This window comes from Propionispora sp. 2/2-37 (genome assembly GCF_001298735.1).
Classification (GTDB): Bacteria; Bacillota; Negativicutes; order Propionisporales; family Propionisporaceae; genus Propionispora.
The window spans coordinates 173,014-230,684 of sequence record NZ_CYSP01000003.1 but is presented as its reverse complement, the minus strand read 5'-3'; the positions used below and the strand labels follow the sequence as shown (position 1 = coordinate 230,684).

General features: G+C 47.2%; 50 protein-coding genes (1 of these 50 running past the window's edge). 39 read left to right on the top strand and 11 right to left on the bottom strand.

Going from position 1 to position 57,671, the window contains the following annotated elements; translation table 11 throughout:
* The first annotated feature begins 137 nt into the window (after positions 1–137).
* Both P22_RS04450 and rarD read left to right on the top strand, forming a co-directional pair.
* The gene (locus P22_RS04450) at positions 138–1,154 is read left to right on the top strand and encodes an NAD(P)-dependent oxidoreductase (RefSeq protein WP_054259005.1); all 1,017 of its coding nucleotides are present in this window, start codon (positions 138–140) and stop codon (positions 1,152–1,154) included.
* A gap of 14 nt (positions 1,155–1,168) precedes the next feature.
* Positions 1,169–2,098 carry an EamA family transporter RarD gene (rarD, locus tag P22_RS04445; protein WP_054259004.1) on the top strand — a complete coding sequence of 310 codons (930 nt, stop codon included), beginning with the start codon at positions 1,169–1,171 and terminating at the stop codon, positions 2,096–2,098.
* Between the two features lies 1 nt (position 2,099).
* Here the strand turns inward: rarD and P22_RS04440 are convergent, their stop codons facing one another.
* Genes P22_RS04440 through P22_RS04425 form a run of 4 tightly spaced genes read right to left on the bottom strand, consistent with a single transcriptional unit; the run spans position 2,100 to position 5,503 of the window.
* Positions 2,100–2,405 carry a thioredoxin family protein gene (locus tag P22_RS04440; RefSeq protein ID WP_054259003.1) on the bottom strand — a complete coding sequence of 102 codons (306 nt, stop codon included), beginning with the start codon at positions 2,403–2,405 and terminating at the stop codon, positions 2,100–2,102.
* A gap of 49 nt (positions 2,406–2,454) precedes the next feature.
* The gene (locus P22_RS04435; RefSeq protein WP_054259002.1) at positions 2,455–3,795 is read right to left on the bottom strand and encodes a class I adenylate-forming enzyme family protein; all 1,341 of its coding nucleotides are present in this window, start codon (positions 3,793–3,795) and stop codon (positions 2,455–2,457) included.
* Between the two features lie 5 nt (positions 3,796–3,800).
* A complete protein-coding gene (locus P22_RS04430; RefSeq protein WP_069972754.1) occupies positions 3,801–4,958 on the bottom strand; it encodes a thiolase family protein in 1,158 nt (385 codons plus the stop codon).
* Positions 4,955–5,503, bottom strand: a complete 549-nt coding sequence (locus tag P22_RS04425) for a biotin transporter BioY (RefSeq protein WP_054259001.1) — start codon at positions 5,501–5,503, stop codon at positions 4,955–4,957. Before P22_RS04425 ends, P22_RS04430 begins: the two co-directional genes overlap by 4 nt.
* 308 nt (positions 5,504–5,811) lie before the next feature.
* Between P22_RS04425 and P22_RS04420 the strand changes: the two genes are divergently transcribed.
* The 7 genes from P22_RS04420 to P22_RS04390 all read left to right on the top strand — a co-directional run bounded on the left by P22_RS04420 (position 5,812) and on the right by P22_RS04390 (position 13,568).
* On the top strand, positions 5,812–6,273 hold the full coding sequence (locus tag P22_RS04420) for an ATP-binding protein (RefSeq protein WP_054259000.1): 462 nt from the start codon (positions 5,812–5,814) through the stop codon (positions 6,271–6,273).
* 424 nt (positions 6,274–6,697) lie between these two features.
* Positions 6,698–7,849: an iron-containing alcohol dehydrogenase gene (locus P22_RS04415; RefSeq protein WP_054258999.1), complete on the top strand. Its 1,152-nt coding sequence runs from the start codon at positions 6,698–6,700 to the stop codon at positions 7,847–7,849.
* 32 nt (positions 7,850–7,881) lie between these two features.
* The gene (locus tag P22_RS04410) at positions 7,882–8,766 is read left to right on the top strand and encodes a class II fructose-bisphosphate aldolase (protein WP_054258998.1); all 885 of its coding nucleotides are present in this window, start codon (positions 7,882–7,884) and stop codon (positions 8,764–8,766) included.
* A gap of 80 nt (positions 8,767–8,846) precedes the next feature.
* A complete protein-coding gene (locus P22_RS04405; protein ID WP_054258997.1) occupies positions 8,847–9,680 on the top strand; it encodes a sugar phosphate isomerase/epimerase family protein in 834 nt (277 codons plus the stop codon).
* Between the two features lie 207 nt (positions 9,681–9,887).
* Positions 9,888–11,321 carry a sugar porter family MFS transporter gene (locus P22_RS04400; RefSeq protein WP_054259092.1) on the top strand — a complete coding sequence of 478 codons (1,434 nt, stop codon included), beginning with the start codon at positions 9,888–9,890 and terminating at the stop codon, positions 11,319–11,321.
* A 149-nt stretch (positions 11,322–11,470) separates the two neighbouring features.
* Positions 11,471–12,487 carry a bifunctional inositol 2-dehydrogenase/D-chiro-inositol 1-dehydrogenase gene (locus tag P22_RS04395; RefSeq protein ID WP_054258996.1) on the top strand — a complete coding sequence of 339 codons (1,017 nt, stop codon included), beginning with the start codon at positions 11,471–11,473 and terminating at the stop codon, positions 12,485–12,487.
* 67 nt (positions 12,488–12,554) lie between these two features.
* Complete coding sequence (locus P22_RS04390) at positions 12,555–13,568, top strand: DMT family transporter (RefSeq protein WP_235814551.1); 1,014 nt, start codon at positions 12,555–12,557, stop codon at positions 13,566–13,568.
* Positions 13,569–13,646: 78 nt separating this feature from the next.
* Here the strand turns inward: P22_RS04390 and P22_RS04385 are convergent, their stop codons facing one another.
* Positions 13,647–13,967, bottom strand: a complete 321-nt coding sequence (locus P22_RS04385; RefSeq protein ID WP_054258995.1) for a PTS sugar transporter subunit IIA — start codon at positions 13,965–13,967, stop codon at positions 13,647–13,649.
* A gap of 405 nt (positions 13,968–14,372) precedes the next feature.
* Positions 14,373–15,179, bottom strand: a complete 807-nt coding sequence (locus P22_RS04380) for a DeoR/GlpR family DNA-binding transcription regulator (RefSeq protein WP_054258994.1) — start codon at positions 15,177–15,179, stop codon at positions 14,373–14,375.
* 262 nt (positions 15,180–15,441) lie between these two features.
* On the opposite strand from P22_RS04380, the gene P22_RS20370 reads away from it, so the two are divergent.
* The 9 genes from P22_RS20370 to P22_RS04330 all read left to right on the top strand — a co-directional run bounded on the left by P22_RS20370 (position 15,442) and on the right by P22_RS04330 (position 25,493).
* Positions 15,442–15,582 (top strand): hypothetical protein, encoded by a 141-nt coding sequence (locus tag P22_RS20370; protein ID WP_156318850.1) that lies wholly within the window; start codon positions 15,442–15,444, stop codon positions 15,580–15,582.
* 142 nt (positions 15,583–15,724) lie between these two features.
* Positions 15,725–16,756 (top strand): 5-dehydro-2-deoxygluconokinase, encoded by a 1,032-nt coding sequence (gene iolC, locus P22_RS04370; protein ID WP_054258992.1) that lies wholly within the window; start codon positions 15,725–15,727, stop codon positions 16,754–16,756.
* Complete coding sequence (locus P22_RS04365; protein ID WP_054258991.1) at positions 16,753–17,544, top strand: 5-deoxy-glucuronate isomerase; 792 nt, start codon at positions 16,753–16,755, stop codon at positions 17,542–17,544. The genes iolC and P22_RS04365 overlap by 4 nt, the downstream gene beginning before the upstream one ends.
* Before the next feature lie 189 nt (positions 17,545–17,733).
* A complete protein-coding gene (iolE, locus tag P22_RS04360) occupies positions 17,734–18,627 on the top strand; it encodes a myo-inosose-2 dehydratase (protein ID WP_054258990.1) in 894 nt (297 codons plus the stop codon).
* A gap of 70 nt (positions 18,628–18,697) precedes the next feature.
* Positions 18,698–20,635 (top strand): 3D-(3,5/4)-trihydroxycyclohexane-1,2-dione acylhydrolase (decyclizing), encoded by a 1,938-nt coding sequence (gene iolD, locus P22_RS04355; protein WP_054258989.1) that lies wholly within the window; start codon positions 18,698–18,700, stop codon positions 20,633–20,635.
* A gap of 192 nt (positions 20,636–20,827) precedes the next feature.
* Entirely contained in the window at positions 20,828–21,715 is an 888-nt protein-coding gene (locus P22_RS04345; RefSeq protein WP_054258987.1) for a sugar phosphate isomerase/epimerase family protein, read from the top strand.
* Between the two features lie 94 nt (positions 21,716–21,809).
* Entirely contained in the window at positions 21,810–22,235 is a 426-nt protein-coding gene (locus P22_RS04340; protein ID WP_054258986.1) for an HIT family protein, read from the top strand.
* Positions 22,236–22,256: 21 nt separating this feature from the next.
* Entirely contained in the window at positions 22,257–23,672 is a 1,416-nt protein-coding gene (locus tag P22_RS04335; protein WP_054258985.1) for a GntP family permease, read from the top strand.
* Positions 23,673–23,981: 309 nt separating this feature from the next.
* The gene (locus tag P22_RS04330; RefSeq protein WP_054258984.1) at positions 23,982–25,493 is read left to right on the top strand and encodes a CoA-acylating methylmalonate-semialdehyde dehydrogenase; all 1,512 of its coding nucleotides are present in this window, start codon (positions 23,982–23,984) and stop codon (positions 25,491–25,493) included.
* Positions 25,494–25,586: 93 nt separating this feature from the next.
* Here P22_RS04330 and P22_RS04325 read toward each other — a convergent pair whose 3' ends face one another.
* Positions 25,587–26,060: a hypothetical protein gene (locus P22_RS04325; RefSeq protein WP_054258983.1), complete on the bottom strand. Its 474-nt coding sequence runs from the start codon at positions 26,058–26,060 to the stop codon at positions 25,587–25,589.
* An 84-nt stretch (positions 26,061–26,144) separates the two neighbouring features.
* Positions 26,145–26,738, bottom strand: coding sequence for a hypothetical protein (locus P22_RS04320; protein WP_054258982.1), 594 nt, complete (start codon positions 26,736–26,738; stop codon positions 26,145–26,147).
* A 215-nt stretch (positions 26,739–26,953) separates the two neighbouring features.
* On the opposite strand from P22_RS04320, the gene P22_RS04315 reads away from it, so the two are divergent.
* The 4 genes from P22_RS04315 (at position 26,954) to P22_RS04300 (ending at position 31,630) form a co-directional block, all read left to right on the top strand.
* Entirely contained in the window at positions 26,954–28,465 is a 1,512-nt protein-coding gene (locus P22_RS04315; protein WP_054258981.1) for a sugar ABC transporter ATP-binding protein, read from the top strand.
* Positions 28,458–29,480, top strand: coding sequence for an ABC transporter permease (locus P22_RS04310; protein WP_054258980.1), 1,023 nt, complete (start codon positions 28,458–28,460; stop codon positions 29,478–29,480). The genes P22_RS04315 and P22_RS04310 overlap by 8 nt, the downstream gene beginning before the upstream one ends.
* 95 nt (positions 29,481–29,575) lie before the next feature.
* Positions 29,576–30,601, top strand: coding sequence for an arabinose ABC transporter substrate-binding protein (locus tag P22_RS04305; protein ID WP_054258979.1), 1,026 nt, complete (start codon positions 29,576–29,578; stop codon positions 30,599–30,601).
* Positions 30,602–30,697: 96 nt separating this feature from the next.
* Positions 30,698–31,630 carry a DUF5107 domain-containing protein gene (locus P22_RS04300; RefSeq protein WP_054258978.1) on the top strand — a complete coding sequence of 311 codons (933 nt, stop codon included), beginning with the start codon at positions 30,698–30,700 and terminating at the stop codon, positions 31,628–31,630.
* Between the two features lie 8 nt (positions 31,631–31,638).
* On the opposite strand, the gene P22_RS04295 is transcribed toward P22_RS04300, so the two are convergent.
* Positions 31,639–32,484, bottom strand: a complete 846-nt coding sequence (locus P22_RS04295) for an AraC family transcriptional regulator (RefSeq protein ID WP_054258977.1) — start codon at positions 32,482–32,484, stop codon at positions 31,639–31,641.
* A gap of 245 nt (positions 32,485–32,729) precedes the next feature.
* Between P22_RS04295 and P22_RS04290 the strand changes: the two genes are divergently transcribed.
* A complete protein-coding gene (locus P22_RS04290) occupies positions 32,730–36,083 on the top strand; it encodes a tetratricopeptide repeat protein (RefSeq protein WP_054258976.1) in 3,354 nt (1,117 codons plus the stop codon).
* A gap of 87 nt (positions 36,084–36,170) precedes the next feature.
* Here the strand turns inward: P22_RS04290 and nudC are convergent, their stop codons facing one another.
* Positions 36,171–36,974 carry an NAD(+) diphosphatase gene (gene nudC / locus P22_RS04285; RefSeq protein ID WP_054258975.1) on the bottom strand — a complete coding sequence of 268 codons (804 nt, stop codon included), beginning with the start codon at positions 36,972–36,974 and terminating at the stop codon, positions 36,171–36,173.
* 163 nt (positions 36,975–37,137) lie between these two features.
* Between nudC and P22_RS04280 the strand changes: the two genes are divergently transcribed.
* The 3 genes from P22_RS04280 (at position 37,138) to P22_RS04270 (ending at position 42,988) form a co-directional block, all read left to right on the top strand.
* Entirely contained in the window at positions 37,138–38,205 is a 1,068-nt protein-coding gene (locus P22_RS04280) for a nucleoid-associated protein (protein WP_054258974.1), read from the top strand.
* An 820-nt stretch (positions 38,206–39,025) separates the two neighbouring features.
* On the top strand, positions 39,026–42,580 hold the full coding sequence (gene nifJ, locus P22_RS04275) for a pyruvate:ferredoxin (flavodoxin) oxidoreductase (protein WP_054258973.1): 3,555 nt from the start codon (positions 39,026–39,028) through the stop codon (positions 42,578–42,580).
* Between the two features lie 159 nt (positions 42,581–42,739).
* Entirely contained in the window at positions 42,740–42,988 is a 249-nt protein-coding gene (locus P22_RS04270; RefSeq protein WP_054258972.1) for a hypothetical protein, read from the top strand.
* Here P22_RS04270 and P22_RS04265 read toward each other — a convergent pair.
* Positions 42,985–45,495 (bottom strand): HD domain-containing phosphohydrolase, encoded by a 2,511-nt coding sequence (locus P22_RS04265; RefSeq protein WP_054258971.1) that lies wholly within the window; start codon positions 45,493–45,495, stop codon positions 42,985–42,987. The genes P22_RS04270 and P22_RS04265 overlap by 4 nt on opposite strands.
* A 410-nt stretch (positions 45,496–45,905) precedes the next feature.
* Between P22_RS04265 and P22_RS04260 the strand changes: the two genes are divergently transcribed.
* The 13 genes from P22_RS04260 to nuoL form a co-directional block, all read left to right on the top strand.
* Positions 45,906–46,106 carry a hypothetical protein gene (locus P22_RS04260; RefSeq protein ID WP_054258970.1) on the top strand — a complete coding sequence of 67 codons (201 nt, stop codon included), beginning with the start codon at positions 45,906–45,908 and terminating at the stop codon, positions 46,104–46,106.
* Positions 46,107–46,337: 231 nt separating this feature from the next.
* Positions 46,338–47,957 carry an ABC-F family ATP-binding cassette domain-containing protein gene (locus P22_RS04255; RefSeq protein ID WP_054258969.1) on the top strand — a complete coding sequence of 540 codons (1,620 nt, stop codon included), beginning with the start codon at positions 46,338–46,340 and terminating at the stop codon, positions 47,955–47,957.
* Positions 47,958–48,050: 93 nt separating this feature from the next.
* Positions 48,051–50,234: a DNA topoisomerase III gene (locus tag P22_RS04250; protein WP_054258968.1), complete on the top strand. Its 2,184-nt coding sequence runs from the start codon at positions 48,051–48,053 to the stop codon at positions 50,232–50,234.
* A 22-nt stretch (positions 50,235–50,256) separates the two neighbouring features.
* Entirely contained in the window at positions 50,257–51,969 is a 1,713-nt protein-coding gene (locus P22_RS04245) for an amidohydrolase (RefSeq protein WP_082378395.1), read from the top strand.
* Between the two features lie 574 nt (positions 51,970–52,543).
* A complete protein-coding gene (locus P22_RS04240; protein ID WP_373432665.1) occupies positions 52,544–52,852 on the top strand; it encodes an NADH-quinone oxidoreductase subunit A in 309 nt (102 codons plus the stop codon).
* A gap of 17 nt (positions 52,853–52,869) precedes the next feature.
* Complete coding sequence (locus P22_RS04235; RefSeq protein WP_156318856.1) at positions 52,870–53,361, top strand: NADH-quinone oxidoreductase subunit B; 492 nt, start codon at positions 52,870–52,872, stop codon at positions 53,359–53,361.
* The gene (locus P22_RS04230) at positions 53,354–53,815 is read left to right on the top strand and encodes an NADH-quinone oxidoreductase subunit C (RefSeq protein WP_054258964.1); all 462 of its coding nucleotides are present in this window, start codon (positions 53,354–53,356) and stop codon (positions 53,813–53,815) included. Before P22_RS04235 ends, P22_RS04230 begins: the two co-directional genes overlap by 8 nt.
* 12 nt (positions 53,816–53,827) lie before the next feature.
* Positions 53,828–54,925 (top strand): NADH-quinone oxidoreductase subunit D, encoded by a 1,098-nt coding sequence (locus P22_RS04225; protein WP_054258963.1) that lies wholly within the window; start codon positions 53,828–53,830, stop codon positions 54,923–54,925.
* Positions 54,926–54,964: 39 nt separating this feature from the next.
* Positions 54,965–56,005 carry an NADH-quinone oxidoreductase subunit NuoH gene (nuoH, locus tag P22_RS04220; protein ID WP_054258962.1) on the top strand — a complete coding sequence of 347 codons (1,041 nt, stop codon included), beginning with the start codon at positions 54,965–54,967 and terminating at the stop codon, positions 56,003–56,005.
* A gap of 13 nt (positions 56,006–56,018) precedes the next feature.
* The gene (locus tag P22_RS04215) at positions 56,019–56,471 is read left to right on the top strand and encodes a NuoI/complex I 23 kDa subunit family protein (RefSeq protein WP_054258961.1); all 453 of its coding nucleotides are present in this window, start codon (positions 56,019–56,021) and stop codon (positions 56,469–56,471) included.
* Positions 56,471–56,980, top strand: coding sequence for an NADH-quinone oxidoreductase subunit J family protein (locus tag P22_RS04210; RefSeq protein ID WP_069972753.1), 510 nt, complete (start codon positions 56,471–56,473; stop codon positions 56,978–56,980). The genes P22_RS04215 and P22_RS04210 overlap by 1 nt, the downstream gene beginning before the upstream one ends.
* Positions 56,980–57,285: an NADH-quinone oxidoreductase subunit NuoK gene (nuoK, locus tag P22_RS04205; protein WP_172675806.1), complete on the top strand. Its 306-nt coding sequence runs from the start codon at positions 56,980–56,982 to the stop codon at positions 57,283–57,285. The genes P22_RS04210 and nuoK overlap by 1 nt, the downstream gene beginning before the upstream one ends.
* A gap of 15 nt (positions 57,286–57,300) precedes the next feature.
* On the top strand, positions 57,301–57,671 hold the 5' portion of the coding sequence (gene nuoL, locus P22_RS04200; RefSeq protein WP_054258959.1) for an NADH-quinone oxidoreductase subunit L. The gene runs 1,531 nt beyond the window's last position; 371 of the gene's 1,902 nt are visible here — the first part of the coding sequence; its start codon is at positions 57,301–57,303; its stop codon lies off the right edge, out of view.

Sequence of the window (57,671 nt, the reverse complement as noted above, 5' to 3'; positions counted from 1 at the left end):
CGCCTTTTTTTAGACAGGATGCCGGGCAGCAAACTGTGGTGGCTATTTGCATTCAGCCGTTGAAGTAGTACAATAATCAGGAAAGGGATCATTCAGTTAAAGCGGAGTTATTATGGCCATGGAAACGGGGGAGCGTCATGCAGGTAAAAAAAATAGCATTTTTTGAATGCGATAAAAAACGGCAGGCCTATTTTAGTGAGCATTTATCCGGTTTTGAACTGGAGTTTTATGCGGATAAGCTGGGCGAACAGCATGTGCCGTCAGTAAAAGACTGCCAGATTATATCGGTGATCAATTATTCACCGGTAACCAGAAATATTATTGAACAATTGCCGGAGACAAAACTGATTGCCGTAGGCTGCACCGGCTTTAATAATGTGGATCTTAAGGTCTGTGAGGAGCACGGGATACTGGTCACTAACACGCCCGGCTATAGTGATGATGCTGTTGCCGAACACACGGTTTCCCTCATGCTGATGCTGCTTCGTCATGCTCATACTGCCTTGTTGCGGGCGAAGGACAATCAATTTTCCTGGAAGGGGATTAGGGGGAGACAGTTAAAAGACAAGACGCTGGGGATCATTGGTACGGGAAAAATCGGTCTTAAGGTTATTGAACTGGCCAGGGGATTTGGCATGAACGTTCTTGCTTACAGCAGGAACCAGAAGACGGAGGTTGCTACCAAACTGGGATTTTCCTATGCTCCTTTGGAAAAAGTCCTGGCCGGAAGCGATATTATCTCCCTGCATCTGGCCGCAACCCAGGCTACTTACCACTTTATTAATCAGGAGCGGCTGCTCAAGGTTAAGCCGGGCGCTTTCTTCATCAATACGTCGCGGGGAGAAGTGTGTGATACCAAAGCGTTGATCTGGGGGCTGGATCAGGGCCTTCTCCGGGGGGTTGCACTGGATGTGCTGGAAGATGAAAAAATATGTCAGGAAAATCGCGTAGTGGGACCGGATATTACGGCGGCGCAATTGGAGACATATGCTCTTAACCAGCATCTTTTGCGCCGGGATGACGTCCTTATTACTCCCCACATCGGCTGGTTTACGGAAGAGGCCATTACAGATATGCTTTCCATTCATCTGGATACGATACTGGCGTTCATTCAAGGAAACCCTTGCCATGTTGTCGGCGGCAGGAAAGGGTAAGGGCCGGTATACGTATGAAAACAACGACAATTGGCATAGCCTATGCCGCCGGTGCCTATGCAATATGGGGAATATTGCCGGCCTACTGGAAACTGGTTGCCCAGGTTCCGGCCTACGAAATACTGGCTCACCGTATTTTTTGGTCTTTTATTTTTATGATTTTGGTGGTTGTGCTGGCGAAGCATAAAAAACAGTTTTATACGGAAGTTTGTGGCCTTGTGTCCGAACGCAAAAAATTGCTGGCAATTATTATGGGGAGTATTCTAATCAGTATTAACTGGCTTATTTATATTTGGGCGGTTAATAACAATCAGATTATTGAGACAAGCCTGGGTTATTATATCAATCCGTTATTCAGCATTTTTTTAGGAATATTGATTTTAAAGGAGCGGCTGTCGTTTGGGCAGATATTATCTGTTGTCTTGGCTGCCATGGGTGTGCTGAATATGACGCTGCAGGTGGGGAAGTTTCCCTGGGTGGCCTTATCGCTGGCAGTTTCGTTTGGTTTGTACGGTCTTTGTAAAAAGATTACGGATGTGTCAGCCATTACCAGCATTACCCTGGAAACTTGCATTGTGACGCCGCTGGCGCTGCTGTATTTAGTATACCTGGAAGGACAGGGAGGGGGTATGTTTTCTGCCTTTACTCCCACGGCCGCATTGCTGGCGGGAACGGGAGTCGTAACGGCTATCCCGCTATTGCTATTTGCCGGCGGTGCAAAAAAATTAACCTTGACCATACTTGGCTTCATACAATATTTGTCGCCGACGATTGCCCTTTTGCTGGGAATTTTTCTATACCATGAGACCTTTACTGCCGCTCATCTGGTATCCTTTGCGTTTATCTGGTCGGCCATCGTGCTATTTTCCCTCTCGCAGGGCCGGTGGTTTGTACAAAAGAAGGCACTGCTGAAAAATATTGCCGTCACTAAAGAAAGAAATTAGATTATAGATACTCGCTTAGTAATTTTATAAATATTTCATCCGAAGGAAAACAACTGTGCAGTTTCAATTCGCCGTTGATAACCAGGGCCGGAGTGTATTTGTCGGCAGAACTGTCCCGGGGGACATAGTTGCAGCCGGGACAGTAGCCGATTAAGCAGCCGATATATACAGCATAGCGACGCAATTGCTCATCGTCTTCAATTTTCTCAATGGTATAGGTTAAGTTCAGAGACTGGGCGATTTTTTCCACCGTCTCCTGATAGTAGTTGCTGACGGCACACTGGGAGCCGAGAATTTTAATATTCATAGTTTCTCTCCTTACAGGCAGATGCCTGGCGTTGCAGAGCAATGCCAGGCTAAGGTTTGGAAAAAATATGATGCAGTCTGTTATTTAAACGGACCCGGTCAATTTTACCTGCCGCAGTAACCGGGATTTCTGTCACAAAGCTGATTCTTTGCGGTATGTATTGCGGCTGCAGCCGCCTGCGGCAATGCTGCAATACGGTTTCCAGGGTAACGCCAGGATGGTTTCTGACCAGCAGGGCACATACTTTTTTTCCGCGGATGGGATCGTCAATACCGCCAACACCGGCTGTTTGAATTCCCGGGCATTGCAGCAGGATTTTTTCCACTTCTTCCGGGACAATTTTAATTCCGCCGGAATTAATCAATCCGTTTTTCCTTCCCCCAATATATAAATAGCCGTTTTTATCCATTTCACCCAGATCACCGACGGTTGCTTTCGGCTTATAGGCAGGAGCGATATAAGGACTTTCTACCCAAATCGTCTGGTCGATAATGGAAATGCTGGCACCGGGAAAAGCGCGTCCCACCGAGCCGGGATGCTTAAGCAGTTCCTTAGCCGAATGGCAGCTGATATGTCCCAGTTCACTGGCTCCGTAATATTCGGTAATGACAGCCTGAGGAAAGGCCGTCAGCAGTTCTTCAGCGGTGGAAGGCTCCAGTTTGGCGCCGCCGCTGACAGCCGAGGTAATAGACCCCAGCGGTGAATGAAGTGCTTTCAGCAGCAATTTATAGTTGGCCGGTACCATAAAAACGGCGCTGACCTTATATTGACGGATTTCCTTTACCCAACTGCGCGGTATAGGAGCAGCGGACAAAACCACCGTGCCGCCGGTATAAAGCAGATGCAGGCAGGCATTCAGGTTGGCCGTGTAGCTCAGTGAACCGCATAGATATAAGGTGTCGGCCCGGCTTAAGTTAAATACACGATTCTGGACAGGAAAGGCAGTGGTCCAGCTTTGGTGATCACGCAGGATGAGTTTGGGCGTGCCGGTGCTGCCTGAGCTGAAGGCTCCTAAAAAGAAACTGGACGGAGTGATAGACGGCAGCTTTGCTGTTTTTTTTCCGGGAAGGATAAAGTCTTCCGTAATACAACAGGCAATATGCTGTTGTTCTATAATCTGACGACATACGCTGTCGCTGGCCGATGCTTCAAGGATGATACAAATGCCTCCGGCCCTAATAATGCCAAAAAAGTATAATAACTGCTGCAGGGGATCGTTGATTTTTAATAATACGGCATCCCCCTTATTTATACAAACTGCCAGGTGGCAGGCCAGCCGGCTGGATTGCGCCGACAACTCTCCATAGGACAACTGTCTGTTTCCGTGAATTAAACATGGTTTATCCGGGGATATCCGGGCATATTTTTCTAAATAGCTATGAATCAGCAATCGTTTCAGCACCTTTCCAGGAGAATGGCCGTACCCATACCGCCGACCGCCCCGATAGCAGCTACTCCGTAACGGCCCTTGCATTGTTCCAGTGATTTTAAGAGGTGCAGCAGAATAATGGCTCCTGAAGCCCCGTAAGGATGGCCGTAGGCCAGGGCGCCGCCGAGCCGGTTAACCTTTTCCAACCCAATGCCTAGTTTTTGGCAGCAGGCCAGTATTTTTACCGCAAAAGCCTCGTTAATTTCGATGGCATCAATCCGGTGCAGGGGCAGTGCGGATTTTTCCGATAGTTTTTGTATGGCACCTACAGGCGCCAGCGGGAAAAGATTAGGATCACAGCCCCGGCTTGCCGTTGCCCGAATAACTGCCTGTGGCGTTAAATGAAATTTTTTTACTGCGGCCGGGGAGGCGATCAATAGGGCTGCGGCGCCGTCATGCTTCAGGCAGGTGTTGCCGGCCGTGATGGCTCCGTCTGGTACAAAAGCCGGTTTCATTCTGGACAGCAATTTCCGGGAGAGGTGCTTACGGATACATTCGTCGGTCTGGATGGTTTTTCCCCGGCACGCCAGGGGAATGATTATATCGCTCAGCAGACCTTGCGCCGCTGTCTGAGCCGCTGTCTGATGGCTATGAACGGCCTGCAGGTCCATTGCTTCCCGAGAGATATTCAGATGCCTTGCGAGATTTTCAGCGGCTTCACCCACCGGAGGGTTGCCTATCGCATCCGGTGAAAACGGGGCCTGTTCGTAAAAAACAGTTTCTCCCTGAAAGCGGGGATCCAGGGGACTGAATTGTCTTCTTGGAGCCATGCTGGTGCTCTCGGTTCCTCCGGCCAGAATAATGTCGGCTTCACCGGCCCGGATTTGGCTGACAGCAAGCTGAACTGCGCTTAATCCGGAACCGCACTGACTGTCAACGGTCGTGGCGGGAATATCATAGGACCAACCTGCTTCCAGCACGGAGACCCTAGCAATATTGCCGCCAGGACCTACAGCATTTCCCAGAATTACCTGGTCAACAGCAGTATTGGGTATCCGGTATTGATGAATCAATCTGTTCAATACAATGGCTGCCAGCCTTTCCGGCAGGTAATCCCGCAGGATGCCGCCGGTTTTGCCGATGGGTGTTCTCGCACCGCCGATTAGATAAACTGTATTTATCATATAGACAGCCCGCTTTTCGATAATTGTCTGCGTACCGCTGAACCGATTAAAGCGGCGATCAGGACTTTGCCCACATCACCAGGGATATAAGGCAGGGCGCCTACCATAACCGCTTTACTCCAAGCCATTCCTGTAACCGCACTTAGCCATAGTACTCCTGACAGATATACCATTCCGATACCACCGGCAGTATTGGCCATAACAAGGCGCCAGACTGGCGGATTCTTGCCCCTAAGCCAGGCAATCATGATGGCACCGGCCAGAAATCCGAACAGATATCCGCCCCGGGGGCCCAACAAAATGCCGATACCACCGGTACTGCCGGCAAAAACCGGCACTCCGGCTGCACCTATCAGAATAAAGACTAATACGCTGAGGCCCGCCTGCCTTGCCGAAAGTATGCTGCCGGCCAGCATGATTCCCAGTGTCTGACCGGTAACCGGAACCGGACTGAAGGGAAGCGGAATGGAAATGAAGCCCAAAACGCTGATGACGGCAGCAAATAATGCGGCATAAATTAAATCGGGTAAATTGCTTTTGAACATAAATATCCTCCGTTGTCATCATAAGTATCATTCGCTAAGAGAAGTGTAAAACAATCCCGGTATATTGTCAACGTCAATGAAAAACGAAGTTGACCTAAAAAATATATTGAAAAGAATCAATTAATTTTTAAAGGATTACGGCAATTCATATCAGAAATTATTGTCTAAATATATTTGAGAGAGCCGTGGCAGTTCTAATGTCCTGAATGATTAGAAAGAGGGCTGTAATTTGCAAGGCGGATTTAGAAGAAAATTTCACAGTGAGTTGAAGAAAAATATACATTTAATTGCTGGGAGGCAGGTACCGTATGAATCAGAAACGGAGAGGAACAGCAAACGATCTTTGTGTGCAAGTCAGAGGATTAAAGCCATATCCGCTAAGTTTTGACTATTCCGATCCAGGAGGGCGCCAGCTTGTCCGGCAGCGTATCAGAGCGGTTCTGCAGCAGATGCCTTCGGCCGATCCTGCCAAGATCGAAGTAGTTATCGGCGAGGCCCTCAGCAATGCGGTAAAGCATGGCAATACGATTCGCATCAAGGTTAACAAAATTGGAAAACTGCTTGTCATCAGAGTAAAAGACAACGGGGACGGATTTGCCGGCAATATCAAGGTGAAAGCGGTGACGGCTATGGGGGTGGAAAAGGTGTTTGAGAGTTTGCTGATGGAAGAGCGAGGACGCGGCATTCCGGTGATGATGTTTTGGATGGATAAAATACTCTATAACCGGCAGGGCAATGAGATTATGTTGGTAAAAAGCATAACCGGCTGAGGGAACATAAAAAATCTTATGCAGCACATCATAATAGCTGCATAAGATTTTTTATGTTCCCGGGATAAGCGCATGCTTGCTGCCGGAAACAACCTTGCAAATTCCAGATTGCATTTATCGGTATTTTATTGAATATATTACCATGAAATTATCAAAAAATGATAAGATTATGGTGATATATACCTGGTTTATTGTGATGATACTTTATATTCCTGCTTGCTTATAGAAAAATAAATCTTTTGTTACCCATTCTTTTATATTAAAGCTGTACTTAATTACAAAAACAATAAATAATTGGTAATATTATTTTATATTGCGAAAAAGTATTGACAAAATAGTCAAAATATATTAATTTATACCCAAGATATAATCATAAAATTATCAAAATAATATCAATACTATTATGCTTATTAGGGGTGAGGACATGGGAAATGAATTTTTGGTTCCGTCTAAAATTTTATCAGGTTTTGGGGTTATTGATGAACTTGGTGAACACATTCAAGGGCAGGGAAGCAAAGCGCTTATCGTTACGGATAAATTTATGGTGCAATTTGGCAACGTGGCAAGGGTAACGGCCGCATTGGATAAAGCCAATATCGCTTATGCGGTTTATGATGGTGTGAACAGCGAACCGACTGATAAAATTGTGTCAGCCGGCGTTAATTTATACCGGAAAGAGCGTTGCGATTTTCTAATCGCTCTCGGCGGCGGCAGTCCGATCGATGCGGCAAAAGCCATCGGGCTTATGCTGTCAGGTTCCGGCAAAATCAGTGATTATATGCACAAAACAATCCAGGTGGCGATGCCTTGCCTGGTAGCAGTCCCCACGACGGCAGGTACAGGATCGGAAGCCACAAAGTTTACGATCATTGCCGATACGGAAAACAACGTCAAAATGTTGCTGGCAGGTCCTTCCCTTCTGCCGGCCCTGGCAGTGGTAGATCCGGCATTTACGATGACGGCGCCGCCTAAGGTTACAGCGGCAACAGGGATTGATGCTTTAACCCATGCGATTGAATCCTATACTTCCAGAAAAGCTCAGTTATTATCCGATACCTTTGCCTTGGCCGCAATCAAAAAAATTCATAGAAATCTGCCGATTTGTTTCAAAGACGGCAAAAATGAAGCGGCCAGGCTGCAAATGGCCATTGGTGCTCACGAAGCCGGTATTGCCTTCAACAATGCATCGGTTACCATTGTTCATGGTATGAGCAGGCCGATCGGTGCTTTGTTCCATATTGCACACGGCATATCCAATGCGATTCTTCTTCCGGCCTGCCTTGCTTTTGCCATAGAAGGGCATACGGCAAGATTTGCTGAAATCGGCAGAGTGATGGGGGTGGCGGATGAAAAGAGCACGGATCATGAGGCGGCAACAGCCATGGTAGCGGAAGTTGCGCGATTGTGTAAGGAGCTCGAAATTCCTAGGCTGGAAGAACTTGGTGTCAGGAAAGAGGATTTCTTCGCGCAGCTTGATAAAATGGCCGAAGACGCACTTGACAGCGGCAGTCCGCAAAATACGTACCGCGTTCCCGATAAAGCACAGATCATCGAAATCTATAAAGAACTGTTTTAGTTTAAAAAGAATCGGTTAACGGAGGATGGAAAATGCCAATTGTAAAATTAAGCAGTCTGTTACACAGTGCAGCAGAGAGCGCCTATGCCGTCGGCTCTTTTAATGTGTCAAATATGGAAATGGTAATGGGAGCCGTTCAGGCGGCGGAAGAAATGAATGCACCGCTTATTTTGCAGATTGCGGAAGGCCGGTTGCGCTATTCACCGCTGGCGGTTCTGGGGCCGATGATGGTGGCTGCGGCGCAGGAAGCCAGCGTTCCCGTAGCCGTGCATTTGGATCACGGTTTTGCCTTGGAAACGATCCGGCTGGCTTTGGATATCGGGTTTACTTCGGTTATGTATGATGGCTCTCAATATTCTTTGAAGGAAAATATAGCCAAAACAAAAACGGTTAAGGCGCTTGCCCGCAAGTACGGAGCCGATGTTGAAGCGGAAATCGGGCGCGTAGGCGGTGCGGAGGGTGATTATAAAAGTGTGGATGTACTGCTTACCAGTGTTGACGAGGCCGTAAGGTTTTCCGAGGAAACAGGGGTGGATGCCCTGGCGGTTGCCATCGGCACGGCACACGGCAACTATAAGGAACAGCCGAAGCTCAGAATCGACCGTTTGAGGGAAATTGCGGCGGCGGTAAGATGCCCGCTCGTACTTCACGGCGGTACGGGGCTTACGGAACAGGATTTTCAAAACTGTCTGGCTAACGGTATCCGGAAAATTAACATTGCAACGGCATCGTACGATAATGTGGCGCGTAAAATCAAAGAACAACTGACGGGAAAGCCCGAATCCAATTATTTTGATATCAGTCACGCCGCAGTAGCCGGTGCCTACGAAAGCGTAAAAAAACATATGATAATTTTCGGGCTGAAAGATAAAGCCGATACAGTAGGCCTGACAGGAGAACAATACGCTAAACTGTGATGTGGTGATTTTACGGATGCGGAGTCTAGCAGGAGCGTCGTCCGTGTTTTCATAAATATATCGGAAGGGGATATAACGTTATGCAATTAAGTATGAATGAGGCAACGGCACTAAAAAAATCGAGTTTGGAAAAAGATCTGGAATTATGCGAGAAATACGGCTACGACAAAATTGAAATCAGAACCATGGATTGTTTGCCGGAATATTTGAAGACCCACACGGTAGACGATCTTGCCAGTTATTTTAAAACACATCATGTAAAACCTTATGCCTTCAATACCTTATGTTTTTTTAACAACCGCACAGCTGAAGAATATCAAAAAGTTCTGGATGAACTCCGATATATGTGCGAAATCGGCCAGAGAATCGGCTGTGATACCATCATTACGGTGCCGACAGTGGAGCTTAAGAAAGTAACGAGAGCAGAGATCAGAAAGAGCTGTATCAAAACCCTGAGCGAAATGGCCGATTTTGCAAAGCCTTACGGCATGCGCATTTCTCTTGAATTTATCGGGCACCCGGCCGCTTCGGTCAATACTTTTGGCGAGGCTTACGATATTATCCGGGAAGTCAACAGGGACAATCTGGGCATTACACTGGACTGTTTCCATTTCCACGGTATGGGCTCCAGACTTGAGGACCTGGAAAAAGCAGACGGCTCGAAGATTTTTGTCGTGCATCTCAACGATACGGAGGATTTTCCGATCGGTTCGCTCCTTGATGAAGACAGAATCTGGCCCGGGGAAGGATGCATCAATCTGGACGACATCCTGTCCACCTTGAAAAAAATCGGTTTCCGGGAGGACGTTGTTTCCCTGGAACTTTTCAGACCGGAATATTACGAAATGGATCCGGAGGACGTATACAGGACCGGCAAAGAAAAATCCATGGCAGTAATCAACAGAATTTTCTGAGCAAATAAAGACGGGAAAGGGTGAAGGCAATGGCAAAAAAGCCTGACGGCTAAGCGGCCGAAGTGTTTCACAGGAGCTTCACGATTGCCGGCTATGGCGAGGTCTACGGTCATGTTTCTTATTTTTCTAAATTATTTCAGAATATTCCCAATTAATCATGCATCGATTTTAGGCCGGATGGCCGTAATTAATGGAGGGAGAAATAATATGGAGCAACAAGTAAGTGGCGGAAAACAAGGGACACCAAAACAATTTTTACGGACAGTCACCATTGTGTCCACCTTTGGGGGATTGCTTTTCGGATATGACACCGGCGTTGTCAATGGGGCGCTGCCTTATATGGCACGTCCGGATCAGTTGAATCTTACTCCGTTTCTGGAAGGTTTAGTTGCCAGCGGTTTGTTATTCGGGGCGGCCCTTGGTTCTTTTATGGGCGGCCAGCTTGCGGATAAGAAAGGCCGGCGTACCATGCTGCTTGGTCTGGCCCTGATCTTTTTCTTTGCCACACTGGGCTGCACCTTTGCACCCACAGTGGAATTCATGGTATTATCCCGATTTATCTTAGGTCTTGCCGTAGGCGGAGCCTCGGTCATCGTGCCTACGTATCTTGCGGAAATGTCCCCGGCGGAACGGCGCGGCCGCATGGTTACCCAGAACGAGCTGATGATTGTAACCGGTCAGTTATGTGCCTTTGTATTTAATGCGGTTTTAGGCGTTACGTTAGGGGAAAATGCTCATGTCTGGCGCTATATGCTGGCCATTGCCTCCCTGCCGGCGGTCGTTCTCTGGTTTGGCATGCTGGCCATGCCGGAAAGTCCAAGGTGGCTTGTCCTTCACGGCAGGATCGGAGAAGCGCTGGAGGTACTGAAACGGGCGCGCGATGAACGCAGGGCCATTGCCGAACTGAATGAAATTCAGGACACTCTTGCGCAGGAATCCGGTATGAAGCGGGCGACCTTTAAAGACCTCGGGATTCCGTGGGTCCGCAGAATTGTCTTTATTGCGATGGGAATTGCCATCTGCCAGCAGATTTCCGGTGTTAACTCCATTATGTATTATGGAACGCAGATCTTGCAGAAAGCCGGGTTCAGTACGGAAGCGGCTCTTATCGGCAACATCGCAAATGGTGTGATTTCCGTCCTGGCCACCTTCTTTGGCATCTGGATGATGGGAAAACATGGCCGGCGTCCTCTCTTAATGACAGGACAAATAGGCACCATATGCGCTTTGTTTTTGATTGGCGTTTTATCCCACACGCTGGAGGGGTCGGCAAATCTTCCCTATGTTGTGCTTTCGCTAACGGTAACCTTCCTATTTTTCCAGCAGGGTTTTCTTTCTCCGGTAACCTGGCTGATGCTTTCCGAGTTATTTCCACTGCGTTTACGCGGTATGGGCATGGGTGCGACGGTTTTGTGCCTGTGGCTCACCAATTTTCTGGTAGGCTTAAGCTTCCCGGTGCTTTTGGACGCATTCGGCTTATCTTCCACCTTCTACATTTTTGTTGTGATCGGTCTTTTAGGTCTTACCTTCGCGTATAAATTTGTTCCGGAAACAAGGGGGCGTTCACTGGAACAGATTGAGAAGGATTTTCGCGAGTACGACAAAAAGCTGGAAATGGCGATAGAACACGAATCCGTATAACAGGGCTTTATATCAAAAATGTATAAGTTAATTGTCTTTGCAATGCTTTCCGTAGAAGCTGATTCGCGATTGGCATATGGTTGCCGGAGGAAATGCAGACCCGCGTGAAAGCAAATAATAATAAATAGAGATTTGAAGGGGGATTTATCATGACAGTAAGATTTGGTGTTGTTGGCTGCGGTGCTATCGGACAGGAGCATATCAGGAGGATTACCAACACATTATCCGGAGGAAAAATTGTGGCAGTAAACGATATTAATGCGGATAATGCAAAATCGGTGGTCCAAAAGCTCGGCCTTGATGCCAAGGTGTATGAGAATGGCCATGATCTGATCCATGCGGCGGATGTGGACGCCGTTCTTGTTACCTGCTGGGGTCCGGCCCATAAAGAATTTGTTTTATCCGCCGTCCAGGCAGGCAAATATGTATTTTGCGAAAAGCCACTGGCTACAACAGCCGATGATTGCCTGGAAATCGTTGCTGCCGAAATGAAGCAGGGGAAACATCTTGTGCAGGTTGGCTTTATGCGCCGTTTCGACAAAGGCTACGTTGCCCTTAAAGAGGCGATCAGTGCGGGGAAAATCGGCACTCCGTTAATGCTCCATGCCGCCCATCGCAATCCGACCGTCGATGCCCGCTACAGCACGGATATGGCGATTAATGACACGATGATCCATGAAATTGACGTATTGCACTGGTTGCTTGATGACGAATATGTATCCGCCCAGGTGGTATATCCCCGCAAAACAAGCAAAGCTGCACCTCACTTAGCTGACCCGCAGATCGTCCTGGTGGAAACCAAAAAAGGCGTCCGCATTGATGTCGAAATTTTCGTTAACTGCGCATACGGCTATGATATTAAATGTGAAGTTGTCGGTGAGACAGGAGTGGCTTATCTGCCGGAACCTGCAACCGTTCAACTGCGCAGCGAAGCAGCTCTGGCCAGGCCCATTCTCATGGACTGGAAGGACAGATTTATTGAAGCTTACGACATTGAGCTGCAGGCCTTTATCAATGCTGTCAGTACGGGCAGCCGGTTAACCGGGCCCAGTTCCTGGGACGGTTATGCCGCAGCTTTAACCGCGGATGTTTGTGTCAAAGCTCAGTCCAGACCGGGTGAAATTTTACCGATCACTCTGAAAGAATGCCCGGAATTTTATAAATAGTTGCAATAAGGCCGTCTCCTGTATGAACTGAAGCAGCTGCTTAGTCTTACGGGAGACGGCTGTTGTAATGACAAAAATCCGCGGCCTTTGCAAGGCTGGCTGGGGATGGTGGAAAGCAAAAGGAACTTTTATGGAGACTAATAGGAAGACAACCTATATATTATTAACAATTGCGACTATATTTTGGGGCATTCAGCCCTTATGCATCAAATGGCTGGTTGCGGAGTGGACACCGGTAACCATTACCAGTGGACGGTATTTCCTAATCAGCGGAATTCTATTTTTTATCCTGTACCTGCGGCAAGATAGAGGGATTCTGCCGCCGAGGCATTGTTTTCTGCCACTTGTTTTTATGGGCGTAACGGGGATCACGGTCAATAATGTTGCCCAGTTTACGGGATTGCAATATTCTACGGTGACAAACTGTACGCTGATTGCGGCAGCCTCGCCGGCGTTTACGGCCTTTTTATCGGCCATTTTTATAAAGGAACGGCTCAATCGGCTGCAGTGGTCCGGTATAGCCATTTCCTTTGCGGGGGCGTTATGCGTAGTCAGCCAGGGGTCACTGGCCGTGATCAGAAATATTTCCTTTAATACCGGAGACATGTTGTTTTTTGTCTGTCAGATTAACTGGACGATTTATTCTATTATAGGCCGGAGGGTCATGGGGGATATTTCTGCGCTGGCGACAACGGCCTGGGCCGGCTTGTTTGGTGCGATTATTACGGCCTGTTACGGCATATATGCCGGACAGCTTACTTTTACTGTGCTGGAAGCAGTGACGTTCAGCGCCTTTTTGTATACGGTATTCCTCGGGGGTGTCCTCGCCATGCTTTTCTGGAATATTGGTGTAAAACAGGCAGGCCCGAGTCTGACCGCCATCTTTCAAAATGTTACACCGGTTGTCGGCGTGGCTGCCGGTGCCTTTTTTCTGCAAGAAGCCGTTGATATTCAGGAGATCGGCGGGGCTTTGGCTATTTTTGTTGGCGTATATTTTACAACCCATAGCGAACAGGTGGGGCGGTTGCTGCTCCGGAGTGAGCGGACGATCTGTACGGGTACGAGCGCCGGTCATAAATAAGCCTGACTGAAACACGTGTTTCAGTCAGGCTTATTTATGACTTACAAGATTATATTCGACACATTTTTCGTCAGAGGACTATTTTGCTTTGATTTGCAGGTAGAGATTAATGATTTCCTTGGTCATTTCTTTCATTACCATGCCGGTCATCACATAGTCCTGGGCATGGGCAATTAAAACATTGAATGGGTCCTTTAATAATCCGTCCGCCTCCTTTTTCAGGAGTTCTTCCGTTTGCTTGCGGTGTGCCTCAAGCAGTTTTTCATCTGCTTCTTTGACGAGAGCTTCCGCCTGACCGAAATCGCCGTTTCTTGCGGCAGATAAGGCTTTGGTAAGCGCGGCTCTGCCGTCGCCAGCCAAGGATATAATGGAAAATGCAATTTCTTCTGTAGTGGACATATTCATTTCTCCTTTTTTTTATTTTATAAAAAGTACTATGAATATAGCACTTTTTTATTTGCAGGCGGTTATGAATTATCCGGAAGAGTCTCTTTGTGCTTTCTTTTGTTTTGAACTGATGATATTTTGATTATTTTATGATATATAATGGTAATATCGTGATTATAAGTTATCATTATATAATTAGTTTGTCAACTGTTTTTAATTTATTTTCAAAATTGACTAAATTTTTATATAAGTCGGGCTTTGTTTAATGGCTTCACCGTTTTTATCATATTGTACTTTTGTTTTAAATAGTTTCGTTCTGTCTGTTTCGGCATAAACTAATCTGTTTCGGCACAAAATAAGCCGAAGGCGGTAATTTGCCTTCGGCCTGGTCGTTGCGCAGCGGTTTTGGGGTGATTTTCACACTGTTAGGGTTTCTGCTGACGGGTTATTTATACTGGTTTTGGCAGTTGACGGAGTTAAAAGCGTAATATTATGTTCCTGGAAAAATTCGACGTATTCCTCAGGCGGCAGTGCATCGCTAATAAAATAATCGAAATCTTCCAGTCTGGCGTAGGTCATTAAGGCGGCAATATCAATTTTAGAACTGTCGACTAACAGAGCTGCCGTCGCGCAATTTGCCATTACATATTTTTTGGCTTCGGATTCCAGGGGGGAGATATTGGTTGCTCCCCTGTCGATGGAAATGCCAGTGGAGGCCAGAAAAGCCTTGGTAATATTATAGCTTTTCAATGAGTTGATTACATTGGGCCCGGTAAAGGAGTAAGCCTCGCGGTACAGTTCGCCCCCGGTGGAAATAAGACGAAGATTAGACTGGAATAAAGACGCCACAATGACATGGAGGTTGGCCGTTATGATGGTTACATTTTCTTTGTTTTTGAGAAACGGCACAATGTGTTTGGTCGTTGTACCGGAGTCGATAAAAATAACGTCACCGTTTTCAACCAGCTGACTGGCTAATTTCCCGATGGTTTCTTTTTCTTCCTGATGAGTGATTTCCCGCGACTCAAAAACCTCGACGTTGTTTTTGGAGTTGATGGTAATGCCGCCGTATACTTTTTTTATGGAGCCTTTTTTTTCTAATTCGGCAATGTCCCGGCGAATTGTATTTTTTGATACCTTAAACATCTCGCATAATTGATCAAGAGATACGTTTTCCACTGTTCGTATATATTTTTCAATCTCGCTGATCCGATTTACTTTCATTTTCATAATCCTCACTTGTGTTAAAATCTTTGGGTGGCTATAAAATTAATTATATGCTAATTTGTTTTTATATTCAATAGTTTTTGATGATATTTTGATTAACTTTCAGTTAAAACAAATAATAATTATTAAAAATAAAAATTATATTGACAAAAATTACAGCGTTATAGTATATTTTTATCAAAAGATAACCAACAATTACTCATTGTTATTTTGGCGTATCTTGTCACAATGGGGGGGAGCGCGAATACAAGGATTAAACGTGAACAAGGAAGAGTTCTATAAACAATTGAATAAGATGTTCGAAGAGGCGCTGGATAACGGCAGTCCGGCCAATACTGTCCGCTATACCGGTAATTCGGACATCATTGACATCTATCAGCAGATTTGGGAAATCTCTTAAGCACGCTGGACAGCCCGCTTGCATAGAGAAAAAAGACAAGCGTTGCTGCCACTTACGCCAGGTTGATCCGGCGGACGGAAGCGTTTTGACAAGAACTGATTTTGTTTTGGGCTTGACGGCCGATTAAAGGGAGGTTACAAAAATGAATTCTATTCAGTTTGATGCAGCAAAGCCGATGGATATTATACCTGTCGGCAGGGCTACAATTGATCTTAATCCGAACGAAATGCACAGACCGTTGTTTGAAGTCAGCACTTTTTCGATGTATCTGGGAGGCTCCCCGGCTAATATTGCCATAGGACTGGCCCGCCTGGGGAAAAAGGTCGGTTTTTTGGGTAAGGTGTCCGATGATCAGTTCGGCGAGTTCATCAAGCGGTATTTTAGCAAGGAAGGCGTGGACATATCCCAGGTTGCCACAGCTCAAAACGGGGAATCGCTGGGCTTGACGTTTACGGAAATACTTAGCCCTACCGAGAGCCGGATACTCATGTATAGGAATGGCGTCGCCGATTTGCAGTTATCCACCGAGGATGTTTCCGAGGAATATATTAAAAAGGCCAAAATTTTGCTGATTTCCGGTACGGCTCTGTCTACGAGCCCTTCGCGTGAAGCCTGTTTTTTAGCGATGAAGTACGCCAAAAAACATGGTACACTGATTATTTTCGACATTGATTATCGCAGCTATACCTGGCAGTCGAAACAGGAAATTGGTGTATATTATTCGCTGGCAGGGCAAATGAGCGATATTATTATTGGTTCGCGTGAAGAGTTTGACCTGATGGAAATGCTGGATGCCGGCAACGCGGTGAGAGGATATGAGCTGGCTGATCAATATCTGGGATACGGCAATCAGATAGCCATTATAAAATATGGAAAAAAGGGATCTGTAGCTTATTGCCGTAATAAACGGGCCTATCAGGTAGGCACTTTTTCGGTTAAGTTGCTAAAATCTTTTGGAGGTGGTGACGCTTATGCTTCGGCGTTTATTTACGGCCTCTTAGAAGGATGGGATGTTTCAAGAGCTCTGGAATTTGCCACCGCATCTGCGTCGATGGTAGTGGCAAGCCATAGTTGTTCGGCGGCTATGCCTAGCGCGCAGGATATCAAGAATTTTATTGCCGGTAAAAAGGAGCAGGTCATTACAGAGATTGGATGGGAGGAAGACGTGGAGTGATTGGCTATCTTAATAAAATTCAAGGTGGTTATAACCAAATCACAGAGCGGTACAATAAACAGCAGAATATGCTGATGGATATTGGTCTTTGCTCCTGGAAGGAAGGAGAGCAGGCTGCTTTATTGGATGAAAAGCAGGAAACAGCCTTTCTTCTGCTAAACGGTAAACTGGCAATCCGCTGGGAGGGGAAAGAACAAATTATGGAGAGACATTCCCTGTTTGATGAAAGTCCCTGGTGTCTACATGTGCCGCGCAACACCAAGGTTGAGGTTAAGGCAATCGGTGCCTGCGAAGTCATTGTCCAGAAAACGGATAATCCCAGGATGTTTGCCAGCAAGCTGTATAAGCCGGAAGACTGCGACAGCGCCCAATTTGGCAAGGGAGTTTGGAATGAGACGGCATCACGGATTGTCAGGACGGTTTTTGATTATTCCAATGCACCGTACTCCAATTTGGTTATCGGTGAAGTCATCAATTATCCCGGTCGCTGGTCAAGCTATATACCACATCATCACCCGCAGCCGGAAGTCTATTTCTACCGTTTTGACAAACCACAGGGATTTGGCTGTTCCATTATTGGCGAGGATATTTTTAAAATAAAACACAATAGTTTCTCGATGATACCGGGGGGGCTGGTGCATCCTCAGGTGACAGCTCCGGGATATGCTATGTATTATTGCTGGATGATTCGCCATTTGGACAACAATCCCTGGACGGAACGCGTTAATGAAGCAGCGCATACCTGGCTGCTGGAAAAAGACCCACCAATATGGTCGCCAAAAGAATGATTTTGCAATGAATTATAAGAAAATTTTACATTATCAATATTTTTAGAAGGGGATGCGAATTCTCTCTGCACATGGTAATCGGAGAATATGGGTTAGCAACGGAACGGGGGATGTCCGTTCTTTATGGAGTCGGAAATAATCTGGGTTAGAACTGTAGGATAAAAACGAACGGCGTTTGGAGGGGAGCATATGTTGAACAGGGAAAAGGTCAAGGTAGGGGTTGCGCCGATAGCCTGGACCAATGATGATATGCCGGATTTGGGCAGGGAAAATACCTTTGAGCAATGTATCAGCGAAATGGCGCTGGCTGGTTTTGACGGATGCGAAGTAGGCGGGAAATATCCTCAGGATGTACAGGTACTGCAAAAAGCCCTGGCCTTGCGGGGCTTGCAGATTGCCAGCGCCTGGTTTAGTGCCTTTTTAACGACAAAACCTTATGCTGAGACAGAAAAAGCTTTTATCAAGCACAGGGATTTTCTGCATGCCCTGGGAGCCAAAGTGATTGTGGTATCGGAACAGGGGCATAGTATTCAGGGTAAGGATGTTCCCATATTCGAGGGAAAATACTGCCTTACTGATGCAGAGTGGGAAACCCTTGCCACAGGACTTAACCGGCTGGGGGCATTAGCCAGGGAAAAAGAGATGAAACTGGTTTACCATCATCATATGGGAACTGTGGTCCAAACTACGGAAGAAATCGACCGGCTTATGGCCATGACGGATGAAAATCTGGTCTACTTGCTGTTTGATTCCGGTCATTTGGTCTATTCCGGCGAGAACCCGTATGCCTTGTTAAAACAATATGTACACCGCGTCAAGCATGTCCATTTGAAGGATGTACGGCCGGAGATGAGATATAAGGTAAAGCAGGAAAAGCTGAGTTTTCTGCAAGGGGTAAGGGCCGGCGCCTTTACTGTGCCGGGTGACGGCTGTATTGATTTTGTGCCGTTGTGCGCCATCCTGGAGGAAAATGATTATGAGGGCTGGCTGCTTGTGGAAGCCGAACAGGATCCCGGCATAGCAAATCCGCTGGAGTATGCGTTAAAAGCCAGAAAGTATTTGAAAGATAAATTAAAAATCTGATGCGCCGGAGACAGTACGGCAGATGGATACCTACTGCAATATGGCGCATGAAAACGGGTGAGGTGAGAGAATGAAAACGTTAAGGCTTACAGTTGCACAAGCACTTGTAAAATTTTTGGATAATCAGTATGTGGAAGTGGACGGAGTCGAAACAAAATTCATTAAAGGGATATTTACCATATTTGGTCACGGCAATGTCCTGGGATTAGGGCAGGCTTTAGAGCAAGATCCGGGAGAGCTGATCGTTCATCAGGGACGGAATGAACAGGGGATGGCACACGCCGCTACCGGATTTGCCAAACAGAAGTTAAGAAGACAGATCTATGCCTGCACATCGTCGGTAGGTCCGGGAGCCGCCAATATGGTAACCGCAGCGGCCACGGCCACGGCAAACCGTATTCCTGTTTTATTTTTACCTGGCGACGTATATGCTACCAGGCAGCCTGATCCGGTTTTGCAGCAGATTGAACAATTTTATAATTTATCCATTAGTACCAATGATGCCTTTAAGGCGGTGAGCAAATACTGGGACCGTGTCCATCGTCCGGAACAGCTGATGACGGCCTGCATCAATGCCATGAGGGTCTTGACTGATCCTGCCGACACCGGAGCGGTAACGATTGCATTACCGCAGGACGTGCAGGGGGAAGCCTATGATTATCCGGACTATTTCTTTCAAAAGCGTGTCCACCGGATTGAACGCCGGCCGGCGACACAGGAGATGCTTGCTGATGCGGTCCGGCAGATCGTAGCCAAGAAAAAGCCGATACTTATCTGCGGCGGCGGAGTTAAGTATTCGGAGGCTGCCGAGGCCTTACGGGTATTTGCTGAAACCTTTGCCATTCCCTTCGGCGAAACACAGGCGGGGAAAAGTGCCATTGTTTGGGATCATCCCTTGAATTTAGGCGGTATTGGGGAAACGGGTAGTCTGGCCGCCAATGCGATTGCCAAAGAGGCGGATCTTGTCATCGGAGTTGGCACACGGTATACCGATTTTACTACATCGTCCAAATGGATATTCCAGAATCCGGACGTAAATTTTGTCAACATTAACGTGGCCGCCTTTGATGCTTACAAACTTGATGGTGTAAAGGTTATCGCTGACGCCAAGGTTGCTTTGGAAGCACTGACCGAGAAATTGAAAAAAGCAGGGTATAAAAGCGGGTACAGCACTGAAATTGCGGCTTGCAGAGAACGGCTGCGGGTGGAAGTCGACCGGGTGTACGGCGTGGAATACACCGGTAAAGCGTTTGTGCCGGAAATTGACGACCACCTGGACCGTGCCGTTTTGGAAGAGTTTAAGGAGCTTACCGGGTCCTGCCTGACACAAAGCAGGGTGCTGGGAGTACTGAATGAATTTCTGACGGGAAAAGACATTGTTGTGGGGGCGGCCGGCAGTTTGCCCGGGGATTTACAGCGGGTCTGGCGGGCAAAGGGCGTCAACACCTACCATTTGGAGTACGGGTTTTCCTGCATGGGGTATGAGATCAATGCCGCACTGGGGGTCAAGCTGGCCGAACCGGATAAGGAAGTATACGCCTTTTTGGGCGACGGGTCGTATATGATGCTGCATTCGGAACTGCCGACGTCTATTCAGGAACGTAAAAAAATCAATATCATCTTATTCGATAATATAACTTTCGGCTGCATTAACAATTTGCAGATGGAACATGGCAGCGGCAGTTTCGGGACCGAGTTCCGGTTTAGAAATGAAGTAACCGGAAAACTTGACGGCGGCTTTGTGCCGGTTGATTTTGCAATGAACGCAGCTGCTTACGGCTGTAAAACCTATACCGTAAAAACCGTTGAGCAATTGAAAGCGGCGCTGGCCGATGCCCAAAAGCAGTCGGTATCCACTTTAATTGATATTAAGGTCCTGCCTAAAACCATGATCCATAAATACAATTCCTGGTGGCGGGTTGGCGTTGCCGAGGTTAGCGGCAGCGAACGGATACAAACGGTTTATAAGACGGTTCGGGAGAATATCGACAAAGCCAGAAAATACTAACGGCAATGCAGAGCAGAAACTGCAGGGCAAATGATGCGGCAGGCCGCTTCCGCTTAACCGGCCTGCCGGCCCGGAGGGCGCGGCTGTGCTCTGTCGCAGTGGCGACGTACTGCAGGAAAGAATGCTGTCTTTGGCTGAACTGTAATCACAGTGTTTTTGCTACAAAAGATAATCAGGCGGGAGGTCTTGTTCATGAAAATTGCCTTTGATGTGGATGTCCTTGCAAAACAAATGAGCATTAACGATATGGTCCATCAGGTTGCCGACTGGGGCTATAAATATATTGAGCAGTCGCCGCATCCGCGAATTAACCCGTTCTATAAACATCCGTTATTTTCCAGGGAGTGTGAAGCCGAATACCGGAAAGCTTTGGCAGAGACGGGTGTTGAAATATCCTCTTTTATTGTTGTTTACCGCTGGTCCGGTCCGACGGAAGAACAACGTAAAATGGCGGTGGCAAACTGGAAAAAAATAGTAGAAATAGCGGTTAATATGGGTGTGCAAGTAATTAACACGGAACTTTCAGGGGATCCGAATCAGCAGGAAATCTGCAATGGTATGTGGTTTCGTTCGGTGGATGAACTTTTGCCCCTGTTTGAAAAAGAAGGGATTCGGGTCGAAATCCAGTCTCATCCTTATGATTTTTGTGAATTGAACAATGAAACCTGTGATCTGGTAAAGTCATACCGTTCGGATAATTTGAAGTACGTATATTCGGCGCCACACGGCTTTTTCTATGATCAGGGTAAAGGTGATGTACGTTCCATGCTCAAATATGCAGGAGAGGATTTGTCGCATGTTTTGTTTGCCGATACAATGAATCAGACGGTGGATTGCCGTTACATTTTAAATCCTCCCGGAGTCAATGCCACCATACATCAGCATTGCGGACTGGGTGAGGGAGAAGTGGATTTTGCCGGTATTTTCGAAACGTTGCGTGAAATGAACTTTGCGAATAGAAGCTTTAAAGTCGGTGGAGAAGCTATCGCCTGTGTATCCCTATTCGGCTATCCGGAAAAAATGGCAAAACAAGCTCCGGAAACCCGTGAAAGAATCGAGAGGGAACTTTTAAGCAAATAGTTAAACTGAAATAAAGAGGCTTACGAGGTATGGGTATGGGATGGCTTCCGGCCATCCCATACCATATAGTCCGATATAGAAAGGGAGGAATTTCATGAATTATGATCATAGCTGTTTCCATTGTACAAAAGATCAAAGACTGCAGGCGTTAATGCTAAAAATAGCGGAATTAAGAATTTCCACCCTGTATTTGTTTAGAGAACAAACTTACCGGGGAAGATGCCTGTTGTCTTTTAACGGACATAAAGGGGAACTGTATGAGCTCAGCAACGAGGAACAGACTTTATATATGCACGATTTGGCACAGGCAGCTCACGCTGTACAAAAGGCATGCAATCCTGACAACATTAACTATGGCGCCTATTCGGATAAATTACCCCATCTTCATTTTCATATTGTTCCTAAATATAAGAATGAGTATTCCTGGGGCAGTACGTTTGACATGAGTCCCGACAATAAAGCATGGCTTAGTGACGGGGAGTATGATCAATTAATTAAATCGATCAAGGATAATTTATAAAGATTGGTAGAAGGAGCTTCTGTGGACGGTATATTTATTTTTATTAGTTTGCTTTTGCTTATGTTTTTTGCTTATCGTGGCTATTCCATTATTTTAATAGCGCCTGCCTTTGCCATAGTTGCTTCGCTGGGCAGTGATTATGGTGTAATGCCTGTATTTAGTGAAATTTATATGACCAAAGCCGCAGAATATATTAAAACTTATTACCCGGTTTTTTTGCTGGGGGCGGTATTCGCCAAAATCATGGAAAAAGGTGGTTTGGCGAGTGCTGTTGCCGCTAAGATTGTTGAGTCGTTAGGAGAAAAACAGGCTATTCTGGCTGTTCTTCTGGGATGTGGAGTATTGACTTATGGCGGGCTTAGTGTCTTTGTGGTGGCATTTGTCATGTATCCTTTTTCCGCTATTTTGTTTCGCCGGGCCAATATCCCCAAGCGTCTCATGCCGGCTACTTTATGGATGGGAATTTTTACTTATGCGATGATTGCCCTGCCGGGGACTCCGCAGATTCAGAACGTAATTCCCACCGCTTTTTTTGGTACAACTACCTGGGCGGGAATAGTAACCGGTTTGGTTGGAGCGGCAGCCTATTTTTTGTTAGGCTGGGGCTGGATTAGCTATCGATATAAAAAACTTGTCTCAAAGGGAGAAGGGTACGGTGAGCACCGGCTTAATGAACCGGAAGCCGTAGCTGAAGGGATGCCGCACTGGGGCGCAGCGTCAGTTCCGTTGTTGATTGTGGTCATCATTAATCTGGTCATGAGCAATCCCTTTCACTGGAATTGGGCGTATCATTGGGACCCTAACAGCTTAGCAGCGTTGGTGCCGCTGAAAATTTCTTTATTAAGTCCAAATGTGGAGCGGGTACAGTCCATCTGGTCGATTAATACGGCTTTGATAGTAGGAAGCCTTTGTGCTGCCGTTATTGGACGAAAACGCCTGAAAATACGGGGCGGCTTACTTGAGCCTCTAAATTCCGGGGCTATATCTTCGGTCACTGCGATATTGAATGTGGCCTCCGGCTATGCTTATGGGAGTGTTATAGCAAGTTTGGACGGATTTCAGATCATAAAAAATACATTATTGAACTTGTCTATTGGCTCCGGTCCGTTGCTGTCCGCAATTGTTACGACCAACATCATGACGGGAATTACCGGCTCGGCTTCGGGCGGTTTGACTATTGCACTGGGAATGCTGGGGAATGAATGGCTGGCCTGGGCCAATTCAATTGGAATGCCGCCTGATATACTGCACAGGATCGTATGCCTGGCGTCGGAAGGGATTGATACAGTTCCCCACTCCGGTGCTCTGGTGACCCTGATTGCCGTTTGTGGTTTGTCTCACCGGGAATCTTACTATGATGTATTTGTTCTCACGTTAATTAAGCCGTTGATCGCTGTTATTTGTCTGCTGTTCTATAGTTTTACGGGACTGGCTTAATTCGCGACTCGGTTGTATGGATTGATAGGCGGCGCACTTCGTGATGTGACGGATAAAGGCTTGAGATGGCGGTTTTACGACAAATTTTAATGGGAATAGGGGAAGCGTGATAAGTCGGCAGCCCTGATGAGGGTTTATGACCGCAGAAAATTGTGATATTGCTCGCGCAGCCGCATGGGCCGGATATTACGGCGCAGCTACGGGGTAGGCTGATGTTCGGTAGCTGCCCGGCAGAGCGCACAGCGGCTGACGCTGGTCTATCAATAGATTTGTAAAGATAGTATATAAAAAGCGATGGAGGGAAAGAGTATGGCAATCAAAAGATTAAAGTATGGCGTAAATGGCGAATGGAAGGAATCGGCGACTTCAAAATATATGCCGATTACCGATTCGAACACAGGGCAGGTTATTGCGGAAGCGCCCTGCTGCACTGTTGACGAAGTAAATGAGGCGGTGGCTGCGGCGAAAAACGCCTTTCCAGCCTGGTCGGCCACTCCTGTCAGTGTACGGGTACAAATTATGTTCCGGTATAAAGCCATTCTGGACGCGCATCTGGAAGAGCTGACATTGCTGGTGGCTACTGAATTGGGGAAAAATTTGAATGAAGCCCGTGGCGATGTGCTTAAAGCCATTGAAGTGGTGGAACTTGCCTGTTCTGTTCCCTCTTTGATGCAGGGTGACTCGCTTATGAATGTTTCCAACGGCCATGACACCGTTATGTACAGGGAAGCTATCGGCGTATTCGCCGGTATTGTACCCTATAATTTCCCGGCGATGATTCCTTTTGGCTGGATGATTCCGCTTTGTATAACTACGGGAAATACCTTCGTGCTTAAGGCTGCCAGCATGGTTCCGCAGACAGCGGTCAGGATGCTGGAGTTATTAAATGAAGCCGGGTTGCCCAAAGGTGTTGTCAACTTAGTTACCTGCAGCCGGCATGAAGCGGAGTTACTGTTGGAGCATCCTGATGTTGTCGGTATTTGTTATGTCGGTTCCACTTCAGTCGGTCTTCATATTTACTCTACGGCAGCGGCGCATGGCAAAAGGGTTCAGGCTCTTTGTGAAGCTAAAAATCATGCGTTGGTCTTAAAAGATGCCCGCCTGAAAACGACAGCAGCACGGGTTATTAATTCCGGTTTTGGCTGCGCAGGACAACGTTGTATGGCACTACCCGTCGTTTGCGTAGAAGAACAGGTTGCTGATGAATTTGTTAAATATCTGGTGGAGGCAGCAAAGAATGTTAAGGTGGGGGCTGCTTATGACCCTGATACCGTTTTGGGGCCGGTAGTATCGGAAGAGCATAAGGCCAGAGTGCTGGAGTGGATTAATAAAGGGGTGGATGAAGGGGCCAAACTGGTTTTGGACGGCAGGAATGTGGTCGTACCAGGCTATGAAAAGGGCTTCTTTATCGGACCGACCATTTTTGATCATGTGACAGAAGAAATGAGTATCGGAACGAATGAAATTTTCGGGCCGGTTGTTTGCATTAAACGAGTAAAAAATTTCGAACACGGTCTTGCTGTTATGAATGCTAATCCGTTTGCCAATGGGTCCTGCATATTTACGCAGAGCGGATATTATGCAAGGGAATTTACCAGGAGGACACATGGCGGTATGGTAGGAGTCAATGTTGGTATTCCGGTACCCATTTCGGTATTTCCATTTTCCGGACATAAAAAATCCTTTTTTGGTGATTTGCATTGTATGGGTAAAGACGGCATTGCGTTCTTTACCGAAGCGAAGTGCGTGACAAGCAGATGGTTTACGGAAGAGGATACCGATACAAAAGTAGATACCTGGGAAGGTACTATCACCCGTTAATGGTCATGTTTATATCGTTTGGATTTAGTAAAAAAGGGATATTCACTGCGTTGAACAGTGAATATCCCTTTTTTGGGGGTTAATTCGGGTGCACTATCTTCCTTGCATTGCCTCCTGAACAGTAGGCCGGACTTTAGGGTCCAGGACGATGGCTTTTACAGTGTCTTTCATTGCCGGATCGGCCATCATTTCAATCACTGCCGGGCGTATCTCCGGATCGCTCAGCATTTGGACCATATTTTTCCGCAAGCGGGGGTCGCTTAGCATGTCCATCATGACCGGCTGCATTTCGCTGGAACTCATGATTTTAGTCATGGACAACCGTGCATCGGTAGAGGACATCAGCTGGCGCATCATGGTGGGATTATTGGCCATCATGGATAGCGTTCCCTGATCGATGACTGTTTGGGGTGGTGTGGTAGGCTGTTGCGGTTGCTCCGCTGCTTGCTGCTGCGTAGTGTTAGGCGGCTGATCCATCGGCTTTTGTTGTGGCGCTGTGGAACAGCCGGATAAAATCAGCAGAAGCAGGAGAGTTAGGATCAATACTATGCTTGGATGGCGTTTCATATACTAGACCTCCAGAAATAAGGATTGTTTACGGTGTTATTGTTGACCAAAACACCCATATTAATCCTCAAAAAAGGCCAAAATTTATTGTGCCCGTACGGCGGTAATCTCCCAATCATAGCCGGGATCCCTGTCCAGATAGACTAGAAAACGTTGTCCCGTATTGTATTTTGTTACTTGTACAACACTTGTTGTTCTTGATAAATTGAGTATTTTAAAATCGTCACGGTAGCGGTCGAAGCCGTATTGCGCTGCATAATCCTTAACTAATTCGATAGGGCTGCTGATTGTATAGCTATAGTAGTGATCGCGGTCGTAGTTACTACTGCGATAGTAAACTCGCCCGTCTTCGTACCAGGCCTGGTTTTCATTAGGACCGGGCCAGCTATGGCGGTGTTCATGCCAACCGTCTCGGCGGTTGTGCCGATGATGCTCCCTGCGTTCTTTTTTATCTTTGTCTTTATCTTTGTCTTTGTCTTTTTCGTAATCTTTATAAAAATTGGTGGTTTGTTCGGTTTTTGCTTTGGGAGAATCAGGATATTTTTCGCTGGCTGCTGCTTTGGCTACCGGGATTCCCGGCAGTGCGGCTCCGGTGAGCACGGCAGCACCGGCTACCGCGGCAGCATAATGTTTATATTTGCGTCCCGGAAAGCTTCGTTTATTCTGTTTTTTTTCCATGCAGTTCTCCCCCTTAGAATTTTATCTATTCATTAGTTTGGCGCGAATTTTCCCTTTCATGTGTGGGAAAAAAAGTATTTGCGGACTTTGCGTAATGACAAGATTTATAAATAAGTAGGCAAGGATTCGTAATGTAAACCAGAGAAAATAATCCTATAATAAAAATAAGTTAGAATATTATAACAATTGCTATGGGGAATTCGAGGAGGTCGGGGATGAAAAACGTTTTAGAATTTAAATCCATTACCAAATACTTTCCCGGAGTCAAAGCACTGGATGACGTTAGTTTTACAGCAGAAGGCGGTGAAGTGTTGGCCTTTCTCGGCGAAAATGGAGCCGGTAAATCCACCTTGCTTAAGGTATTGAACGGAGATTATCAGCCGACTTCCGGGCAATACCTGTTGAACGGTGAGACCAGGCATTTCTTCAATCCCAAGGAGGCCATCGAAGCCGGAATCAGCGTGATCTATCAGGAAAGACAAATCTTAATGGAGGTAAGTGTTGCCGAAAACATATTTGTCGGACGGCTGCCGGTAGGGAAATTCGGTTTGGTCGACACGAAGCGTCTTAACCAAGCCGCTCAAAAAATTATTGATGAATTTGGCCTGCCGATTGATCCGGGGAAAAAAGTAAAAGAACTCGGTGTTGCCCATCAGCAGATGGTTGAAATTATGAAAGCCTATAGCCGTGAATTAAAGGTAATAGCCTTTGACGAGCCTACGGCCAGCTTGTGTGATAGCGAAATCGATATTTTATTTAAAATCATTGAGAAGTTGAAACGTGAAGGGAAAATCATTATTTATGTGTCCCACCGGATGAAGGAATTGCGCCAGATTGCCGATAAAGTAGCCATCTTTAAGGACGGACGCTTTGTAAAGCTCGTTCGGCAGCAAGAGATAAGCGAGCAAGACATGATCCGGATGATGGTGGGCCGTGATCTGGGCGATGTGTTTAAGGAGCTTAACCGTAATGCGGCGATAGGAGAGGTATTGCTGGAAGTAAAGAATCTGTGTTCCGACCGGGTGAATCAGATATCCTTTCGCCTGTATAAAGGAGAAATACTGGGCTTTTCCGGTCTGGTCGGTGCCGGGCGGACCGAAGTGATGCGAGCCATTATCGGAGCCGATAAACGAAAAGCGGGTGAAGTGCTGCTCAGCGGTAGGCCCGTTCTTAATCAGTCCCCTGGAGAAGCGATTCAACAGGGGATTGTTATGGTGCCTGAAGACCGGAAAACACAGGGGATTCTGCCGAATATGACGGTAGGAGAAAACATCAGCATCTCCATTTTAGGCAACATCTTAAATGCCTTTCATCTGATTCAGGAGGAGCGGGAAGAAGCCATTATTGCGGAAACCATCAAAAAGCTGAATATAAAAACACCGAATCCAGGAAAGAAAATCGTTGAATTGAGCGGAGGGAATCAACAAAAAGTCATTTTAGCCCGCTGGCTGATCACCGAACCTAAGGTCCTGATTTTGGATGAGCCGACTAAGGGAATCGATGTGGGCGCCAAATCGGAATTTTATAAATTGATCTGTGATATTGCCCGGCAGGGGGTAGGGGTTTTATTGATTTCTTCGGAACTGCCGGAAATTATCGGCCTTAGCGACCGGATTATTATCATGAAAAACGGCAGGATCACGGGAGAAGTGAGCCGGGAAGAGGCAGCGGAAGACAAGCTTCTGGCCTATGCCATGCTGGACGAGGGGGAGAAACAGTATGCTTAAACCGGGCAGTATTACGCAAAAGATAGAAACAGACAAACTGGGCCTGATTGTTGCTTTGGTGGCTCTTGTCATTATATTTTCTTCTTTTAACAGCAATTATCTCAGCAGCGCCAATCTGATCAATATTCTGGTTGCCGCGTCGCTGCCAGGACTGGTAGCCATCGGGGAAACATATCTGATTATTGCCGGTTTATGTGATTTATCCACCGGCTCGGTTGCGGCGTTTGCCAGTGTGCTGGCGGCCGTATTGATGCAGAAGGGGCTTGGGTTTTTCCCCATGCTGTTGTTGGTCATTGGCTCGGGAATACTGGTCGGCTATATTAACGCCTGGGCCGTCAACAAGATCAAGCTGGAGTCCTTTATTGCAACGTTGGCTACCATGTCGATTTTCCGGGGGTTTGCCTATATTATTTGTGACGGAAAACCGGTCTATATCATGGATAGTACGTTTATTGACTTTGGCAGAGAGCGCGTATTGGGTTTGCCGGTTCCGGTCATCATCCTCATTCTTGCCTTTTTGTTATTTGGGATTATCCTGGCCAAAACGCGGTTCGGCCGAAGTGTCTACGTGGTAGGCGGCAGCAAGGATGCGGCCCGGCTGGCAGGACTGGACCCGGAAGGGATTACCAATGTGTTGTTTATGCTGACAGGAGCCCTGTCGGCGCTTGGCGGTGTCATACTGGGGGCCAGGATGAGCTCGGGACAGCCTGCGGCCAGTGTGGGACTGGAGTTTGACGCCATTACGGCTGCCGTTCTTGGCGGTACGGCCTTTACCGGCGGTGTCGGCACCATATTTGGCACTGTACTGGGTGTATTAATCCTTCAAGGTTTTAACACCGGACTGATTATGCTGAATGTTCCTGTATTTTGGCAATTTGTTGCCCGGGGCATGCTGCTCTTCATTGCCTTGGCCTTTGACTTTCTGCGCAAGAAAAACAGGGAAAAGAAGCTGCTGGAGCAAAGCATGGCGCTCTTGGATCAGAGGGAACAGCCGGCTAAAACAACCTCAGTCTGAAACTTTATGGACCTTTTGCAATCAGAGCTTGAAGGGGGAGATAGCAAAGCTTTGAAACGTAAGAACGAATACGATACAGAGAGGGAGTGGGCGGGATGAAATTAAAAAAACAGATGGCTGTATTGCTGGGGACTTTACTGGTGAGTACCCTGCTGTGGGGGTGCGGATCAAACTCGAGTGATCCGGGAAAAAGTACTGCCGGCGAGGAAAACAAGAAGACGGTGATTGCCGGCATCTATAAAGCCGGTGATCAGGTCTGGTTTATTGATGAAGGCAAAGCGGCGGAAAAAACGGCCAAGGAAATGGGAGCTTCCGATTTTCTGTTCATTGATGCCAAAATGAATCCGGATACGTATTTGCAAGCTATTGATAATGTAATAGCCCAGAAGGTGGATGGGGTAGTCACTTGTATTCCGGATCAGAAGCTTTCCAAAGTGACGGTGGAAAAACTGAAACAGGCCGGTATTCCCGTGGTAGCGGCAGATGATGCGCTGCAGGATGAAAGTGGCAAGAAACTGGCACCATGGGTGGGCATTAATGCTTACAAGATTGGTCAGGTCAACGGGGAATGGATGGCCAATTATGCAAAGACCAACGGACTCGACAAGGACAATCAGGCCGGACTGCTAATCCTGACCATGGATACGGTATCAAGCTGCGTGCCGAGAACACAGGGGGAAGAAGAGAAGTTTAAAGAATTGCTGCCCGGTTTTAGCAGTGATCGGATTTTTAAAGCCGATTACAACGGGGAAACGGATAAAGGCTTCAATGGGGCGGCCGCTATCTTTACCGCTCATCCGGAAATCAAGAAATGGATGGTCATGACCGCTAATGAAGAAGGGGCGGTTGGTGCGGTCCGGGCTTTGGAGCAGGCCGGGTTGGATAAAAGCTCTTGCGTGATCGGTCTTGGCGGCTATCTGGCTAAAGATGAATTCAAAAAAGAGTATTCGGCTATGAAGGCTGCTACCTATTTCTCCTCCGATGCGGTTGGCGGCACTTCGGTTAAAGTGCTGATGAATTACATACTGAAAAAAGAGGAAATGCCGATGGAAACAGCCGTGGATGCAGCCATTGTGACAAAAGATAACTATAAGCAGATTATGGGTAAAAATGCGGAATAGTCACAGCAAAAGCTTGTAGGATTAACCGGCGCCCGCAAGTTAAACGGGCGCCGGTTTTTTTAAGATCTTTGCAGGGAAACACCGGAGGCTTAAGTTATGATAGAAAAAATACGGTTTAAACATATGAACGCACTCCAACTGGAAAACGAATGGCTGCGGATTGTAGTCATACCCGAACTGGGCGGCAAAGTGGCATCCATGTATAAAAAGGATAAGCAGTTTGAACTTCTTTTTCAACATAAGGAAAATACCTACCGGAAGCCCGGAAGGTACGCTGCCTTTGTCGAATATGACGCCGCCGGGTTTGATGATGCCTTTCCTTCCATTGACAGCGGCCGTGTGCTGGTAGGAAACCGGGAACTAGAGTATCCTGATCATGGAGAAATATGGACGGCGGAGTTTTCTTATTCAATAGAAAGCGGCGATCGGGTAAGGCTGACCTTCCAAAGCCCGGTCTTTCCTTACCGGTATCAGAAACAATTGGTTTTGCAAGAAAAAACATTACTGGTGCGCTATGCCATTACCAATACGGGGGATGCAGCATTCCCGTGTATTTGGGCCATGCATTGTTTGCTGCGCTGCGAAGAAGATATGGAGATCGAGTTTCCGCCAGGAACCCAAAAGGTGCTGAACGTTCAGGACAGTGAGATACTGGGGAGCGCCGGGCAAATCCATTCCTATCCGTTCACGCAAGGTAAAGACGGCAGGGAGTACCGGCTCGACCGGGTTTTGCCTGCCGTCAGCGGCAGCACGAAAAAGTACTATTGTTATGGACCGGTGCAGGAGGGGCACTGCGGCGTTTATTACCCGACGCAGAAGGTACGGTACCGGGTTAGTTTTGATAAAGAAAAGCTTCCTTATGTCGGTTTCTGGGTAACCGAGGGAGGCTTTCGCGGCGATTATAATTGTGCGCTGGAACCGGCCAACGGCTACTATGACGCCATTGCTATTGCTGAAAAAAATAACGCCTTGTACCGTCTGGCTCCGGCAGAGACGTTATCGTTTGCTATTGCCATGGAACTGGACTGAAATAGCCGTTAAAAAGGAACTTTGCGGAATTCGGTCGGTGTGTTTTTGGTGTGCTGCTTGAAGCAAGTGATAAAATTTGCCTCGCTGTTGAAGCCGATGGCAAAAGCAATTTCCTTGACGGATAAATTGGTGGTTTTTAAGAGATCCTTGGCGCGATTCAGCCGGACCATGGTGACATATTCGTAAGGCGAATAGCCGGTGGTTTTTTTAAAAACCCGGCTGAAGTAATATACGCTCATGCAAAGATGATCGGCTAAATCATGCAGTGAAATTTTCGAAGCGTAGTTCGCCTTGATATACGTAATGGCTTTGAGCATCGGATGAGCCTGATCGGTGCCGTCGGTGAGATATTGGGCGGCTATGCCGTAGATTTCGGCCAGCATTCGCTGTATATGGCAGGAAACAAGATGTTCGTTTAATACTTGTCCGCTTTGCAGCGTTTTAAGAATATTATTCAGACAGTCGGGAATCAAAGGAGTGCCGTGTAACGGCAGGACGCAGCCGGAGCGGTTGTAGATCAGATTAAAATATTCGGTGCAGATATTGCCGTCGACGTGGCACCATACGGTTTCCCAGCCTCCGGTGCTGTATTCGTGCGGGCGGTAGCAGTTCAGCAGCACGATGTCACCGGCTTTGGCGGTTACTACTTTATCATCGAAGCAGACCGTTCCCTCGCCGGCACGGATATACATGAGCAAAAAGCTGTTATAGGAGGTTCGTTTTACATGATAATTGTTGTCGCAATAAAAGTGTCCGGCACAAATTACATAAAAAAGAATGGATTTTGCTAACTGGCTGGGAGTGTAAAAGTAGGCTTGGGAATGGCTTAGGACTCCTTTTTCATTGACGTGCATGGTTATCTCCCTTCCCGGTAGTTGGGCAGTGATGACTGTTAAGATGACCCATTATAATCTGACACTATTATACGATAAATCAGCGGTGAATTGAATGAATTTATGCTGTCTGTTTGGCAGGAAAAGAAAAAATAATAAAGGCAATATTTATAAATTAGTGAGCAATTATTAGTAGTGATTGTTGAAACTTATGCATCTATAATAAAAGCAAAATAACAAAATGATTGGGTGCGGGAGGTGCGATCATGCAAGAGGACTACAACGTAGCGATATGGGAGGAATGGGTGGACATTCCTACATATCCGGTGGGCAAACCGGATAAGAATCCGATGTTTTTAGAAAAAAGAGTGTACCAGGGCAGTTCGGGAAAAGTGTATCCTTATCCGGTAATTGACAAAATATATGACGATATCACCAATAAGAAATACAAGGCTGTTTTTCTCGAGAATCAGTATTTGCAGATCATGGTGTTACCGGAACTGGGAGGCAGGATACAAAGAGCGCTGGATAAAACCAATCATTATGATTTTGTCTATTACAACCATGTGATTAAACCGGCCTTGGTGGGGCTTGCCGGGCCCTGGATATCCGGCGGTATTGAGTTCAACTGGCCGCAGCATCACCGGCCGAATACATTCGGACCGGTAGAGTATGAGATCCGGGAAAACAATGACGGCAGCAAAACGCTGTGGGTCAGTGAAATCGACAGGATATATGGCACCAAAGGCATGGCCGGATTTACCCTCTATCCCGGCAAAGCGTTTCTGGAAATTACCGGCCAGCTTTATAACCGTACGGCACAGCCGCAGACCTTTCTCTGGTGGGCCAATCCGGCAGTGGCGGTCAATGATCATACTCAGTCGGTTTTTCCGCCGGATGTGCATGCCGTCTTTGATCATGGGAAACGGGATGTTTCCAAATTCCCGGTTGCTACCGGTGTCTATTATAAAATGGATTACTCGGCCGGGGTGGATATCTCCTGGTATAAAAATATCCCGGTGCCTACTTCCTATATGGCGCAGCATTCGGACTATGACTTTATCGGCGGTTATGACCATTCGGTGAAAGCGGGTATTTTGCATGTCGCTAATCATCATATTTCGCCCGGCAAGAAGCAGTGGACCTGGGGCTGTGGTGATTTTGGCAAAGCGTGGGACCGTAACCTGACGGATGCGGACGGGCCTTATGTGGAATTGATGACCGGGATGTTTACCGACAATCAGCCCGATTTCAGCTGGCTGCAGCCTAACGAGGAAAAAACTTTTAAGCAATATTTTATGCCCTATAAAGACATTGGTGTCGTCAAAAATGCCAATATCCGGGCGGCAGTCAGCCTGGAGGTGAAAAAGGGAAAAGCCTATGTGGGAGTGTATGCCACTGCCTGTTATCCGGATACGCTGATTGAACTGGCGGGAGAGAAGATCTATTTGTCCTGCCGGACCGATTTGTCACCTGAACAGGCTTATACAGCGGTGGTCAAGCTGGCGGGGGAAGAGAAAGCGGACTTGCGGCTGCGCGTGACGGCAAGCGATGCTACGGAACTGATTGTTTATCGCCCGGAGCGGGAAAGCTTGCAGCCTCCTCCGGCTCCGGCCCGAGCCATACCGGCAGATCCCAAAGAACTGCCGACCAATGAAGCCTTATACCTGGCCGGCTTGCATTTAGAACAATACCGTCATGCCACGTATGAACCGGACCGGTATTACCTGGAAGGATTGTCGCGCGATCCGGAAGACCTGCGGATTAATAATGCCTATGGCGTCTTACTGTTACGCCGGGGCTGGTTCGTGGAGAGCGAGAAATACTTCCGGGCGGCTGTTAAGACGGCTACGCGGCACAATCCCAATCCTTACGATGGTGAGCCTTATTATAATTTAGGTTTGTCTTTGCAGTACCAGGGTAAATATAAAGAAGCGTATGCGGCCTTTTACAAGTCTGTGTGGAATGCGGCATGGCAGGATTCCGGCTACTATGCCCTGGCGCAGCTTGATTGTATCAACCGGGATTATCAGGCAGCGCTGGAGCATCTGGAACGTTCGCTTGTCCGGAATTACCACAACTGCCGGGCGCGCCTTCTGAAAACGGCGGTTTTAAGAAATTTGAACCGCCGGGAGGCGGCAGAAAAGCTGGCACGGGAAACGACCGACATTGATCCGCTCGATTTTGGCACCTATCATGAGCGCTATTTGCTGGCTGCCGGTGCCGGGGATGAAGCAAGAGCTGCAGCTATGGACGAGAAGCTGACGGCCATTATGCGGGACGGGGAACATAACTATCTGGCCCTGGCGGCCGATTACGCGGCGGCAGGCTTTTTTGAAGAAGCGGTGCAGGTGCTGGAGTGGTTTCTCCGCAAGGGAAGTGCCGAGTCCAAAATGCATCCCATGATATATTACTATTTAGGATACTATCATGCCCAGCTAAAATCCCCGCAGGCAGAACATTTTTATAAGCTGGCCGAAGAGGCCAGGCCGGACTATTGTTTCCCTAATCGTCTGGAGGACATCGCCGTACTGCAGGCGGCAGGCAGAGCTCTGCCTGCGCCTGCTAAAGCGGCCTATTACCTGGGAAATCTATGGTATGATAAAAAACAGTCTGCTCAGGCGATTGCCTGCTGGGAAGAGTCTGCGAAAATCGATCCGTCTTTTGCCACCGTTCACCGGAATCTGGCGCTGGCCTACTATAACAAAAGACACGATGCCGGCAGAGCGCAAAAAGCTCTGGAAAAGGCTTTTGCCCTTAACAGCGGCGACGCACGGGTGTTTTTGGAGCTGGACCAGCTGTATAAAAAAATAAACAAACCCTGGCAGGAAAGGCTGACTCTATACCAGGAGCATCAGGAACTGATCAAACAAAGAGACGACCTTTATATTGAATATGTTACGCTGATCAATTTATCCGGCGACTTTGCCAAAGCGCAGCAGCTTCTTGCTGCCAGGCAGTTCCACCCGTGGGAGGGCGGGGAAGGCAAAGTTACCCGTCAGTATGTGTATTCCCATGTGGAAACAGCAAAACATAAAATCCGTCGGCAGGAATTTGCCGAAGCGGTTACGTCCCTGGAGCAGGCGCTTGCGTATACCGAAAACCTGGGGGAAGGCAAACTGGCCGGAGCTCAGGAAAACGATATTTATTACTATCTGGGGTTGGCTTACCGGGCCATGGGGGATGCCGCCAGGGCTGACGCCTGCTTTCAACAGGCATCCCAGGGACTGGATGAACCTGCCAGCGCCATGTTCTATAACGATCAGCCGCCGGAAACCGTTTTTTATCAGGGATTGTCCCTGTTGGCGCTGGGGAACAACAACCAGGCCAGGGGACGGTTTAACAAACTGATTAATTATGGCGAAGCGCATCTGTATGACAATGTAGCGATTGACTATTTTGCCGTATCTTTGCCGGATTTTCTGATCTTTGATGAAGACCTGACTAAAAAGAATCAGATACACTGCCATTATTTGCTGGGGCTGGGATACCTGGGCCTGGAACAAGAGGATATGGCCAAAAAACATTTAACCCTGGCGCAGACAATGGATGTCAGTCACCAGGGCGTACACACTCATCTGAAAATGGTGGAAGAGCAGGCGTCGTTACTGGCAAAATGAAAGCTGGATTTGACAAATTGACAGAGAATGCTTTATTTGCCTTTACAAGTTAGTCTTTTATGGCCGGTATACCGGCCTGTTTTTTTATTATTTCTTATGATTTTGGGTAAACCAATCGATCAGTTTTCGGCCGATACTGACACTTGGAGGAATGTTAGGAAGCTGATCGGCGGCAAACCAGCCGGCTTCGATGATCTCCTGGTTATCAATCGTTATTTTATCGCTGGCAGCCTGAGCCGTAAAGGCCACCATCAGTGAATCGGGGAACGGCCAGGGCTGGCTGCCGAAATAGGTGATGTTGTTTACCGGCATTCCTACTTCTTCCAGCAATTCACGCCTGACGCATTCCTCCAGAGTCTCACCAGGCTCGACAAAACCGGCAATAACGCTGTATAATTCCGGACGCATGCGGTTGCGGGCTAAAAGCAGTTTGCCATCCCTGATAACAGCTACAATAATAGCCGGCGAAAGGCGCGGATACATGATAAAGCCGCAGTGCGGGCAATGCATGGCCAATTCCTTGTCATAGATGTTCATTGGCTTACCGCAGCGGCCGCAATACTGGCTGTTGCGCAGCCAGCCGGTGAGATGGAAGGCGCGGAAAGCCAGCCAAAACCAGGGAGAATTGACGCAGCCGTAAAGTTGTTTGATCTTTGTGAAAGAAAAGCCCTCCGGAAGGATTTCTTTGGCGGCAGTAGCTATATAGCATTTTTTGCCGTTTAAGGAACCTATGGAGTGAGTATTGACCGCATTTATAGTGAGCGACGGCAGATCATTAAACAAAGGAATGGTCACAGCGCCGCCTTCCTCCTTAATCAATAACTCGTCCCTGCAAAATATAAACCAGTAAGCGTTGTCACGAACCGTGTTTACATCACTTTCTAATATCATAAATAGAACCCCTGCCTTACAATAGAATATAAGAATCTATGTATCATAATAACACAAAACAGGGAAAGGGGCGAAGTTCTTCCCAAAAGATTTGTGCGGGATGGTCAAATACAGTGAGGTTTGATAGAATGGAAGCCATAGGAAATGAAAGGGATGTTGTTGAATGCTGGATTTATCGAAGACGCAAATGGAGCAACTGGTTATCCATAAAGTGGGCAATAAATTAAGGGATGAAGGGTTTGTCCTCTCGGCGGCAGAGTATGAAATGCTCGACGGAAATATAGAGGAATTGCTGTTAAAGTACTTCTTTTCTTCCTTTAGGGAAAAGATATTGTATAAATTTTATCATCAAACCGATATTCACTTGCATGAACTTTACATGTATGTCAGTGCGATTTTTATTGACCGGACAAGATTTTATGAACAATCGGTCAATATTTTAAAACACTTATACGAAAAATCGGTGCATCCGCAAATAAAACGGGGTGAATTTTATGCTGCCTATTTTTCCGGCTGCATTGTCGACGGGCAGACCGTTGATGCCGTAGGTATTTTTAAAACCGAAAATAAGGAAAAATATTTAAAAGTGTCGGATCGGATGCAGGATGTTACGTTAGCTGCCGATCAAGGCATCAATATCAAAAAACTGGATAAGGGAGCGATTATTTTTAACCTGGATTCAACAGACGGCTACCGCGTAGCTATTGTCGATAACGTAAACCGCAAAGACAGTGAAGCGGCCTACTGGAAAGATGAATTCTTACGCTTAACCGATGTTCAAGATGCTTATTTTCATACGCAGAATCATCTGCAGCTGTGCCGGGATTTTGCTGAAACCGTTTACGGACCTTTGTATCAGGCGGATAAGAAAGACCAGGTTTTGTTTGTAAATGAAGCGGTCGCCTATTTTGACAAAAATGAAAAATTTGATATAGATGAATTTGCACAGAATGTTGTTAAACAGCCGGAGCTAATCGAACAGTTTAAGGAACATAAAGTGATGTTTGAGATGAACCAGGGATTGCAGCCGCTGGACTCCTTTGCCATTTCCGGCCAGGCGGTTAAAACGACCAAGCGAAAGCTGCGCAGCCTGATCAAGCTGGATACCGACATTGAGATTAAGATCAAACTGGCCGCGCTGGACCAGGCGGATGGAGATATTATCGAGCGGGGTTTTGATGAAACAAAACAGATGCACTATTACAAAGTGTATTTTAACGAAGAGGAATAGTGAATATCCAAATATAAGCTATTGCATAAACCCTCTTCCCATGCTATATTATAGATAGGCACCATCCTTATAGAGACTTATGTATCTGGTATTCAAGCGAAGGAAGTTTAGGTTCCCGATTGTATACGAGGTTGTTTGGTCGACAGGGTAGTGTTTTTTGTTTTCGGATTATCTGGTTTCAGGTTAACCCACTTATTTCAGAATTAGTGTTTTATGTATGTTAAGCGAACCGGTTAGAGTGTAAAGGAGTATGTACTTGTTTCAGTTTAGAACTCTATAGGGATGGCTGCTTTCATGAGGGGAAGGGAAACCTTCTCCTTTTTGCCGTGTGTTATGCGTACTTATTTACCCCAAAATGTTCGATGTGTTTTATGTGCAAACGATTGTCTGATTGAAGAGGATTAAAATCAAAAATATTTTTACATGCTTGTAAATTTGTTATTGACAGAGTAGCCAAAACATGTAATAATTTATCCCAAAGTAGTTCCAAACCGTATATAACCCGTTGATAAAAGTGATGACTGGGAAAAAAGGCAATAGGTAAACTGTCACAGAGAGCCGGTTTTAGCTGAGAGCCGGTGCAGGTTTATTGTTGATTAAATCCCCCATGAACTCTTCTCCGAAAATGCAGGATATTTCCTGGAGGACTAGGCAGAGGCGCCGCCCGGGCGTTAACCGGGGGTCGGTTGATGGACCGATGCCAAAAGAGTGTATAAACCAGGGTGGTACCGCGCAGTTATTTGCGCCCCTGTTCAACGATGGTTGAACAGGGGCGTTTTTGCATTTTATTGTTAATTTATAGGGTGGGGAGAGATCTTTTATGCCGAAGCAAACTAAGACGATGAAAACCATGGACGGTAATACGGCCGCAGCATATGTCTCTTATGCATTTACCGATGTTGCGGCCATCTATCCGATTACTCCGTCGTCCAATATGGCGGAACATGTGGATGAGTGGGCGGCACAAGGCCGGAAAAACATTTTCGGTCAGACCGTGCAAGTGCTGGAAATGCAGTCTGAAGGCGGTGCGGCCGGTGCGGTGCACGGATCGCTGCAGGCAGGGGCTTTAACGACGACGTATACGGCATCCCAGGGATTGCTGCTGATGATACCAAATATGTATAAAATTGCGGGGGAGCTTTTACCGGCTGTCTTTCATGTCAGTTCCCGGGTGGTAGGAGCGAATGCGATTAGTATTTTTGGGGACCATTCCGATGTTATGGCTACCAGGCAAACGGGTTTTGCCCTCCTGGCCGAAAGTAGTGTTCAGCAGGTTATGGATTTGGCAGCCGTGGCTCACTTATCGGCCATTAAAGGCAAGGTTCCCTTCCTTAATTTCTTTGATGGATTCCGGACTTCTCATGAAGTGCAAAAAATTGAAGTGCTGGATTACGCCGAGCTGGAAAAATTGCTGGACCGTGCTGCGCTGAATGAATTTAGGCGAAGGGCACTTCACCCTGATCATCCTGTGCTTAAAGGTACGGTGCAAAACGCTGATATCCATTTTCAGCAGCGGGAGATAGCCAACCGGTTTTATCAGTTGCTGCCGGATATTGTAGAAGGATATATGCAGGACATTACCAGACTGACCGGCCGGGAGTATCACCTTTTCAACTATTATGGTGCCCCGGATGCCGAACGTATGATTATTGCCATGGGCTCCATGTGTGAAGTAATTGAGGAAATGGTGGATTACCTGAATGGACGTGGTGAAAAGGTAGGTTTGCTGACCGTTCATCTATACCGGCCATTTTCGGTGAAACATTTTCTTAAATACATTCCGCAGACGGTCAGCCGGATTGCCGTGCTGGATCGAACGAAAGAAATGGGTGCTTTGGCCGAACCATTGTATCTTGACGTACAATCCGCATTCTATGGCAGGGAGCGGCAGCCTTTAATTGTCGGCGGACGCTGCGGTGTTGGCGGAAAGGATGTTCTGCCCGGACATATTCAGGCCGTCTTTGATAATCTTAAACAGGAACGGCCACAGGCTCATTTTACCGTTGGCATTGTTGATGATGTGACCCATTTGTCGCTTCCCTTGGGCCAAGCCGTCAATACCACACCGGAAGGAACCAAAGCCTGTAAGTTCTGGGGCTTAGGTTCGGACGGCACGGTAGGGGCTAATAAAAATGCGATTAAGATTATTGGCGATCGGACGGATATGTACGTCCAGGCCTATTTTGCGTATGATTCCAAAAAGTCCGGCGGGATTACCGTATCGCACCTGCGGTTCGGTAAAAAGCCGATTAAATCCTCCTATTTAATTCACCAGGCCGATTTTATTGCCTGCCACAACCAGTCCTATGTTGACAAATACCATCTGCTGGAGGGCCTTAAAAAAGGCGGCAGTTTTTTACTTAACTGCACCTGGACGGAACCTGAGCTGGATGAGCATTTGCCGGCGGATATGAAACGGTATCTTTGGGAAAATGATATTAAATTTTATACCATAGATGCGGTGGGCATTGCCCGGGAAATAGGACTGGGAGGCCGGATTAATATGATTATGCAGTCAGCCTTTTTTAAGATAGCCGGTATTATTCCCCTGGAGGATGCTGTTACCTATTTGAAGGAGGCGGTTGTAGCCTCTTACGGGCATAAGGGAGAAAAGATTATAGCGATGAACACCGCTGCTATTGACCAGGGGATTCAGGCTCTGAAAAGGATCCAAATTCCGGATTCCTGGCAGCAGGCGGAGGATAAGTCGAAACAGGAGCAGGCGGTACCCGACTTTATTAAAAGTATTCTTATCCCTATGAACCGCCAGGAGGGCGACAAACTGCCGGTAAGTGCTTTTATCGGTCTGGAGGAAGGGGCGTTTCCGCTGGGCAGTGCAGCATATGAAAAGCGCGGAATTGCCATTGATGTGCCTGAGTGGCAGCAGGAGCACTGTATTCAATGCAATCAATGTTCCTATGTTTGTCCGCATGCGGCTATTCGGCCGGTATTGGTGAATGAAGCAGAACAGGAGCAGGCACCGGCCGGTTTTCGGTCAAGGCCTGCCGCCGGCCCCAAAGAATTGTATTTCTCCATTGTGGTGTCTCCTCTTGATTGTACGGGTTGCGGCAATTGTGCCCAGGTTTGTCCGTCCAGGGTAAAAGCACTGGTTATGCAGCCGCTGGCAACGCAGATTGAGCGGCAGCGGATATGGGATTATGCTATGCAGGTTTCGGTAAAATCAAATCCGCTGAATCCCTTTACTGTGAAAGGAAGCCAGTTTGAACAGCCGCTGCTGGAATTTTCCGGGGCCTGTGCCGGCTGCGGCGAAACTCCCTATGCCAAATTGGTCACCCAGTTGTTTGGCGACAGGATGATGGTGGCCAATGCCACCGGTTGTTCGTCCGTATGGGCGGGCAGCGCGCCGTCTGTTCCTTATACCACCAATCATCGCGGCCATGGACCGGCTTGGGGAAATTCTCTTTTTGAGGATAATGCCGAATTTGGCTTGGGGATGCTGGTTGGTGTAAAGCAGCTGCGGGAGCAACTGGCTAAACAAATTCAATATGTTATGCAGCTGGATATTGGCGAGGAAGGAAAAGCCGCCTGCAGGGAGTGGCTGGCCGGCAGAGAAGAGGGCAAAGCGTCGCGTCAAAGAGCCGACCGCCTGATTCAGGCGCTGGAGGCAGTTCAGAATAAAGATGCAGCCTTACAGGATATACTTGACAAGCGCGACTATCTGGTCAAGCGTTCGCAATGGCTTTTCGGCGGAGACGGCTGGGCTTACGATATTGGTTTTGGCGGACTGGACCATGCCCTGGCAGCGGGGGAAGATATCAATGTTCTGGTTTTTGATACCGAGGTATATTCGAATACGGGCGGCCAGTCTTCCAAAGCAACGCCGACTGCAGCCATTGCTAAATTTGCCGCTTCAGGGAAACGTACCAAGAAAAAAGACCTGGGAATGATTGCGATGAGTTACGGATATGTTTATGTGGCCCAAATTGCCATGGGGGCAGACAAAAATCAGACGTTAAAAGCCATAACCGAAGCCGAAGCTTATCCGGGACCGTCGCTGATTATTGCCTACGCGCCCTGTATCAGCCACGGCCTGAAGTCAGGCATGGGCTGCAGCCAACTGGAAGCAAAACGGGCGGTAGACAGCGGGTATTGGGCCTTGTACCGATATAATCCCCAATTAAAGGAAACCGGGAAAAATCCTTTTGTTTTGGATTCTAACGAACCTGTTTTGAATTTCCGTGAGTTTTTAATGGGTGAGGTCCGTTTTTCGGCTTTAAAGAAACAATTCCCGGATATGGCCGAAAAGTTGTTTGAGAAAACCGAGCAGGACGCAAGGGAACGATTGGAAAATTATCGGAGATTAGCCGAACAAGAGTATGCGGAGCCGAAGGCGTTAGCCGGCAAGCGCGCTTAGACTACCGGCTGCCGCCCGGAAAGAGTAAAAAAACTAATAGGGATAGCATAGCCCTGTACAAGACGGCGGTTGCTATCCCTATTTTTCGCAAAGAATAGTATCAGAAGAAAAAATGGGGCATAATGTGTAATAATTACATTTTATTCAAGGAGCATGGATATGAGTGTAAAAAGCGGTTCGGAAATTGTGCGACTGCATAAAGAATTTGAAGAAAGAATTTCAGAAGTCAGCAGTGCCGTGGCAAAACTTGATGATTACAACTATACGAAAAATCTTTTGCATGAACAATTGGATAAACTGCGCGATGAGCTGAAAAAGCTGGAGGATACCCGCTTTCAGGCAATGGATCCGATTATTATCCATACTTCGCTGTTAGGGGGAAAAACGCAGGGGAGCTATCACAGTTAAACGGAATTGACCAAATGGATAAAACGATCAGCCAGCACCGGATCAAATTGAATTCCGGCATATTTTTTTATTTCGGTAACGGCCTCCTGATGCGAGAGGGCTTTACGGTATGGCCGGTCATTCGTCATGGCGTCGTAAGTGTCGGCCAGTGCCAGTATCCGGCAGGCCAGAGGAATATTTTCCCCGGTCATTCCCTGCGGATATCCCTGGCCGTTCCACCACTCATGATGCGTCAATATCCAATCGGCAATGGGGGCCAGATCGGGTGCCGAATTGGCAATGCGGTAGCCGATTTCACAGTGCTGACGCATAACGGCCCATTCTTCATCGGATAATGAGCCGGGTTTAAATAGTATGCTGTCAGGTATGCCGACCTTACCAATATCGTGAAAATGGGCCAGCAGTTTAAAGTCGGCAACTACCGTATCAGGCAGATTCAGCTTTTTGGCAAAAGCTTCTACCAGGCCCTGCAGACGCTCGCCGTGTCCTTCGGTTAGATAATCCCGGGCTTCCAGAGCTTTGATTAAGGCCTGGACAATTGCATTTTTAGCACTTTTCTGACGATGCAGCTTTTCGCGGTACATATTGTTGTCTGCTTCCTTAAACAGCGCATTCATATCCGGAGCGGTCTGGCTGACGGCATAGCCAAGAGAAAGGCTGATTGGCAGGGTCGGATTATTTTTATTATAGCGGGCGATGAGTTCCTGAATTTTATGACAGGCGGCTTCAAAATCGGCAATGGCATGATTGGCAAGCAGGACGACAAACTCATCACCGCCGATGCGGGCAATGATGCCGTTGTGACGGAAAGACTGACGCAGAATCCGGGCAACCCGTTTTAATACGTTATCGCCGGTACTGTGCCCCAGGGTATCATTGATGACTTTAAGTCCATCCACGTCACAGACCAGAAGGCCAATAGAGGCATAACCCATGGCCGGCAGTTTGTTCATCTGTTTTTCAAAAAAAGCCCGGTTATAGACACCGGTCAAACTATCATGCAGACTCATTTTTTTTAGTTGCTGCACCAGCCGTTTGCGGTCGGTTATATTGCGCACGATAATTAGGGCTTCATTTGCGTCGCTGGCGATGATTCTGGCTTCGTAATGTGAAATTTTACGGTTAACGGGGAGCTGATATTCAAGTAGCTGTATGGTTCCGGTAGCAAAAGCCTGGTCAAGGCATTGCATGGCTTTTGCTGCGATCGTATTTGGCAAAATATCCCGGATGTTTTTTTTCAGCAATTGTTCAAAATCAATCATAAAGATTTCTCTGCCTGGTTTATAGTCTAAAAACTTTCCGCTGCGGTCAACGATAAACAAGGGATCCGGAATGGAATTCAGCAAGGCCTGATTGTTAGCCTGGGCTTTGCGCAGTTTGTTTTCAGTTTGGCGGCGTATGGATAATTCCTGCTGGTAAGAAGCGATTAATATGGCATTATCCAGAGCGATGGAAGCCAGGTCGGCAAATTGAGAAATGGCTTCAATTTTTTCCCGGTTAAATGTTTTATTGCTTTCCGTATAGGAAAGACCGATCGTGCCGATAATAGCACCGTTTCTCTTTAGGGGAACTTGCAGCATGGACGAGATGGAAGCAAGGGACGTCCGGCCGGCGGTGCAAAGCTCCAGGATGGGGGCCGGTGGACTGGTATGCTGATACCAGGTCGGATAGTCATTCACAAGAACGTACTCGCCGGTTTGAAAAACCATGCCGGATATTCCTTCATTACAGGAAATTCTCATTCCGACAGTGGCTTTATGAATACCCAGACCATGGCTTTGCAGAAACATCTGTTTATTATTTTGCTGCTCCAGACGGAAAATAAATCCGTTTACAGTTTCCGTAAGTTCCGTGGCATAATGAAGGATTTTTTCCAGTATATCCTCCTGCCCCAAATGCTGCATCAGGCCAATGGAAGTTTCGTGCAGGGAATGGAGCAGATCGTTTTGGTAACGGATGGCTTCATCGCGGCTTAGTAATTCATCAAATTGCTGCCGCAGCTCTTCCTCTGAAGCCAGGAGTTCTTCATGTGTGGCCGCCAATTCCTCGTGAGCAGCCATAAGTTCGGTATGCAGTACATGATAACTGGTTTCCAGCTTATGGGCGTTTTCTTCTATGAGCATAGTTTCAGTAATGTCCCGAATGACCGTAATCAGTGCGGAACGGCTGGAAAAATGAAACAGGCTGGCACTGACCTCGACAGGAAAGGATTGACCATTGCGACGGTAATGTCTGGTACGGTAAAGAATGCCCTGTGCTATGGCGAATTCCAGGCGGGCATTGGTCAGGTCTTCTTCGGTTGCCGGGCTAAGGTTATGCAGCCGGAGACGGTAAAGGTTCTCTTTTGAATACTGATAAGCGGTCACCGCAGCGCGGTTGGCATACATGATACTGCCGTCAAGGGCTACAACCAAGATAATGTCTGGCGCCTGCTCAACTATATTACTGTAACTTTCCATGGTTAATCCATCCGGCGGAGTTGCAGCCGGAATATTTCTTTTAGCCATGTCATGCCCCCCTCAGGCTTGACCCATTATGATAAGCCATAACAACCGGTCACATAGGTCTACAGTATCTGCAGTGAATAAGGTATAGCGCTGTCGGTACGGAAACAATTCTTAACAGAAATTATATCACTGTCAGGAAAATAATGTCAATCAATAACAATGCGGGAAAGTTTAGCCATAAAGGCAATGGTTTATATTGGTATATATTTCTCTTGACGATAATGGATAACTATGATAAATTGATAATGATTATATGCCATATTAACTGGAAACAACATTATTAAGAGTATTTGTGTCCCAGTTAATCTCTTTCGATAATGTTTGTAGTATTGGTAGTAGTCGAGGGTAATTGCGGCTGTAACGCATTTTTGCGTTATCATTACCAATTTTTGATTGTGGAGGAAGTATGGATGGAACAATATATTAAACATCTGTTGAGTCGTTTGACTTTTTTGGGCTATCGCAAATTTGAAATCAGGAATATGATTAAAGATGCGGTTGGCAGCGATACTATCGAGGGATTAGACCGTGCCCAGGAAGTCAAAGTAATTCGGCATTTAAAAAAATATGAACGGCTTGGCTTGAATTATTTGCAAACATATAGCAAGTAACTGGCGGCAGCGTGTGAAAAGTGCGGTTTCGTCAGAGTCCATTTAAGCATAACGTGTTTTCAGCCAGGTAGAAAAGCCTGAACTCCCGGAGAGTTCAGGCTTTTTATTGGATGAGCGGGAATTTCCGGGAGCGTGTTGGCAACGGAGCGGGCCAGGCTTTACTGGACGAATACAGCAAGACGTGGTAAAATCATATATCTACAAGTAAATTATTGAAAGATGGGTTTAGTCATGATAAGTACAAATCGATTAACTTTGCAATTCGGCAAACGGATACTGTTTAAAGATGTCAATATCAAATTTACGCCGGGCAACTGCTATGGTTTGATTGGTGCCAACGGTACGGGAAAATCCACTTTTCTTAAAGTACTGTCCGGTGAAATAGAACCTACCCATGGTGAAGTATCCATTACCCCTGGCGAGCGCCTGGCAGTATTGAAGCAGAACCATTATGAGTTTGATGAGTTCGCCGTATTAAAAACAGTAATTATGGGGCATTCCCGCTTGCATCAAATCATGGAAGAGAAGGACGCTCTTTATGCCAAGGGTGATTTTACCGATGAAGATGGCTTAAAGCTCTCCGAATTAGAATGTGAATTTTCGGAGCTGAATGGCTGGGACGCCGAGCCGGAAGCAGCACGTCTGCTAAATGGGCTGGGGATCCCGGAAGAACTGCATGAGCAGAAAATGGGAGATTTAAGCGGCAAGGAAAAGGTCCGTGTGCTGCTGGCACAGGCTTTGTTTGGCAATCCGGATATTTTGCTGCTGGACGAACCGACTAACCATTTGGACATTCAGTCCGTCACCTGGCTGGAAGAGTTTTTGTATGATTTTCCGAACACCGTTATCGTGGTGTCCCATGACCGCCATTTCCTGAATAAGGTTTGCACGCACATTGCGGATATCGATTTTGAAAATATTCAGCTATATGTAGGAAATTATGATTTCTGGCTGGAATCCAGCCAACTGGCCCTGCAACTGGCCAAAGACGCAAATAAGAAGAAGGAAGAAAAAGCCAGGGAACTGCAGAATTTTATCCAGCGGTTCAGCGCCAATGCGTCAAAGTCAAGGCAGGCAACTTCCCGTAAAAAACAATTGGAAAAACTTACGCTGGAAGATATTAAACCTTCTTCGCGTAAATATCCCTATATCGCTTTTAAGCCTGAGCGGGAAGCCGGTTCCCAACTGCTCAATATCGAAGGCATCAGTACAACGATTGACGGTGAGATGGTTTTACGTGATGTCAGTTTTATGGTCAACAAAGGAGATAAGATTGCTTTTGTCGGTCAGGACGGGTTGGCGAAAACGGTATTATTTAAGATACTCATGGGTGAGCTTGAAGCTGATGCCGGCGAATTTAAATGGGGTGTAACCACCTCACAGGCCTATTTCCCCAAGGATAATTCCAGTTATTTTGACGGAGTGGAGTTATCGCTGGTGGACTGGCTGCGGCAATTTTCCCACGACCAGGAAGAATCGTTTATTCGCGGCTTTTTAGGCCGGATGCTGTTTTCAGGGGAAGAAAGCCTGAAAGCCGCCAACGTACTTTCCGGCGGTGAAAGGGTCCGCTGTATGCTGGCAAAAATGATGCTGAGCGGCGCCAATGTGCTGTTATTGGACGAACCGACCAACCATTTGGACTTAGAATCCATTACCTCACTGAATAATGGATTAATTAGTTTTGACGGGACACTTTTGTTTGTTTCCCATGACCATCAGTTCATTCAAACCATTGCCAATCGCATTATTGAAATCACACCCAACGGGATTATGGACAGGCGTATGACCTATGAAGAATATCTGGACAATGGGGATGTAAAAAAACAGCTGGCTGAATTATATAGCAAGTAAATGTGCATACACTAATCTAAAAAAGCCTTGCAGACAGCCGGTTGTCTTCTGTAAGGCTTTTTAGATTACCGAAACGGAGAAAGGATTATCGTTATGGCAAAGACACTGGTATTAGCGGAAAAACCTTCGGTGGGGCGGGATATGGCCCGAGTGCTTAATTGCAATAAACAGGGTAACGGCTTTTTTGAAGGTGACAGGTATGTTGTCACCTGGGCTTTAGGACATTTGGTGACATTGGCTGATCCGGAAGGGTACGATGAAAAATACAAGGCCTGGAGGCTGGAAGACCTGCCCATGCTGCCGGAGCAAAGCAAACTTGTCGTGATTAAGCAAACCGGCCGTCAATTTCATATTGTAAAAGAACAGTTGCAGCGGAAGGATGTTACCGAGATCGTTATTGCCACCGATGCCGGGCGTGAGGGAGAGCTGGTGGCACGGTGGATTCTGGAAAAGGCCCATGTATATAAGCCGTTAAAACGGCTCTGGATATCATCGGTTACCGATAAGGCAATCAAGGAAGGCTTCTCCAAGCTAAGGTCGGGAAAAGACTATGAATATCTTTATGCATCAGCGGTTGCCAGAGCGGAGGCGGACTGGATTGTCGGTATAAACGCTACCCGTGCGCTGACCTGCAAATACAATGCCCAGCTTTCCTGCGGCAGGGTACAAACGCCAACCCTGGCTATCATTGCCCAGCGGGAGGCTGAAATTCAAGATTTCAGGGCAAAACCTTTTTACGGGATTACGGCTAAGACCGGTAATTTCAAACTGGTCTGGCAGAATAGTCAAACTCATGACAGCATGACGTTTGATAAAGCATACTGTGATCATGTCCTGGCAGCTTTGGCGAACAAGGATGCAGCGATTACTGATGTAACGAAATCCTTCAAAAAAAGCTTTTCACCGCAACTGTATGATTTGACCGAGCTGCAGCGGGACGCCAACAGAGCTTTTGGCTATTCAGCCAAAGAAACCTTGTCCATTATGCAAAGATTGTACGAAACGCACAAATTGTTGACTTATCCGCGAACCGATTCCCGTTATCTTTCGCACGATATTGTGGACACCCTGAAGGACCGCCTGGAAGCCTGCGGTGCAGGTCCTTATGCCAAGGCGGCGTTTAGGATTAGCAAGCAGTCCATAAAATCGAACAAACATTTTGTAGACGACAGCAAGGTTTCCGATCATCATGCCATTATCCCTACCGAACAGTTTGTGGATTTATCGGCATTAAGTGATCAGGAGCGAAAAGTCTATGATTTGGTCGTTAAACGGTTTCTGGCCGTTCTGTATCCCCCTTTTGAATATGAACAGACAACGATCAAGGCAAAGATTGGCAAAGAGTTGTTTTCGGCCAGGGGTAAGAGAATCATTGCCACTGGCTGGAAGGATGTGTATGGCGGTCAAATGGATGAGGAGGATGCCACAGAAGAACGGGATCAGATTTTGCCAAATCTGAATATGGGTGAGACCCTGCGTATAGCAGCTATTGAACAAACCCGGGGAGAGACAAAGCCTCCGGCTCCGTTTAATGAAGCCACATTGCTTTCGGCCATGGAAAATCCGATAAAATATATGAGCCGGGAAAGTAAAGAATTAAAGCAGACGATTGGCGAAACCGGAGGTTTGGGTACGGTCGCCACCCGGGCGGATATTATTGAAAAACTGTTTAACAGTTTTTTACTGGAGAAGAAAGGTAAAGATATTTACATTACATCAAAGGGCAGGCAATTGTTGGCATTGGTTCCGGAAGACTTGCGGTCACCGGCCCTGACGGCCAAATGGGAGCAAAAACTGGGCGCCATTGCTAAGGGAGTTTTGAAAAAACACCTGTTTGTCAGTGAAATGAAGCAATATGCCAGAGAGATTGTGGCAAAAATCAAAAACAGCCAGGAGAGTTTCAAACATGACAATATGACAAGAACCAGATGTCCGGAGTGTGGCAAATATTTGCTGGAAGTAAACGGCAAGAAGGGGAAAATGCTGGTCTGTCAGGACCGGGAATGCGGCTATCGCAAAGGTGTTTCACGCACGACCAATGCCCGCTGTCCGAATTGCCATAAGAAACTGGAATTGCGTGGCGAGGGAGAAGCACGGCTTTTTGTCTGCGGCTGCGGCTATCGGGAGAAGCTTTCCTCTTTTCATGAGCGTAAGCAGAAAGAACAGGACAGAGCTTCCAAAAGAGATGTGGCGGCTTATTTAAAACAACAGAAAGCAGGCAGGGAAGAGCCGATAAATACGGCCCTTGCCGATGCCCTGGCAAAACTCAGATTATAATGCTGGCAGGGGGTGGATGCTTATGTCCGGAATAGTGGCCGATATTGTTTTGCAGGATGGAGTGGTTTACACGGCGGACGCAAAAGACACGCTATGCGAAGCAGTTGCTGTCCGCGGCAATCGCATACTCCATGTCGGTAGCAATGAAAGTGTGCAAAGATATATAGGAATGACAACCCGGGTTATTGATATAAAAGGAAAAACGGTGACACCGGGTCTGATTGATTCCCACATTCATCCGCCGGGTTTGTCTTTGCTGGAGTTGTATGAAGTTCGACTGTACCATGTTGATACTCTGAAGGGTTATCTCGCCGCTGTGAAAGAATTTATTGCACGGAACCCGGAAACTGCCATGGTGTATGGCCGGGGGTGGTCATGGAGCGTTTTTACCGGTGAGGAATTAATCAAGGGACCGCGTAAAGAGTATTTAGATGAAATCAGCAGGGACATTCCGATTATTTTGCGGGCTAATGACGGGCATACGCTATGGGTTAACTCCCGGGCATTTGAAGTGAACGGCATTACGGCCGCCACGCCGGTGCCCAAGGGCGGTGTAATCGACACCGACCCGGTTACCGGAGATTTGTGGGGGACCTTGAAAGAATGGGCTATGCCGCTGATTGCCCTGCCGGAGTATAGTATTGCGCAGTACTTGGAAGCCATGCTTCTTTTTCAAAAAAAGATGCATGCCTTTGGTATTACCGGCATTTTGGCTATGGGAAGCTTTTCTTTTGAGGCAATGCTGGAAACCTTTGCGGCTATGCAGAGAAAAAATAAACTGCATTTACGGGTCAGGATGGCAGCGACCATCCGCCAGGAAGAGGAAGCGGCCAGCCAATTCGAAACAGTACAAAGGCTAAAAAAGCAGTACGATTCTCCCGACCTTAAAATTATTACCGCCAAATTTTTTACCGACGGTGTTGTTGAAGGCGGGACCAGCCATTTGTTGAAGGCTTATAGCGAAAAAGCCGGTAAGGGGGAAAGATACTATGGGCAGTTTTTGTGGGATGAACAAAAGCTCAAGCAGGCCTTTGCAATGGCTAATCAACAGGGCTTGTCCATTCATGTTCACTCTACCGGGGATGCTTCCACCCGCAAAGTTCTGGATGCTATGGAATGGGTGCGGCAACAGTTGCCGGGCAGTGATTGGCGCAATACCATCACTCATTTGCAATTGGTTGCTGCCGGGGATGTCGAGCGGTTTAAGAAGTTGAACATCATTGCCAGTGTGCAGCCTTATTGGCACTTCAAGGGACCTAACTGGTGGGATAAGGTCGATTCCCAATTTCTGGGTGATCGGGCGGAAACCGAATTTCCGTTAGGCAGCTTTTTTGCAAGGGGCATTACGGTAGCATCATCATCGGATTATCCGGCTACGCTTACCCCCAACCCGCTGCTGGCTATGGACATCGGGGTAACCCGGAATATTGATAACGGACCGCTGCATGGTGTGCCCGATATAACGGATAGCGATGATGAGCGCTATCTTTTAAATAAAAAAGAACGGGCTACTTTGCAGCAGATGATTAGAAGTTTCACCATTAACGGTGCCTATATGCTGTTTCTGGAGCAAGAAACCGGTTCCCTTGAGGCGGGCAAACTGGCAGACCTGGTTGTTTTTGACCGTAACTTGTTTGCTGTGAATCCGGCGGATATTGACAAAGCGGAAGTGGACATGACAATTTTTAACGGCCGGATTGTCTATAAGAAGTCTGAAGCCGGCTGCAGAAAATAGCAAGACAATAAATCATCCTCCTGGTAGAACTTTTTGTCTACTGCAAGAGGATGATTTTTGTATACAAAATATAATAAAACTGTATACTTCATAAATAAGTGTTAAAAACATCTAGAACAGGTATTGAATTATGTAAAAAAACATGATACCATCTATGTAAGTCACAGAAGTTCCTACCCTTCAGTTTTGTTGTCGGCTGAATAAGTGAAAAGATGAACATTTGTCCTAACCGAGTAAGTGAAAAAATGAACAATTGTCCAGCCTGCATTGTTCCAATACCGCCATGGTTGCTTTAGAAATCCGTTACATTGTATATGGTTTATTTGTACACTATTTTGCCATACTAAAAGTACAACGGTGCTTCTTTGGCGCATAGGACATATACATATAATTGGGCCAGTTCTTAGAGACAGCGGCTGTTGACGGAAGAAGTCAGCAGCTTTTTGTTAATGGGTAATAGTTTCCGGTCTGTTCGTTCGAGCCTAAATGATTGAATTTTTGATCAATATAAACAGGAGGTTGTCGTATGCTGCAGGATTATGCCTTGATTGCCGTGCTGATTGGTATTGCTTGTATGGTTACTATTGGTGGTTTAATCACATCACGGATGATTCAAACGCGTAAGGCCAGTCCCGAAAAGGAACTGCCGTACGAATGCGGGATTGATCCGGTGGGAAAATCCTGGATACAATTCAAAGCCAGCTATTATTTGTATGCTCTAGTGTTTGTTGTTTTTGATGTAGAAACCATGTTTCTGTATCCCTGGGCGGCTAAGTTTCAGCAGCTTGGCTTATTTGCCTTTATGGAAATGATTATATTTGTTGGGATTTTAGTCTTGGGATTATGGTATGCATGGAAGAAAGGAGCATTAGAATGGAAGTAAAGGACTTGCAGAACGATATGCCGACGGACGAATTATTAAAACGAAATATTATTCTTACCACCATTGATCAGGTGCTCAACTGGGCCCGCAGCAACTCGCTCTGGCCGTTAACTTCCGGTCTGGCCTGCTGCGCAATCGAAATGATGTCGGCAGCAGCGGCCCGCTTTGACTTAGCACGGTTTGGCTATGAGGTATTCCGGCCTTCGCCGCGTCAGGCGGATCTCTTAATTGTTGCCGGTACGCTGACCTGGAAAATGGCCGGTCCTTTAAAACGGCTATACGAACAGATGCCGGAACCTAAATATGTGATTGCCATGGGTAACTGTGCTAACGCCGGAGGCCCGTTCGTTGATTCTTACTCGGTTGTGCCCGGTGTTGATAAAATTATTCCGGTGGACGTATACATTCCCGGCTGTCCACCCCGTCCGGAAGCATTGATTCAGGGAATGCTGGAACTCAAGAAGAAGATTCGAAATCCTGAAGTGGCGAGGCGGATGAGCGATGAGTAGACAAATCATGAAACGGGCGGAGCTGGAAAGCCTGGCGGCTGCAACGGGCCCGGACGTAGAAATCATCGGGGAAGATCCCTATTGCGCTATGCTGGTGGAGCAAAAGGTTTTGCTTACTCTTCTCCGCCGTATAAAAGACGGAGAAGAGTACCGCTTTGATCTTTTGAGCAATCTGACGGCTGTGGAATATCCGGAATACTTCGAGGTAGTGTATCATCTTTATTCTCGTGCCCTAAGGAAATTGGCTACTGTAAAAACTCGTTCCGCCAAAGAAAAAGCAGAGGTTGTATCCGTAACCGGTATTTGGCCGGGTGCCGATTTTCAGGAGCGTGAAGTGTATGATTTGCTGGGTATATCCTTCACCGGGCATCCTAACTTAAGGCGTATTTTGCTGCCGGAGGATTTCAACGGTCATCCGCTGCGCAAAGAATTTAAAGCGGTGAGCCGCGGGTAAGGGGAGAAAAAGATGCCGAAAACACAAGTTTATACATTAAATATGGGACCGGTGCATCCGAGTACTCACGGTGTGCTGCAGGTTATCTTGGATTTAGACGGTGAACAGGTGGTCCGGGCTATACCTGAAATGGGATATTTGCACCGGGGGATTGAGAAGCTGGCGGAGAGCCGGACTTATCCGCAATTTCTTCCCTATACTGACCGTTTGGATTATGTGTCTGCCATGGGCAATAATCTGGGCTACTGTCAAACGGTAGAGAAGCTGATGGGGATTGATGTACCGGAACGGGCGGAGTATATACGGGTGATTATGGCTGAACTCAACCGTATTGCCAGCCATATGATTTTTTTCGGTACCATCGCCATCGATTTCGGGGCTTCCACCGGTATGATTTACGCATTTCGCGACCGGGAAAAAATACTGGATTTATTCAATATGGTATGCGGGGCACGCATGACTTTTCATTATATACGGATTGGCGGGGTGGCCGAGGACCTTCCGGAAGAATTTGTACCGGCAACGCAGTCTTTTTTGGATGAATTTCCTGCTATTCTTAAAGAATATCACGGTCTTATTACCGGTAATGAAATTTTTATGCACCGCATGAAGGGGTATGCGAAGATTAGTGCCGGCCGAGCTTTGGAACTGGGCATGACCGGACCTTCCTTGCGGGCGGCCGGCGTGGATTATGATATCCGTAAGATCGATTCTTACGGAATATATGACCGTTTTGACTTTAACGTACCTCTGGGTACGACGGGGGATAATTGGGACCGCTACATGGTGCGTATGCAGGAAATGGAAGAAAGTGTCCGGATTATCCGGCAGGCACTGAGGGATTTGCCGGAAGGCCCCGTGAAAGCCAAGATGGCGAGGGTGATAAAACCTCCTGCCGGCGAAGTCTACCACCGCATCGAAAATCCGCGGGGAGAACTGGGGTATTATATTGTCAGTGACGGAAGTACCAAACCTTACCGTATACACATCAAGCGGCCGTCTTTTGTCAATTTGCACGCGCTGGACGAATTGTGCCGGGGGCTACTGATCGGTGACGTAGTTGCCGTTCTGTCCACTCTTGATCCGCTGATGGGAGAGGTAGACTGCTAGCGGAAATGGTCCGCAAGAATAAAAAAGGGAGTAGACATCATGAGCGAGTTGTTTGGTCTGGCGAAAATTGCAGAACTGATACGCAGGGTATTGACCGATTTTATTCCCAGTCCGGAAATCGTCAATTTTATTGTCGGGCTGGTGGGTATTGGCGGTATTTTTGCTGTTATTTTTTCGGCCGCTTTAGTTTTGGTATATGCGGAACGGAAGGTAAGTGCCTTCATACAGGTTCGGCTTGGTCCCAACCGGGTAGGACCGGGGGGGCTGCTGCAGACAGTGGCCGATATGCTGAAGTTATTAAGCAAGGAAGATATTATGCCCTGTGGTGTAGATAAGTGGATGTGGATACTGGCGCCGATTTTGCTGTTCATTCCGGCCGCTATGGTATACGCCGTTTTTCCTTTCGATGAGGCGGCCATACTGGCAGATTTGAATATCGGCATCTTTTTTGTTCTGGCCGTTTCGGCACAGTCGACCTTGCCTTTTCTGATGGCCGGGTGGTCGTCCAACAGCAAATATGCTGTAATCGGCGGTATGCGTACCGTGGCGCAGATGTTAAGTTATGAGATTCCGTTGGTATTTTCGGTTTTGGGAATTGTGATGCTGGCCGGCTCCATGCGCATGAGTGACATCGTGGCGGCACAGGATGGCGTATGGTTCGTTCTACTGCAACCGTTTGCTTTTGTTATTTATGTAATTGCGGCCACCGCTGAAACCAACCGGGCACCCTTCGACCTGGTGGAAGGGGAATCGGAGATTATCGCCGGGCCGTTTACCGAGTATACCGGGATGCGCTGGGCATTTTTCTTTCTGTGCGAATATGCCAATTTGGTAGCTGTTTCCGCTGTTGCCGTCACTCTGTTTTTAGGCGGCTGGCATGGACCGTTTCTACCGGGATGGGTATGGTTTTTCCTGAAAATAGGTTTTATGATTTTCTTGTTTATGTGGCTACGCTGGACTTTTCCGCGTTTTCGGATTGATCAAATGATGGGTTTTGGCTGGAAGGTTTTGCTGCCTTTGTCACTGGCCAATGTGGTTGTTACCGGAGTTGGAATATTCGTATACAGGCTGTGGAGTTAGGAGGAAGGTATGTATGCAGGGTAAAGGATTGCTTACGGGTATGGGCATTACGTTTAAACGGCTTATGGGCAAAAAAGTTACCGTACAGTATCCGGAAAAAAAACTGCCGGTGTCACCCCGTTTTCGTGGCGGTGCCCTGGATTTGGATTTGGATAAGTGCATCGCCTGCGGGCTGTGTGCCATGAGTTGCCCTAACCAAGCCATTGATCTTTCTACGGAAATGGGGGAGAACAAAAAAAAGCGGCTAACCTCTTATAAGCATCTTTCGGGCCGCTGTCTGTATTGTGATTTGTGTATAGAAGCATGTCCCACCAAAGCCATTTTGTGGGATAAGAATTATGAGAATTCCCAGTACCGTCGGGAAAGATTAGATGTCGACTGTATGGAAAGGGCCCGCAGAAAACGGCCTGCGCGCCAAGCGGAGCCGCAAACAGGCTCCGCCGGTCAGACGGAAGGAGGAGAGTGATGGTGGGCGATTTGGCTTATACCGCAGCGTTTTACTTATTATCGTTAGTAACATTAGGAGCGGCCGCCGGTGTGGTTGTTAAACGGAATTTAGTGCATAGCGCGTTATTGCTCGCTCTTTCCTTTATTGGTGTGGCCGGCTTATATGTACTGCTTGAAGCTGAATATCTGGCAGCCGTTCAGATTTTGGTATACAGCGGCGCGGTTGCCGTTATGGTGGTAATTGGTATCATGCTGACGGTAAGAGGGGAAATGGAGGACAGCAATCCTCCCAGCCGCCTGGGGTGGAGCGCAGGGATTGTCGCTGCGCTGTTCAGCGGTATTCTTATCCTGATTGTGACGGCTACCCCCTGGAAGCAGTCGGTTCAGGGTGCTATCGAAGACAGTGCGCCGGTGATTGCACAATTGCTGCTGGGCGAATATGTTCTGGCTTTTGAAGCAGCCGCGGTCCTGCTGCTTGCCGCCATGATGGGGGCGATTATTCTGGCTAAGGGAGCGGATGAAACATGATTGGTCTGGAACATTTTCTCATTGTTGCCGCCCTGCTGTTTGGCATCGGACTATATGGCTTGTTTAGCAAAAAGAACGTGATTGCTTTGCTCATGAGTATTGAACTCATGTTGAATGCGGTCAATATTAATCTGATTGCATTTTCAAGGTTTGTAACGCCGGATAAGCCGGTGGGGCAGGTATTTACGGTATTTAATATTGCTGTGGCGGCTGCTGAGATTGCTGTGGGGCTGGCTTTGGTGTTCCGCATTTATCGCGACCATACGGCTATTGATGCTGATAAGCTCAATAGTATGAAATGGTGAGGAGGGTGTTATACAATGAATAGTTATGCATTGGAGCATGCCTGGCTGATACCGCTCCTGCCGGCTGTTGCATTTCTTTTATGCGGGACACTTTTTCGCCGCGTTCCGCACATTGCTGCCGGTGTTGCCATCCTGGCGAGTCTGGCAAGTTTTGTTCTGGCTTTAGGGGTGGCCGGTGGAGTCATTGCACAAAATATTACGGTAGCGGAACCTCTGCTGTACCGGGCGGCATGGTTTACCGTTCCCGGATTAACGGTGGACATGGGCGTTTACATTGATCCGCTGACAGCCATGATGCTGTTTGTCGTTACTCTGGTTTCTTTAATGGTGCAAATTTATTCGCTGGGCTATATGGCCGGCGACCCCGGATTTTCCCGGTTTTATGC

What these genes read in the sequence shown, in the direction of transcription:
- P22_RS04450 (WP_054259005.1), top strand. Translation starts at nt 138, where the DNA reads ATGCAGGTAAAAAAAATAGCATTTTTTGAATGCGATAAAAAACGGCAG.
- rarD (WP_054259004.1), top strand. Translation starts at nt 1,169, where the DNA reads ATGAAAACAACGACAATTGGCATAGCCTATGCCGCCGGTGCCTATGCA.
- P22_RS04440 (WP_054259003.1), bottom strand. Translation starts at nt 2,405, where the DNA reads ATGAATATTAAAATTCTCGGCTCCCAGTGTGCCGTCAGCAACTACTAT.
- P22_RS04430 (WP_069972754.1), bottom strand. Translation starts at nt 4,958, where the DNA reads ATGATAAATACAGTTTATCTAATCGGCGGTGCGAGAACACCCATCGGC.
- P22_RS04425 (WP_054259001.1), bottom strand. Translation starts at nt 5,503, where the DNA reads ATGTTCAAAAGCAATTTACCCGATTTAATTTATGCCGCATTATTTGCT.
- P22_RS04420 (WP_054259000.1), top strand. Translation starts at nt 5,812, where the DNA reads ATGAATCAGAAACGGAGAGGAACAGCAAACGATCTTTGTGTGCAAGTC.
- P22_RS04415 (WP_054258999.1), top strand. Translation starts at nt 6,698, where the DNA reads ATGGGAAATGAATTTTTGGTTCCGTCTAAAATTTTATCAGGTTTTGGG.
- P22_RS04410 (WP_054258998.1), top strand. Translation starts at nt 7,882, where the DNA reads ATGCCAATTGTAAAATTAAGCAGTCTGTTACACAGTGCAGCAGAGAGC.
- P22_RS04405 (WP_054258997.1), top strand. Translation starts at nt 8,847, where the DNA reads ATGCAATTAAGTATGAATGAGGCAACGGCACTAAAAAAATCGAGTTTG.
- P22_RS04400 (WP_054259092.1), top strand. Translation starts at nt 9,888, where the DNA reads ATGGAGCAACAAGTAAGTGGCGGAAAACAAGGGACACCAAAACAATTT.
- P22_RS04395 (WP_054258996.1), top strand. Translation starts at nt 11,471, where the DNA reads ATGACAGTAAGATTTGGTGTTGTTGGCTGCGGTGCTATCGGACAGGAG.
- P22_RS04390 (WP_235814551.1), top strand. Translation starts at nt 12,555, where the DNA reads ATGACAAAAATCCGCGGCCTTTGCAAGGCTGGCTGGGGATGGTGGAAA.
- P22_RS04385 (WP_054258995.1), bottom strand. Translation starts at nt 13,967, where the DNA reads ATGTCCACTACAGAAGAAATTGCATTTTCCATTATATCCTTGGCTGGC.
- P22_RS04380 (WP_054258994.1), bottom strand. Translation starts at nt 15,179, where the DNA reads ATGAAAGTAAATCGGATCAGCGAGATTGAAAAATATATACGAACAGTG.
- iolC (WP_054258992.1), top strand. Translation starts at nt 15,725, where the DNA reads ATGAATTCTATTCAGTTTGATGCAGCAAAGCCGATGGATATTATACCT.
- iolE (WP_054258990.1), top strand. Translation starts at nt 17,734, where the DNA reads ATGTTGAACAGGGAAAAGGTCAAGGTAGGGGTTGCGCCGATAGCCTGG.
- iolD (WP_054258989.1), top strand. Translation starts at nt 18,698, where the DNA reads ATGAAAACGTTAAGGCTTACAGTTGCACAAGCACTTGTAAAATTTTTG.
- P22_RS04345 (WP_054258987.1), top strand. Translation starts at nt 20,828, where the DNA reads ATGAAAATTGCCTTTGATGTGGATGTCCTTGCAAAACAAATGAGCATT.
- P22_RS04340 (WP_054258986.1), top strand. Translation starts at nt 21,810, where the DNA reads ATGAATTATGATCATAGCTGTTTCCATTGTACAAAAGATCAAAGACTG.
- P22_RS04330 (WP_054258984.1), top strand. Translation starts at nt 23,982, where the DNA reads ATGGCAATCAAAAGATTAAAGTATGGCGTAAATGGCGAATGGAAGGAA.
- P22_RS04325 (WP_054258983.1), bottom strand. Translation starts at nt 26,060, where the DNA reads ATGAAACGCCATCCAAGCATAGTATTGATCCTAACTCTCCTGCTTCTG.
- P22_RS04320 (WP_054258982.1), bottom strand. Translation starts at nt 26,738, where the DNA reads ATGGAAAAAAAACAGAATAAACGAAGCTTTCCGGGACGCAAATATAAA.
- P22_RS04315 (WP_054258981.1), top strand. Translation starts at nt 26,954, where the DNA reads ATGAAAAACGTTTTAGAATTTAAATCCATTACCAAATACTTTCCCGGA.
- P22_RS04310 (WP_054258980.1), top strand. Translation starts at nt 28,458, where the DNA reads ATGCTTAAACCGGGCAGTATTACGCAAAAGATAGAAACAGACAAACTG.
- P22_RS04305 (WP_054258979.1), top strand. Translation starts at nt 29,576, where the DNA reads ATGAAATTAAAAAAACAGATGGCTGTATTGCTGGGGACTTTACTGGTG.
- P22_RS04300 (WP_054258978.1), top strand. Translation starts at nt 30,698, where the DNA reads ATGATAGAAAAAATACGGTTTAAACATATGAACGCACTCCAACTGGAA.
- P22_RS04295 (WP_054258977.1), bottom strand. Translation starts at nt 32,484, where the DNA reads ATGCACGTCAATGAAAAAGGAGTCCTAAGCCATTCCCAAGCCTACTTT.
- P22_RS04290 (WP_054258976.1), top strand. Translation starts at nt 32,730, where the DNA reads ATGCAAGAGGACTACAACGTAGCGATATGGGAGGAATGGGTGGACATT.
- nudC (WP_054258975.1), bottom strand. Translation starts at nt 36,974, where the DNA reads ATGATATTAGAAAGTGATGTAAACACGGTTCGTGACAACGCTTACTGG.
- P22_RS04280 (WP_054258974.1), top strand. Translation starts at nt 37,138, where the DNA reads ATGCTGGATTTATCGAAGACGCAAATGGAGCAACTGGTTATCCATAAA.
- nifJ (WP_054258973.1), top strand. Translation starts at nt 39,026, where the DNA reads ATGCCGAAGCAAACTAAGACGATGAAAACCATGGACGGTAATACGGCC.
- P22_RS04270 (WP_054258972.1), top strand. Translation starts at nt 42,740, where the DNA reads ATGAGTGTAAAAAGCGGTTCGGAAATTGTGCGACTGCATAAAGAATTT.
- P22_RS04265 (WP_054258971.1), bottom strand. Translation starts at nt 45,495, where the DNA reads ATGGCTAAAAGAAATATTCCGGCTGCAACTCCGCCGGATGGATTAACC.
- P22_RS04260 (WP_054258970.1), top strand. Translation starts at nt 45,906, where the DNA reads ATGGAACAATATATTAAACATCTGTTGAGTCGTTTGACTTTTTTGGGC.
- P22_RS04255 (WP_054258969.1), top strand. Translation starts at nt 46,338, where the DNA reads ATGATAAGTACAAATCGATTAACTTTGCAATTCGGCAAACGGATACTG.
- P22_RS04250 (WP_054258968.1), top strand. Translation starts at nt 48,051, where the DNA reads ATGGCAAAGACACTGGTATTAGCGGAAAAACCTTCGGTGGGGCGGGAT.
- P22_RS04245 (WP_082378395.1), top strand. Translation starts at nt 50,257, where the DNA reads ATGTCCGGAATAGTGGCCGATATTGTTTTGCAGGATGGAGTGGTTTAC.
- P22_RS04240 (WP_373432665.1), top strand. Translation starts at nt 52,544, where the DNA reads ATGGTTACTATTGGTGGTTTAATCACATCACGGATGATTCAAACGCGT.
- P22_RS04235 (WP_156318856.1), top strand. Translation starts at nt 52,870, where the DNA reads ATGCCGACGGACGAATTATTAAAACGAAATATTATTCTTACCACCATT.
- P22_RS04230 (WP_054258964.1), top strand. Translation starts at nt 53,354, where the DNA reads ATGAGTAGACAAATCATGAAACGGGCGGAGCTGGAAAGCCTGGCGGCT.
- P22_RS04225 (WP_054258963.1), top strand. Translation starts at nt 53,828, where the DNA reads ATGCCGAAAACACAAGTTTATACATTAAATATGGGACCGGTGCATCCG.
- nuoH (WP_054258962.1), top strand. Translation starts at nt 54,965, where the DNA reads ATGAGCGAGTTGTTTGGTCTGGCGAAAATTGCAGAACTGATACGCAGG.
- P22_RS04215 (WP_054258961.1), top strand. Translation starts at nt 56,019, where the DNA reads ATGCAGGGTAAAGGATTGCTTACGGGTATGGGCATTACGTTTAAACGG.
- P22_RS04210 (WP_069972753.1), top strand. Translation starts at nt 56,471, where the DNA reads ATGGTGGGCGATTTGGCTTATACCGCAGCGTTTTACTTATTATCGTTA.